The following is a 57,671-nucleotide window of genomic DNA, read 5'->3' on the forward strand; positions in this document are numbered from 1 at the left end:
TGTAAAGGAAGACTATGATCAAGAATGTGAAGGATTTTCATTTTTATCCATGCTTTTTATTTTAGTTTTATTGTTTTTATCAAAAATTAAAATTTTATTGTTTATTTTAAGTTCAATATTATTTTTATTAACTTTTTTTTCATATTTTAAGTTAGATTTCTCACCTTTTGATGATGGCTTTAAAATAACCAAAAACTCCGTCTTTTTTGTTTCATCCTGTGACTGAAGTTCAAAACGCCATAGACCTGAATCAAACCATTTTTTTTCAACAGCACCGGAGCTCATATTTTTTCCATCAAGCCTTTGCTCATCTCCATCGGTTTCAACATAAAATCTATAGTCTGGGCCGCCTATTTTTCTAATCAAGCTTTTTTCTGGAAGGATTGCTTCTATATAAAGTTTTCCATCCCCATTCTTAATTTCAAGCTTTTTATCAAAGGTTTCCAGAATACCATTAGTATAACTTCCTTTGACAATTGTTTCATTAATTGTTTCAGGCTTTGACCATGAATGCAAAAGCCACTTTTTAACATAATTTTTTTTAACTGACTCTACAATATCATGTACTACCAAGACATCTTCTTTTATAAGATAAACCAGCTCTCTTATTGCAGATTCAGCCTTTTCTTTACTGTAAGCATTTGTCAAATCGCTTAAAATATAAACATAGTCTTCATTATCGTTCTTAAAATCAAGAATTTTACCACCTTGATACTTTAAGCCTTGTTCAAGGTTATCATAGTAGTTTTTTATGCTTGTTATTGCACTTCCGGTAGGTATAATTATTCTTTGACCTCCTCCGGAAACACAGTCATTAAAAAACTTATCGGGTTTTTGGCATTCATCTGGTGATAAAATTAAAATAGAATTTGAAGATACCGTTCTGATGTAATAATTTAATCTGTGCTCTGAAGTATACCCTCCATATGAGCCGCTGGATATAGCAAGAGGCGAATTTTTAAAAATTGTAAAATGACCTGCTTTGTAATGTCCGTGATGAGTAAAGCTATTGCCGGCAATATAGCTTATAAAAGTATCTTGTTTAGTCCACCCGGACCTCATAAAAACCTGTCCAAAAAAATTTTCACCAAAAAGCCTGCTTTTTTTAAGATTTTCATTGGATTTTTCCAAAACCGACAAATCTTTATACTGACCGGAAATATCTTTATCAAAAGTATCAAACCATCTAAATACCGGTATCCCCCAGCGATAACCCCAAAAACAAGCCGATGCTCCGTGCAGTGAGCTAAGGTATTTAGAAAAATCTCTGAACATTGGGTTGTAAGTTGCAAGATATAAGATATCAACGACACGCTGAGTTTCTTCTTTTAAATCGTTTCTTGGCCCTGTATCCCCAAAAAGATGAAAAAAACCATCTGATCTTGTTCCGTAAACAATCCATTCTCCAACAGAATTTAACACTTTTTTTATTTTAAGATTTGTTACTGGATCATCAACTGCATTTAAATGGGTTAAACATGCAATAACAAAGGGATAAGCTCTGTTGTTTATCCAGTAACTGTATCCTTCTGGCCAGCCTTCTGTGATATTTATTGCTTCAAGTGCTTCTAAAAAATGAGCCTGGGATCTTTGAACAAGCTTAATATCATCTTTAGAAAAAGGATCGAAAACTACTGCTGCAACCCAGTTTGAACAAGCTATTTGAAATCTTCCATGCCACATGGACGCCGAGTTTCCATCTAACACTTCCAATGCTTTTTTTATGTAATCTTTAAGCTTTAAGTTTACTCTAGTTCTTTCATCTAAGGTCCAATCAGGATAATCAAAAAGGAAATCATACATTAAAGCCAAATCTAAACCATTACCATCTCCACCAGCTGCCCTTGGATACAAAACGTTTGAGTTCAGTAAAGAATCAACCCCTTCTTTTCCCGCTTCAAAATCCATTGAACAAAGCCATTTTGAAGCTTTTTTTGTATATGAATCAACAACCTTTCTATACTTTTCATCTTCAATATATTTGTTTCTTAAAAGCTCTATATGCTTGCTTGATTTAAATACCGTCCTAGGATAATCAGCCTTTATTTTTCCTGTAAGTTTATGGGTATTAAACTTTGGCTCATTATTTGTATAGTTTGTTATCTCAGCTTTGAAGTTGATTTTTTGACTTACTTTTCTAAGTAAAGATTTGATATCTTTACTTTCAGCATTAAAGAAAAAAACTACGGCTGATAAAAAAAAGAGAATACCTAGTAAACAAAAAAAAGTAACTGATATTTTATACAGTTTTTTTAAATATTTTTTCATTTTTTTAATTCTCTATTAGAGATTTAAGATTGAAATCCCAGTTGTGATTTGATGTTATATAATTTCTGGCATTTGTTCCTAACATTTCTCTCAGGTCTTTATTTTTTATGAGATTGACAACCAGTTCCGCAAATTTTTCAGCTGAATCTGCAAGATGGCAATCTTTGTTTATCTCTAAGTCAATACCTTCAATTGCATTGGAAGTCGCAACAACAGGTTTGGCCATTGCCATTGCTTCAAGAACTTTATTTTGAACTCCCCTTGCAATTAAAAGAGGAGCAACACAAATATCTGCTGATTTATAATATATCCTTATATCATCAACAAATCCGGTTACTTTAATACCTTTAATTTTTTCCAGCTGTCTGACTTTTTTTTCAGGATTTCTTCCAACAATCATAAATTCCACATTAGATATTTCTTTTCTTATTTTTGGAAATATATCTTGTGCAAACCATTCAACCGCTTCAATATTTGGATAATAATCCATAGCACCCGAAAACATTATCCTTATGGTATCTGCTGGCTTTTTAAATGGTTTTACCTTATCTTTATCAAAATATTTATAATCAACTCCATTTGGAACTATTTTTATTTTTTTTGCATCAGGATAATATTTTTTAAAAAGTTTTGCTTCAGAAACAGAAATAAAAATACTTGAGTTAAATTTTTTATTTATTTTTTTTTCCAGTGCTAAAACTCTTTTTGCTTCCTTTTCAAAGACCAGGTTTAATGGAAATTTGAATGATTTAGAGTATTGTATCCATTTATCTGAATCAAGGTCGCAAAAATCCATTATAAGTTCGATTTTTTCTAACTTTTCATCAATAAGATATTGACCCATAACTGAAGAAAAACAAATTATTTTGTCGTATTTGTTTTCTTTTAAAAAAACTCCCAGGCTTTTTTTGTATTTAAAATTGAAAAAATATCCCTCAGAAATACTTTTTCCTAAAATAAAAAAAATCAGACCAGTGATTTTTGATATGATTTTGTTTAATTTAATAATTTTTACTTTGTTACAATATTTTTTCAGTTCTCTATTATATCCATAATCTTTAGGATCATCAACAAAAGCTATTAAGTCAACCTTGTTATCTTTTGATAAAAATTTTATCTCATTAAACGATCTGATTTTATCCCCTTTGTTTGGAGGATAAGGTATTCGATGTGCTAAAAATAGAATGTTTTTTTTCATAATCAAACCTTTATACAAGGTCTTTTGAAATAAAAGGCCCAATAATTTTTGAAACTTCCAAAGGCATTTTTTTCCAAAGTTCAATTTTTTTCTGATATTTTGGATTTGCAGGACTTAAGTTGGGAAGGCTTTCAGTATTTATCAACTCATATTGATAGGCTAAAGGTTCAGGTTTAAATCCCCAATGCTTTTTAAAGCTGAAAGAGCCTGTATTTACTTTACTTCTTCCAAAATCAAAAATATTGCACTTTTTTTCAGCTCCAAGTTTCATCAATTCCCAATACATAAAATCATTTGGCCCATAACTTCGATATGTAAAGTCTGACCCTGCGTAATATGGAATCATCTGGTTATTATAAGTAAAATATAAAACTGCTGCTGCAAGCTCATTTTTTTCTGTTTTAACTGTTAATATTCCTGAGTTTTCCTTAAATTCTTCAAGAAAGTTTTTGAAAAACCTTTTAGGAAAAACAGGGGTTCCAAGCCTGTGATAATTGAGAGAAAGAATTTTATAAAAATCATCAATCAAATGGTGCCCGTTTTCTGATTTTAAACCTGACTTAAGAGCTTTTCTTACCATAGCCCTGGATTTTCTTGGAATTTCTTTTAAATTTTTGTCATGGTCAAAAGAAATTTCTTTTTTAAAAGTATAATACAATGATTTAGTAAGAAGACCTTTTTTTTCTGCCCTGTTTCTAAGCTCAAGGTAACTTCCACCTTTGGTTTTGCATATCTCAAGTGCTGAATTAAACAGCTTTCTTTCTATAAGTTCGTTATCTGCAATTATTCCACCAATTTCAGCAAAAGGGATAGAAACAAAAAAATGACCAAACAAAAGGCTTTTAATTTCAAACACAGGGAATATTCCGCAAATTTTATTGCCTTTTTCTGCATAAAAATAATGGCTTTTGTGTTTAAACGTTTTTTCTACTACTTTTTTCCAGGAAGTCAGATGAAAAACAGACCCCAGCTTATGAGATTTGATATATTCATCACAAAAGCTCTGGTTTCTTAAATTGTTTTGAACGGATTTAATTTTTATCATTTTTTTATAACTTTAACTTACTATAGTGTTTAACTTTAAAAACTCACAGGTTTGAAATGAATTTAAAAGATTTCTTAATTTTTTTTCTGTTTTATCAAGGTTTATATAATGCCTGAATTTAAAGCCTTTTGGAGCATCACTTACCCTTGGCTGACCCGGATCAAATTCCCAGGGATGTGCATAAAAAACAAAGGCATTATCTTTTTTTAAAACAGATTTCATTCCCATCTTAAAAAAAGGAAGCGGAAAAAGCCTGAAATAACCTCCTCCTCCAAGTGGAATAACTTTTTTTCCAAAAGTTAAATTACTTAAAGGGATTTCATAAAAGCCATCTGAAACTTCAAAGAAAAAACCTCTTTTTTTCCATGAAGAAATATCAAGCTTTCCATATCTTCCATGCATGGAAAAATTATTATGGCTTGAATCATAAAGATAGCCTGCTTTTTTTATTGTTTCCAAGATTTCATTTGTTACAGCAAAACTTGGTGCTCTGTAACCTGTAACAGGCTTGTTGATTAAAGACTCCAGGGTTTCCTTGCTTTTTATTAAATCAAATAAAAGTTCTTTTTTATTTAAATTTGTACATAACTGATGGTTATAACCATGGGATGCTATTTCATGGCCTCTTTTATCAATTTCTTTTACAAGCTCTGGAACAATATCTGCAAGCCAGCCTAGAATAAAAAATGTTCCTTTTACTTTAAAAGAAAAAGAATCAAGAATATCAAGTACTTTAATTGTGTTATCATAAACTCTTAATTCACGTTCTTTCCAGGATGAAAAACTTATATTTTGTTTAAAGTTTTCTACCTGAAACCAGTCTTCAACATCAAATGTTAGAAATATTTTTTTTTCTGGGTTTATTTTCATATCTTTGCTCTTTTAAAATTTTCAATGAAATCAAGAAGTAAATATAAAAGATATGTAAAACAAAGTGCTGCACCAAACACAACAATTCCAGCCATATCATGCAACAACCCATGGGCTGTTTCAGGGCTGATATAAACTGCTGCAAAGGCAGTAATTATAAGACGCAATATATTTACAGCCACGGCAATTGGAATTGCTGAAAAAAACAAAATCCATTTACTTATATTTTTCAATGGAGAAATATAAGCAAATGCACCGCTTAAAGCCAAAAGAGAAGTTAAAGATCTTAAACCAGAGCAGGCATCTACAACTTCAAGACTTGTATTAACAAGGTGTAAAATATTTCCTTCCCTTAAAACCGATAACCCAAACATTTGAATAATGCTTGTAGCTCCTGATGCTGCAAAAAGCTGCAAAGGAAACGCCAGCTTATTCCATATTATAGAAGGGATTGGAATCATCAAAAAAAGATATAAAACAGGAATAAAAACTTTTTTGAATATTTTAACTCCCAAAAACCAAATAATAAGGCCGGCAAAAGTTGTTATCATGGAAACACGCATTACAAAAAACTCTGCTCCAAGATTTCCTGCTAAATAACAAACAAGGCCCAGACAAATAATTATTATTCCCAAATTTGATGATTTTATTTTTGTTTGTTTTAATTCATCAAACCTAAACCAAACCATATAAATAAAAATAAAAGGAATTAAAAACCCATGGGAAAAATTGTCATCTATTGACCAGTCCTTTACAAGATTTACAATTGTATTAAAAAATACAAAACAAAAAAGGACTGTAATTATGACAAGTTGAATCAGGGCGTCTTTTTTTAGATTTAATTTCATGAGGGAATATACTCGTTTAAGTAAGGATAAATTTCTGAGGTAAATTCTTTTAAAATTTCAAGGGTTTTATCTCTTGTTTCATTAACAGGTGAAACAAGCCTTACAAAAGAACCATCTGTTCTTCCTCTTGTTACTGAGTCTATAACAAGCCAGATTTTCTGAAAATATTCAGAAGAGATAATTCTTCCTCTTGAATGAAACCAGTACAAAACTATTTGCTCTTCACTGTCTTTTTTTAAATTTAATTTTATAACTTTTATTGTTTTGTCATCTTCAAGAACAACCTCTTCTATTCCCGAATTAACAATATTCCAACCAGCCCCGGGCATACAGTTTTTTGGAGAATGAATTAGATCCCCTTCTTTCTGATTTCTGTAAAAACCAATATACAGCTGAACATATTGATTTTTATCATCTTTGTAATGGGCAAGAACTGAGTCATCAACTCCGAGAATATCGTAAATTTTTTGATTGAAAAAATCTTTTTCTCCCTGCCATTTTCCTATTTTTAAAGGAAATTTAGAAAAATCTTTTAAAGGCTGGATTTCCTTAGAGTCTTTTGCAAGGCTTAGAACAAAAACAGCAAAAAACATTAATATTGCTAAGATTATAACTTTTTTGTATTTTGTATACAGTTTTTGCGGTTTTTTATTTTCCATAAGACGGCCTTTTCAGACCAGGACCTTCATTTTCAAGATCAATTCTTGAAGAAACTGAAGGATGAAAACTTATGGTGATTCCTGCTTTATTTTCCTCGTAATCATCACGTGTTTCCACATCTGTATCAAATTTTGTATATGCATAATAAACCCTTGCATTCATCCATTTAAATACAGTCCAGCTCAAACCCGTACCCAAATCAAGGGTTTTATCTTTTCTATCGGCAAATTTTTCTTTAAAATCCTGAATCTTATATGAGCCATTCAAATCTAAGGAAAGCCTTCTGGTAAGAAGATAATTATAATTATATCCCCCTTGATAATAAGTACTAAAACCAAGACTTGCAGCATCTTCGCTTGTTTCTTGATGCCCGCTTGAAGCATATACAGACAAAGAGCTTCTTTTGGTAAAATCAAAAAGTTTATAAATATCTGCATCAATAAAAAAGTCGTTTGAATCTTCCTGATCACTATATCTATTAAATAAAACACCAGCACCAAGTGAAACCCTGGAAGTTTCACTTGTATTCCAATCGAACCCTAGAGAGGGTTTATAGATTTCATGACTTTCATCATTTTGTTCTGAGTATGATTGTTTATAAGCAATGTATGTACTAAAATGTCTGGTAAACTTTCTTGATAATTTTATATTTCCTATAAAAGTGTCTTTATCACCATCATTGTCATAGGTTGTTTTTTCTGCACTTAAACCTGCACTATACCCGTATTTCACACTGAACCAATGGGTGATATAAGCATTTAAATCATAGGATCTATGATCATCATTGTTGTCTTCGTCGTAGTTATCACCAGTAAAGGACAGACTGATCCCTCTATTACTGTTTTCTGCAAATCTATTGTTCATTCCAATCAATACAGAATGTGTATCATGTTCTTCCCAATCACCTGTTCTAAGTGTTCTGTCTCTGCTTCTGGTGAATGCAGTTGAAAAAGTTATATCTGTAAATTTTGTTATATTGAATAATGAATTAAGATTAAACAAGTGCTCCATGGAATCATTGTCGTCATGGTCATGGCTGTCAACATAGGTGGGATTGTAAAGAACTCCAATCTTTGAAGTTCTTGTTTCCGAATCAAGGGCAAAGCTTAAACTATATTTAGTGGAAAAATCTTCTTCTTTGTCTTTACTTAACTTGTCCTGATTGTAGTTGTCTGTATAGTCCTCAGTAACTGAAAAACCAGGAGTAAATTTGGTCAGAGCAAAAGATGAATAAGGGTAAATAAAAAAAAGAACTATCAGGGTAAATAAAAAATTTTTCAATTTACTTTTTCCTTAATTATTTAAGGTACAACAATAATATCATCAGTTTTAATAGGGATATTTTTAGACATATCACCTTTAAGGATATCTCTGTAATTAATAATAATTTTTTCTTCCACGCCCTCATTATATCTAAAAAGAAGAATTTCTTTTTTTGAAGCCCATTCTGTAAAGCCTCCTGCAAGTGCAAAAGCCTGCATAACTGTTAAGCTCTTTAGAATTGGATATTCGCCTGTTTTTGCTATTTCTCCAAGTATATAGAATTTTTTGCTGGCAGAATCGATAAGAGTAACCGTTACAGTGGGAGCTTCAACAAATTTTCCAAGTTTTTCCTGAATTGTTTCTTTAAGCTCCATTGTTGTAGCTCCAGAAGCTTTTATATCATCAAGAAGAGGAAAAGTGATTTTCCCGTCAAGCCTTACCCTAGCAGCATCAATTGTAAGATCAGGCTCTTTCCACACATTAATTTTTAAAACATCTCCCTCTCCTATGAGATATTTAGACCCCAAAGTCTTTGTTTCTTCTCCAAATCCAATTGAACTCCAGACAAAAACAAATAAAAACAAGAATAAACTTTTTTTAAACTTTTTTTTAGAGAACATTTGATTCTCCTTTTAATTAAATTTTAATTAAGATTAGATCTTACCTGGAGCCACGGCCAAACAATACAATTTTAACTGTTCGCAGCAAAACAAACAAATCAAGAGCAGTTGTCATATTTTTAATATAAAAAAGATCATAGTTAAGCTTTTCCATTGAATCTTCAATAGTTGCTGCATAATCAAATGAAATCTGAGCCCACCCTGTAAGTCCTGGCTTAACAAGGTATCTCTGGGAGTAAAAAGGTATGTCTTTTTCAAGGCTGTCTGTAAAATGTTTTCTTTCAGGCCTTGGTCCAACAAGACTCATTTCACCCTTTAAAACATTCCATAACTGGGGTAGCTCATCAATTCGATATTTTCTTATAAGCCTGCCCATTTTAGTTATTCTTGGATCATCTTCGCCTGCCCATACAGGCCCTGTAAGTTTTTCTGCATCCTTTTTCATTGACCTGAATTTAAACATCATAAATTCTTTTCTGTTTAATCCTACCCTGTCCTGGGAAAAAAACACAGGCCCTTTTGAATCAATCTTTATGGCCAAAGCAACTAAAAGCATTAAGGGAGACAAGATTAAAACCATTATAAACGAACCTATTATATCGGTAACCCTTTTAATTAGCTTCCTTACCAATGATTTTTTAAATCCATCTGAAAAAATCAGCCAGGAAGGATTAATTTTATTTACTAAAATTTTTCCTGTAAGCTGTTCATAAAATGAAAACCCGTCAATTACTTCTAAACCAGCACTTCTGCACTGAATAAGTTCAGTTAAAGGAAAAGATCCTCTTTTTTCTTTTATTGCAATAACAATCTTTTTTACTTTCCCTGAGCTGGCTGTATTGTAAAGGTTTTTAATATTATAGTAAAATGTAACATCTTCACCAAATTTATCTATATCTTTATCGCCTAAATCAGGAAAAACAGCTTTAACATTATATCCGCAGTCTATGGTTTCTTTAATTTTACTGTAAATATCAAAAGAGAAGTCACTTGACCCAACAAGAATAATATCTTCATTAAAAATTCCTTTTGATAAAAGACTGAGATATAAAAGTCTCCAGCCTATTGTAAATATAAAAAGAATCAGCACACCTAAAAAATAAGCACGCTGGTCAATTATTGCTATTGGAAAAAGGTAATAGACTATAGCTAATATAATTGAGGCTATTCCGATTGACTGTAAAAGACTTACAAGTATTTCAGGAATAGTTTTAATTAAATTAAAATCATAGAGGTCATTATAATAAAGACAAAGAACACAGATGACAGTTATAAAAATTATTCTTAAAAAAAGAAGGAGATCAAACAAATATGAAGGAGAAATAGTTAGAAACACTGACAAAAATAAAAATGTTAAAAAAATCACAAAAGCTTCTATAACAAAAAATAAAACATTGCGAATAGGGAAATATTGTTTTAAGAGTTTAAGCATTTTCTAAGTTTCACTTTTTTTTATTTTTTCCATAATTATAACGTTTGTCATACCCGTAACCTGAACCAAACATTCCTGTTGCAAAATTTTTAACCACTCCAAGAATTTTGTCTTTCCCATAAATATCAAGAATATCTTTAAGTCTTTCTTTTTTTGTATGCCCCTGTTTTACAACAATAATAACCCCGTCTACATAGGTAGCAAGAGCATTTGCCTCAGATGTCATATAAGGAGGTGGCGAGTCTATTATTATATATCTATCGTCATATCTTGACCTAAGCTCATCAATAAGCCTTTTCATTTGTTCAGAGGAAATAAGTTCAGAAGGATTTAGAGGAGAAGGACCAGCAGGAACCAAAGTAAGTTTTTTTAAAAAAGTTTTAACAAAAACAGAGGGCAAATCACTTTCACCGCTTAAATATGATGACAATCCCTTTGAGTTTTCTATACCAAAGATATTATGAACAGAAGGATCTCTTAAATCAGAGTCAAGAAGAAGAACATACTCATCAATACTTGCGGCTATGCTTACAGCAAGATTTGAGGCAACAAAAGACTTGCCTTCGCCTTTATCAGAACTTGTCACCATTATTGTTTTTGGAGGTTTTCCCGAATCTGGAAACAAAATTGAATTTTTTAAAAGCCTAAATTGTTCTGATTCTACAGAATGGGGTTTATTTACTGTAACAAGAATTTCAGCTACATTATCTATTCTTGAAAATACTTTTTCTGATTCTTTCTCTTCTGGAATATTTTCTTCAATCTCTTCAATCTCTTCAATATCCTCAATGCCTTCAACAGCTAAACCCGAATCGAAATCTTTTTTATCAGGGTTTTGATTTCTATCAATAATATCATCTTTATTTGCTTTTATTTTTTCAAGTGCTTTATGAATTTTGCCCAATGACCGCTCCGTATTTTTAAACTTAGAAACCAGGATAAATGCTCATTAAAAAAAACTTTTGATTATTCCCAAAGTTCTGTCTATTCCGTAAAGATTCAAAACACCAAAGCATCCTGTAATAAAAACAGTATAAAGAAATAAAAAACCAAAGCTGATAAGCTCTAATTTCTTTTTAAAGTTATCGCCTGTTTGTTTTAAAGGTGCAATTTCTGCAAGAATATTCAGCTCAAATTCTTTTTCTATTTCTTCATTAGTCCTTATTCTCGAATCCAGCATAAATAAAACAAAGCAGATTCCGCCTGAAAGGGCTAACCCACCTCCAAAATACAAAATAAACATCTTTTTTACATCCGGAGAAATCGGCTTTTCAGGTATACGGGCATGATCAAGAATTCTAAACTGCTCACCTTTTTGCTTTTTTTCCATATTAACAGAAATCTCTGCTTCAAGCATACGATCTAAAAGTGAATTATAAATTGAATTTACATTGTTATAATCACGTTGTAGAGCCTGCATTTCCTGCTCTCTTTTGGGGGTATCTTCAACTCTTTTCTGATAAATGGCAGTTTTGTTTTCTATATCTTTTATTTCAGATTCAATGATTTTAATCTGATTTTCGCTTTCAGATATTCTGCCTTTAAGTCCTGCTATTCCAAAATCTTCTCCAAAGGAAAATGGTTCTTCAATTTCTTCTTCATTTGGAATTTCAATTTCTTCTTCATTTGGAATTTCAATCTCTTTTTTTATTCTTTCATCTTCTATTTTTTTTTCAAGCTTTTCTATTTTTACCGCAAGCTTTAATACATCAGGATGTTTGTCTGTATATTTTAACAAAAGGCTGTCCATTACTTCTTTTAACTTTGACAATCTTTCCTCATCTTCTGAAACAAAGCTTTCTTCAAATTCAAAAGAATCAAACAAAGGCATTGAAGTGTTTTTTTGTGCTGACATTTGAGTTTTTAAGCTGGAAATTTCTTTTTTAAGCTCCATTAATGTTATATTTTTTGATTCATGCTGTTTTTGAAGCCTGTCAAGGGTTCTTAAGTTACTATCAAGTTCTCCTGGAAGTCCGCCCATATGCTCAGTTCTGTATTTAGTCAGCCTTTTTTCCATAAACTCAAGACGCTCTCTTGTTTTTCCAAGCTCAACTTCAAGAAATTCGCTTGTGCCTACAGCCTGGGCTTCCCTGACTTTTAAGTTTTCATCCATAAAATAACTTGCAAGAGTGTTGGTAATTCTCATTACTCTTTCAGGATCATTACCTCTATAATTGATAGTAAAAGCTTCTGAACCTTGCCTTGCTCTTGTAAGATTAACATCAATCCTTTTCCTCAAACTTTCTATTTTATCTTCAAGATAAGTACCTTCATCTTCAGCAAAAAGACCAAACTGCTCTATAATTTTTTCAAGATTACTCCTGCTCATTATCTGCTGAGAAATAGTACTTATTCTTGCTTCAATCCCTGTTGAGACAACAGATCTGACAAAAGCTTGAGGAACTTTCTGGGGCTGGACAAGAATTGTAGTTGAAGCTTGATAAATTCTTGTCGCAAGAAAGCTTTTAGCTAATCCAATTGTAAGAGCAGCCGCAAGAAAACCTAAAATTATCCATTTATATCTGAATAATGCTTCTAAAATCTGCTCTGGTCTTATTTGCTTTTGAGGAATTAAATCTACCATAAGTTTTAAAATATTTTCTTTGTAAAAATTTAAATTTTTATTTTAATATAAAATAGAAACAAAAACAATACTTACTAGATTAAAAAATCAACAAAGAGTTTAATTTAAAAAAAGATCCACCTTTTGAATTACAAGATTTTAATGTTACCCATAAAAACATTGCAACCCTCATTAAACTTAAAAAACTTAAATTAACAATTTTATAGATCCAGCTTATAAAAATTTTAAAGAAATCTTTCATTTAAAACTGAATTAAGTCAAGAAATAAGATTAAATTGCAGCTATTTCAGCTTTTTTAAACTTTTCAAGAAACTATTTGCACAGGATTTACATTTAAGATTTTTTCAATCCTGGCTTTTATTTTTTCTTTTTTTGAAAGCTCTAAAAGATATGACATTTTAGGAATTCTAAAATACGGATCGTGGCAATCGCTTCCAAAAAAACTTATCATATTTTTATTTAAAAGTTTCATGGAAAATTTTTTAATTGCCCTACCAAAACTCCCTTTTATACTCATTGCTGTTACCTGAAGATAAACATCTGGCATTAAAAGGTTTTTTAAGAGTTTAAAATTTTTCATAAACACAAGATTTCTTTCAGGATGGGCAATTATTATTTTATACCCTGACTGCAATAATTCTAAAAACTTTTGCTCTATAAAATCAGGTAAATAATCATAGGGAAATTCAACTAAAATAAACTCAGAGCCTGCTAAAGTTACAGGCTCTGGGTCATTCATTAAAAGTTCAAAGGGAATTTCAGCTCCGGAATATATTTTCAAGTCTATTTCCTTTGAGTCCAAAACAGACTGAAACAATTCAACTTTTTCCTTAATTTCTTCCAGAGTTAAATCTTTTCTCATATGAGGAGTGGCAATCATCTTGTCAATTCCATCTTCATAAGCAATCAAAGCCATTTCAACCGAAGATCGCATACTTTTTGAACCGTCATCAATACCTGGAAGAATATGGGAATGAATATCTATCATTAAATCCTTAAAGTTTTTATTTTGAGCTTAAAAACACATCAATTATTCTCTCAGACGCCTTTCCATCCCAAAATTTTGGAAGATGACCTGATTTAACAATCCCTTTTTTAAAGTTATTATAAGCTTTGATTATATCCTCTTTTTTATTTCCAATCAGAGTATTTGTTCCTTCATCTATGGTTACAGGCCTTTCAGTATTATCTCTTAAAGTAAAACAGGGAACTCCAAGTCCTGTGGTTTCTTCCTGAAGTCCTCCGCTGTCAGTAAAAACAGCAGAACTATCCTTCCATAAATAAAGGGAATCTTTAAAACCAAGGGGACTTACCTGAAAAATATTTTCTGATACATTGATTTTAAATTCTTCAAGTTTATTTTTTGTTCTGGGATGAACAGGAAAAACAAAAGGAACCTCTTTAGCAATTTGATTCAGAGCTTCAAAAATTTCTTCAAGGGTTTCCTCTGAATCAACATTGGAAGGTCTATGGAGGGTCATAAAAAAATATTTTTTGTTTTGGATTTTAAATTCTTCAAAAAAACTGTTTTCAGGTTTTTGTAATTTTGCTTTTTGATACAAAAGATTATCAATCATTACATGACCTGAAAAATAAATATCTTTTTGTGATTTACCTTCTTTTAAAAGATTTTCTCCTGCTGCTTTTTCAGTTATAAAAAAATAATCTGAAATTGAATCTGTAACCATTCTGTTAATTTCTTCAGGCATGGAAATATCAAAGCTTCTTAAGCCTGCCTCAACATGGGCAACCTTGATAAGAAGTTTTTTTGCAACAATTGCAGCTGCCATGGTTGAATTGACATCACCTACAACCAAAACAAGATCAGGGTTTTCTTTAATACAAACTTCTTCAAAGGAAACCATTATATCAGCTGTTTGCTTTCCATGACTTCCAGAACCTGCATTTAAAAAATAATCAGGCTCTGGAATTTCTAAATCTTTGAAAAAAGCATCTGACATTTCATAATCATAATGCTGTCCTGTATGAACAAGAATATATTCAAGGCTGTTGTGTTTTTTTATTTCCCGGATAATTGGAGCAATTTTCATAAAATTTGGTCTTGCTCCGGCAATTATACATATTTTCATTAAAGCCTCCAGAAATTCAGCCCGGCTTCCTCAGCTTCCTTTGGATTTAAAACCGACTTCACATCAAGAAAACAGCCTGAATCGGAAAGTTTATTTTTATATTTCCCAACTGATATCTTTTTAAACTCTTTATGTGATACAGCAAGAATTATACAATCAAGAGTACCAAGCTCTTCCCAGGAAGAAAGTTTTATACCATATTCTTCTTCTGCCTCTTTTTTAGCTGCAAGGGGATCATGAACAAGAACTGAGACTCCATAAGATCTTAACTCTTCAATTATATCTACAACCCTTGTGTTTCTTAAATCAGGGCAGTCTTCTTTAAAAGTAAGTCCTAAAATCCCGATTTTTGACTCTTTGATATTATTTCCCGCCTTGATCATTTCCTTTATTGCTTTTTTTGCAACAAACTTACCCATATTATCGTTTATTCTTCTTCCTGCAAGAATAACTTCAGGATTATATCCTATTGTCTTAGCTTTATAAGTAAGATAATAGGGGTCTACTCCTATACAATGCCCTCCAACAAGGCCCGGCCTGAAAGGAAGGAAATTCCATTTTGTTCCGGCTGCCTCAAGAACATTTAAAGTATCAATTCCCATCCTGTCAAAAATAAGGGAAAGCTCATTTACTAAAGCAATATTTAAATCTCTTTGAGTGTTTTCAATTACTTTTGCAGCTTCAGCCTCTTTAATGGTTTTTGTAAGATGAGTACCAGCTTTAATAATTGACTTATACAAATCATTTAAAATAATTGCTGTTTCTTCTGTATCTCCTGAAACAACCTTTTTTATATCAGTAAGCCTTCTCTCATAGTCTCCGGGATTTATTCTTTCTGGCGAATAACCCACGTTAAAATCAGTTTTCCATTTCATTTTTGATTCTTTTTCAAGAATTGGAACACAAACTTCTTCAGTAGCTCCTGGAAAAACAGTTGACTCATAAACAACAATTGCACCTTTTTTCATATTTCTTCCAACTGTTTCCGAAGATTTTACAAGGGGAGTCAAATCCGGACTTTTAGATTCATTAATAGGAGTTGGAACAGCAACAATTATAATATCAGCATCGCTTAAATCTTTGGGATCAAAAGTATACTTAAGTTTTACTGCAGCTTTTAATTCTTCTTTTGTCACTTCAAGAGTTGAGTCTTTTCCTGACCTGCACTCTAAAACTCTTTTTTCATTAATATCAAAACCTGTTGTTTCATAAACTTTACCAAGCTCAACGGCAAGGGGAAGACCAACATAACCAAGGCCTATTACTGCAATTTTTTTATTCATGTTTAAATCCTGATTATAAATTGATTTGTTAGACAATTTTAAAATTAAGCTAAATAATTGCTTAAAAGACTTGATTAGTCAATTTTAAAAATTAAACACAAATACTCTAAAAGCATTTTATATATTATAATGATAGGCTTGGTGTTCAGTATAAAAATAGAAATAAAGCTTCTTTCAAAAGAGGTTGCAAAGGAATAGTCTTTAAAATAAACTCCCATAAACTTGTATTTGCAGCAATACAACGGTTATACTTTCTATGAATTTTACCTAAAGTCAGATTACAAAGGGATTAATTTATGAACAAACAAGAAATTGGTTCAATGACTGCTAAAGGAGGTTTCTTAAATGAAAAATATATTTGTGAGAAATTTTTAAACTGGAAAAAAGATATTAATGCTCAGCAATGGCTTAAAGTAATGGGTTATAATTATGAAAAAATAGATAGTTTAAATGCAATTCATATACCTGTAAGAATTAGTCTTAGAACAGCTTTGTCACTTGGAATAACAAAAGAAAAATATGAAGAAACAATTAGATTTAAGAAAGCTGACATTCAGATTCGATTGGAAATAAAAATAAAAGAAACATTGTTTCTGGAAAATATTTCACTAAAAAAAGCGAATAAAGGTGCTGGCTTTAATCAGGTTGATAAGCGTCCGGTTGAGACTTATCAAGGAATGTGGAAATTTAATGAAAAGATTTCAAGATGGTTAAAATTATTTACAGGCGAAATTAACCCAAAAAAATATATGGAAAAAATAAATTGTTTGAAGCTTCGTGATGAAAGAAGACTTTTTTTTTCTGAGATACCTGAGAATATCAAAGAAGAGCTGCTAAAATTTTTCAAAGACAATAAGACTATAATAATTTGTGATATATTAAAGGGAAGAGGCGGTTTAAGTGCAGATTGGTTTTTGGTGACTGAAAAGGATGGAGAAAAAATAAGCTGGATAATGAAAGATATAAATTATGTCCTTAACCACTATTCACAAGGCGAAATTGAACTTTCACCAAGAGGAAGCTTAAAAATAGGTCGTGTATTAATGCAGCGAAAAGGTGGAACTCCCGACCCTGAAAGTCTTCAGTTTAAAATCAATCCTTTATCTCTTTTTGAAGGTTAAGTATGGAAAATTTTGAAAAGTCATATGAAACAAAATTATCCCAACTTAGTTTTATAGATTTATTTTCAGGCATTGGCGGTTTCAGGCTTGCTTTTGAATCTTTTGGTGCTAAATGTGTTTTTTCCAGCGAATGGGATAAGGATTGCCAAGATATATATTATGAAAATTTTGGTGAAAAGCCTTACGGCGATATCACTAAGATATCCGAATCTCAAATACCGAATCATGATATTTTATGTGCAGGCTTTCCATGTCAGGCTTTTAGTATTTCAGGGAAACAGCTTGGGTTTCAAGATACAAGAGGAACCCTTTTTTTTGAAATTGCAAGAATTATAAAACATCATTTACCTAAACTTGTATTTTTAGAAAATGTAAAAAACTTTGAAAATCATGATAAGGGAAGAACTCTTAAAGTTGTTATAAATATATTAAATGAAGCAGGATATGATGTTTACTATAAAGTGCTGAATGCTTCTTTATTCGGTATTCCCCAGAAAAGAGAAAGGATTTATATTTTAGCATTCAGAAAAGATTTAAAGGTCGATGGTTTTAAATTTGTGAGAAGTACAGATAAATATTCCAAGCTTAAAGATTTTTGCCTACCTGATGAACTGACAAAAAAATATATAATAACTCGCAATGATGTAAAATTAAAAGAAGATGTGAAAATAGAAAAAGATATTTTTGGTAACTATCCTCAAAAACCTATCCGCATAGGAATTGTTAATAAAGGAGGACAGGGGGAAAGAATATATCACGAATGCGGTCATGCTGTAACCTTGTCTGCATATGGCGGAGGTATAGGTGCAAAGACTGGATTATATATGATAAATAAAAAAATTAGAAGATTAGCCCCTCTTGAATGTGCAAAAATTTCAGGCTTTCCCGAATCATTTATCCTTCATGATTCTGACAGTGTTAATTACCGTGTTTTTGGAAATACAGTTGTAATTAATGTTTTGCAATATATTATTAAAAAAATTATTGATGATGATGTTTTCAGCTTGTTTTGAATTCAAATCTAAATGTAGTGACTTTGTCTTTTATTAAAATCAATTAAAAATACAAAATTAATAAGGCTCCCTGTAATTACAAGGAGCCCTATTTCTTTATGGAGAAGATTAGAGGATTTACTTAAAAATCCTGATCTTTCATTCTGTAGGCATCTTTAAGACTGTAAACTTCATCCCAGATTTTGTTGAATCTTTCGGGATTTGGAGCAGGAGATCTTAAAATTGCCTTTGCAAGCTCTCTTTGATCATCTGTATTGCTTGGTTTCATCATAAGCTCTGTTGCATATTTTGAAAAATCTCTTACCATGAAATCAAAAATTTGATCAAGCATTTCATCACTTACTCCCATATGATCTTTATTTTCAATAATAAGCTGACCATAAGGAATAAGACAAAATATATCTCCAAGATTAAGAAGATAATCAATATCTTTTGCCTGATTTTTATCCGGGGTTGCTTTTATAAGAAAATTTCTAAAAGCTTTTATCTGCTCTTTAAAAACAGCAAGGTTTGGAGTATCAGCTGAATCGTAAGCTATGTTATAATCATGAAACTGAATAGAACCAAGACCTTTTGTAGGACCCTGGCTAAACATAAAATCATCATTAGTTGTGTCGTGTCTTTTGCCTATTTCAGGAAATTCAGCAGGCTTGAACAGATAGTTATTCATAAATTTAACTATAAGAGCCATGTTTACATGAACAGTACCTTCAAGTTTTGGAAGCATTGGTGTTTCATGGGCCGCTATTTCAAAAAAAGGTTCTGCTTCAAAGCCTTTAGCTGCAATAACATCCCAAAGAGCCTGAACAACGCCTTCGCCTTCTCTTGTAACCTTCATTTTAACCATAGGGTTGAAAAGAAGATATCTTCTGTCTTCTGCACTTGCAGACCTCATATAATCTATTGCTCTTTCAGAAAAGACTTTCATAGCAATAAGACGGGAGTATGAGTCTACAAAAATTCTTTTTACATGGGGAAAATCTGTTACATATTTACCATAAAGATTTCTTCCTGCTGCATGGGAAATAGCTTCGTAAAAAGCATGGGTCGCCAGACCTAATGAACCCCAGCCAAGGTTGAATTTGCATAAATTTATGGTATTTAGCATATCATCCCAGGCTTGTGAGCCTTTTTGCATTATATCTGCTTCTGTAATTGGATAATCATGAAGTGCATATTCAGCAACATAGTTTTGCTCATTAACTGTATTTTTAACGCATTCGTATTTTTCATGCTTACTGTTTACACCAAAAAAAACATATTCTCCGCTGTCTGCAATTTTAGCAAAGGTTGAAACTATGGCAGCTTCATTTCCGTTTCCTATATAATATTTATCACCATTTGCCTTATAAGTTCCGTCTTCCTGGGGATAAAGCATCATATCTGAAGAATAAATGTCTGCTCCATGTTCTTTTTCTGAAAGACCAAAAGCAAAGACTTCTCCGTCCTGAAGAAGCTGGGCTGTTTTATTTTTCATTTCCTCGTTTGAACCCATCCAGATTGGGCCCAATCCAAGCATGGAAACCTGATATGTATACCAATAGGTAATTCCATAAAATGCTGAAATTTCAGCAAACATTGAGTTTCTGAAAGTATCCCATCTTGAATCTTCAGCTCCATATCCTGAAGGAGTCATAAGGGTGGCCATGACCTGATTTTCTTTCATAAACTTTACAAAATCGTGGTTCCAGACCTTTTCATGCCAGTCTTTTTTAATTGCCTTAAGACCTTTGTCTTCAAAAAAGTCAATCACCTTCTGCATCATATCTCGTGTTTTTTCATCACTGTATTTTATGTTGTGCTCTTTGGGATTGAAAAGAATCATTTTTATCTCCCTGTTTAATTAGTTTAAAATTTATCTTACATACAACTATCTTGTATACAAGATAGTTTAATATAAAATCAATAGTATAAATTTATTTTTTGGGATTAATCATTAAATATATTTTTTAAACAAAGTCTGAATGCTTTTCCAAAAGTCTTTTTAAAATATCTCTTAAAAAAATTTCTTCTTCATCTGTAAGCGAAGATAAAAAATCTTTATGTGCTTTTTCAAATAATCTATCAAGAAGACCACCTTTTGTTCTGCCGTCTTCTGTTAAAAAAATAAGAGATGAACGTCTGTCTGTGGGACTTGGTCTTCTTTCAACCAAATCAATAGCGGCAAGTCTGTCAATTATTCCCGAAACTGTTGCACTGTCAAGCATGACAAGGGAACTCATTTCACGTGAAGTTATCCCATCCCCCCTATTAAGAAGAATAAGAAACATTGCCTGAACTGTAGTTACATTATATTCCGAAATATATTCAGCCCAAAATTTATATCCTGACTGAGAATTCTTGGCCAATAAAAAAACTATGCAATCCTGTAGATCCATTTAATACTCCGGAATATATATTTATTACCTTGATTCAGGTAAGAAATATGTGCAGAAGGTTTCTTCTTCTGCACAAAATTTTAATTATCCTTCAAGTCCTGCCTGTACAAATGAAAGAATATCTCTTACATCTTTTTCAAAAAAACAGCTCATGCCTTCCTGCCAATTTTCTTCTTTCAGTCTTTTTTGAGCTTTTTCAACAAATTCTTTTCTCAGTACTTCTTTCATTTGTATAAATGCCCGGTTTGGCTGATCAATCCATAATGCTACAATTTCCTTTGCTCTTTTTACAAGATCATCAGCTTCAACAACCTCATCTACAAGACCAAGCTCCAGGGATTTTTCAGGATCATACATTTCACCAAAATACATTATATCCCTAAATTTTTTATCTGTATCAAGACCAAACCTCATAACTTGTGACTGGGCCAAAGTAAGGGGCAGTCCAATTTTTATTTCACTCATTCCAAGTTTGATTTTTGGATGACCTGTTACAATTCTATAATCTGAAGCCATGGCAAAAATCATACCTGCGGCTGCAGAGTGACCGTTCATTGCACATACAACAGGTTTTTTACACATGAAAAAATTTAAAAGCATTTCTTCTTCCTGATTGAAAAAATCAACTGCTTCATCTACATCTTTAAAGTTAAGAAACATGGGAAGATTAAATCCGCTTGAAAAAAATCTTCCTTCTCCTGTAAGAACAAGACCTTTTAATTTTTCTTCTGTATTTACTTTTTCAACACAGGCATCCAGCTGCTTTAATGTCTCAAAATCAATTGAGTTTGTTTTACCATTTGATAAAACCGCAATAAGAATGTCGTCTTCAATTCTTTCCTTAATCATTTAAAATCCTCCAGACTTTATTTATTAATATTAATATTTGTATTTAAAAATTTCCAATAATACTCCACATAACACCGGCAGCAATAGCAGAACCAATTACACCGGAAATATTAGGAGCCATGGCATGCATTAGAATATAATTCCCGGGATTTTCCTTTGCTGCAACCATTTGAACAACCCTTGCAGAGTCAGGTACTGCTGATACACCTGCAGCCCCAATCAATGGGTTTATCTTTTCTTTTAAAAACATATTCATTAATTTTGCAAACAAAATCCCACACATTGTTGCAATGGCAAATGAAACAACTCCAAGTATAAATATGGTAACAGATTTTTTTGTCAAAAAAACATCAGCCTGAGTGCTTGCACCTACACTTATTCCAAGCAAAATTGTAACAATATCAATTAAAGGTCCTTTTGCAGCTTCAGCAAGCCTGTTTGTCACTTCTGCTTCTTTTAAAAGGTTTCCAAAAAACAGCATTCCAAGCAAAGGAAGAGCTCCGGGAGCTATAAGGCAACATATCACAAGAGCTGTAACAGGAAAAATAACTTTTTCCTTTTTTGAAATTTCCCTGAAATCTGAACTCATGGTGATCAATCGTTCTTTTTTACTTGTAAGTAATTTCATAATAGGAGGCTGAATAACCGGCACAAGAGCCATATAGGAATATGCTGCAATAGCTATGGGACCAATAAGATCAGGAGCAAGTTTTGAGGTTAGAAAAATGGCTGTGGGCCCGTCTGCTCCCCCTATTATTCCTATTGCTGCTGATTCTGTAGGAGCAAAGCCTAAAAAATAAGCTCCGATAAAAGTAATAAAAATTCCTGCCTGAGCTGCAGCCCCAAGTAAAATAAGAATAGGCCTTGATAAGATGTAGGAAAAATCGGCCATTGCTCCTATGCCGATAAAAATAAGAGGAGGATAAATTCCCTGGGACACTCCTTGATAAAGATAATAAAACACGCTTCCCTCGCTGTACACTCCAAGGGACATTGAGGCCGGTGATGGAAGATTGCCTATAATCATTCCAAAAGAAATTGGCACAAGAAGCAAGGGCTCATATTTTTTAAAAACCCCAAGATAAAGAAAGAAAAAGGCTATTAAAAGCATAATAAAATGCTTGTATGTAAAATAATACAAGCCCGTATTCTCTATAAATGACAATAAAATATTTTCCACTTTTCTTCACTTTTTAAAAATTAACTTCCAGGCTGGAGACTTATCATTCCAAAAAAATTTTCCTGTTTCATCAGGACATATTATTTGTTTTTTTATCAAAAAATCTACAAGGATCCATGGGTTTTCCTGACCGTTCATCAATGATTTTTCTATCAGATCAGGGAGATAAAAAGACTCTTTTTTATTTTTTGAAAGAAAAATTATTTTTTTTGTTTCAGTTATTTGGTTTTTTGTAAAAGAAGCAGTTATTATTTTTTTTTCTTTAAACTTTTTAAAATTCAAATTTTCTAAAATAAATAAAACTCTATGTATATTAGAAACAACAAAAGCAAGAAATGCAAGTCCTGAAAAAACTATGAACAATCCTGAAACTGCTAATAAATATGGGTTTATTTCCATTTTTATCTCTTAAAATATTTTGTTTTGGATAAAAATTCATCTTTCAAACGTATAAGCCTTGAGTTTATTGAAGCATACCTTTTTTCAACATTAACAAGAGTTTTACTTGTAAGCACTCCGCAGACTCCTTTTTTTGAAAGACATGTGCATGTAGTCACATAATGAGTTTTATCAAGAAAAGGTTCTGTTCCAATTATATCTCCAGGATTCATAAGGGTAAAAGCTCGTTTATCAGGAAGGTGAATCAAGAAATGACCATCAACTAAAATATAAATATTTGAGGCTTTTTCTTCGGCACTAAAAAGTTTTTCTCCTGAAACATAAACCTCCTTTTCCATTTCACCGGCAAGTTGCCAAAGTTCATTATTATTAAAGTCTTTGAAAATTTCATTATTCTTGAATGCTAAGATTATTTCTTTCATTTTTACTTTGAATTTTTGAAAAGTTATTGTTAATAGTAAAGAATTATTGGTTTTTTTTAATTTATAAAATTAATTCTTTTATTTTCTAATACTTATTTTTTTTATTGAAACATAGTATATAAACAGGCCGAAAACCAGAAATTTATTTTACTTTTTATAATTTGAATTTAAGTTATAATAAAAATTTTTATCCTGGTTAATGATTTTATAAAAAAATAAGCCTTTTTATCACTTTTCAGCTTAAAACATTAATCAATCTTAAAATAGATAAAGTTTTTCTGATTAGATTTTGACCCTGAGCTTAAATGGATAAAAAATACTTTAGTTTATAAACAAATTAAAATTTAAAAAAGGAGCTTAGTAAATGAAACAATGGGAATGTACTGTTTGCGGTTATATTCACGAAGGTGATGAACCCCCGGAGACCTGTCCTGTTTGCGGCGTTGGTAAATCTGCCTTTACCTTAATAGAAAAAAAAGAGGCGGAAAAACCAGAGCAGGAAGAAAAAGAAGAAACATCTGAGGCAAAACCAGAATCTTCTGAAAAATTAAAAGAAACAAAACCTTCATCTTTAAAAGAAAAAATCGACCAGGCAATCCTTGATCACCATCTTCACCCAATTACTGTTCATATCCCAAATGGTGTGATTCCTGTGGCTGTATTTCTTCTTTTAATAGGCTCTCTCTTTGGGAATGAATCTCTAATTACTGCAGCATACTACAATATCAGCCTGGTTTTTATTTTTATGCCTGTGGTTTTGTACACCGGTTATATTGAATGGATAAACAGATACAGAAAAGCAATGACAGGAATTTTTCAGGCAAAACTTGTAAGTGCTGCTGTGGTTGCCACTTTATCCTGTGTTCTTGCTTTATGGAAAAGTTTTTCTGCTGATGCCGGAGGAGGTTTTTATCTGATTTTGCATCTAATTATGCTTGCCTCAGCAGGTATAGCTGGTCACATTGGCGGAAAGTTTGTTTTCAAAAATTAAATATTAAAACCTAAACACAAAAAAACCCATGATTTAAATATTAAACTCATGGGTTTTTTTATATTTATAAACAAAAGCTGTTTTATATTTTTATTATAATTCTATTTCTTTCGAATCTTCTATTCCAAGATAATTATCATCAAAATCTGTCATAATAGCCATGGAAAGAGGTATCAGCATATCTCCCATCCTGGTAAACTTTGTATTCATATTTTTTACCAGCTCATTGGATATCTGATAAAGAAATTCATAAAGCTTGTCCATTTTTATGGCTGGATATTTTTCACCCTGAACAAAACCCGTTCTTCCGCAAATATGGCTTGTTCCTCCTGTTTCTGTAGGAACTCCATAAGCTCTGCAGTTAAGGGGTCTAAAATCATAAAGATCACATTGATTGTTTTCATTTAAAAGAGGACACCTGACTCTTTCCATTGCCATCATACCTATTATTTCAATATCAGAAACTCCTTGCTTTTGTTCATCAAAAGCTTTTTTCTTTAACCTGTGAATTTCTCTGTCTGCTTTTACAGCTCTGTTAATGATTTCATGTCTTTTAACATCGTCAGTATAGATTTCTCTGAATTTTTTATTAATATATAAACTTTCAATCAAAGTTAAATCGAACAACGCATAGCAGCAGTCTGAACAGCCGGGCTTGCAATTTACCTCTTTTGGGAAATCATCAGCAACTTTTTTAAACGCTTTATCAACAGATTTGGCAAGTTCTTCATAAGCTTTAAAATATTTTGTAAAATCCAAGTTTAACTCCTTAAAATTTATGGATAAAATTTATTAGTTCATTTTTTATAAGATCAACTCAATTTTTTATCAAAGAGATTCTTTTTATTCAAGCTTCTAATGTTTCACGTGAAACAAAGAATTTTTAACTCTGACCTATTTTAATAAAAACCTTTTAAAGACTATTGGTCTTCCATTAATTTATTTTCCTATGCAAAAATTGCTAAAAACTCGATCCAATATATCGGGAGAAACAAGTTCACCTATGATTTCTGAACATAAATCAATACAGGTTTTTAAATCATAAGAAATCAGTTCGATATCATAATTATCATTGACAGAAGAAGATATTAAACTGACCTTAGAATTCAATTTCTTTAAAACTGAATATTGCCTTTTATTTGGAACAAGATATGAATCAGAGGAAGTAAAATTTTTTCCAAAATAATGAACTATTTTATTTTTAAGTTCATCAATTCCTTTGTTTTCTTTTGCGGAGATATACAATGGCTGATTTTTTTCAGTTAAAAATGTTCCACGTGAAACATCTTTGCCAAAAAGATCTATTTTATTTACAACAAGAATAAAAGGGTAATTCTTAATTTCTTGAAACAACTTATCTGTTTCAGGATAAAATGGCTCAGACCCGTCAATCAAAAAAATAATTAAATCTGATTTTTCTAGAAGCTCTCTTGATTTTAAAACCCCTATTTTTTCAATTTCATTATCAGTTTCTCTTATCCCGGCAGTATCTGATAAAACTAAAGGAAACCCATCCAAATTTAAAGCCTCTTCAATTATATCCCTTGTTGTTCCCGGAATTGATGTAACTATAGCTCTTTCCTTTGAAATAAGTTTATTTAAAAGGCTTGATTTTCCCGCATTTGGAGGACCTGCAATTGTAATTTTATACCCATCTCTTACCTGATGACAATTATCATAATTTAAAATTAGAGATCCTATCTCTTTTTTTATTTCGTTTATAGTTTTTAAAAAAAGAGAATGATCAAAATATTCATCTATATCATCTGGAAAATCCACAAAAGCTATAATATTTGCTTCTATATCTATTAATTTATTTCTTGCTTCAATTATTTTTTCTTTTAATTCTCCACTGGAAAGGCTGGCTGCAATTCTATGGGAAGCTTCGCTTGAAGAATTAATTATATCCATTACAGATTCAGCTTTGGTAAGATCTATCCTCCCATTTAAAAAAGCTCGTTTAGTAAACTCACCAGGAGCAGCAGGCTCAGATCCTGAATTTAAAACAAGAGATAAAATTTTATCAAGAACAAATTTTCCTGAATGGGAATGAATTTCAACAATATCTTCCCTGGTATATGAATAGGGTGATTTCATAAAAACAATCAAAACCTCATCAATAACAAATTCTAAATGAGGATCTATTATAAAACCATGGTAAAGATATCTGTATTTAAGAGCTTCCATTTTAAGAGATAAAAACTTTTTATCGGCTTTTCTTTTAAATAAAGAAAGGCCAATATCAAAAGCATTAAAACCTGAAACTCTTATTATACCAATCCCACCGTTTCCCGGCGGAGTTGATATAGCTGCTATTGTATTGTTATTTGAAAATGAATTTATCATTGGATGAGATTCAAAACCGGAGTTTATAAATACAAAACTCCGGTTCAATTCTTTATCTGTTTTTGGAAGTACGTGGTTTACCCTTTGGTCTTCTAGATGGAAAAACCACGAGTTTTCTATAATAACCTTCGCCCATACTCTGGGTTCTTACACGTCTATCGTCTCTTAAAGCTATATGAATAAATCTTCTTTCATAGGCTGACAATTGACCTATGGTGGCAGGCTTTCCTGTTTTTTTAACCTTATCTGCATACCTTAGAGCAATTGAATAAAGATTTTGCTTTCTTCTCTCAAGATAATCTTCAATATCAATAAGAACTCTTACTCTGCCTTCAGATATTTTATTTACAATCTTGTCTATAATAAATTGCATCGCTTCAAGATTTTGCCCTTTTTTACCAATAATAACACCGGGATTTTCTGCTTTTAAATTATATAATACTTCATTTTCTCTTATTTCCGGAGAAATTTCAAAACTATCACTTAGTAAAATAAGAATTTTTTCCAGAGCTTCTCTTCCTTTTTCTACGGCATCTTCAGATATTTCCAAGGGAAAAGAGTCGTTTTTATCTTCTTTGGAACTAACAAAAACCTCTTTAATTTCTTCTGATTTTACTATTGTTTTTTCTTTTTCAATTGCAGATTTTTCAGATGAAATTTCATGGACAATTTTAGTTTCGTCCTTTTTAATTTCTTCCTTTGCCTTTTTATCAGGTTTTGGAAAATATGGTTTCTTTTTTTCTTTAGGTTTGCCCGATGAAAAAGCTTCATCCACAAGAGAAGAGATGTTTTCTTCTGATTTATCAGAAGAAACTTTAATTCTTATTTTCGCTTTTTTAACTCCTATCAAACCAAATAGTAAACCTTTATTTCCGTACTCAACAACTTCATAATCCAACTTATCTGCTGAAACACTAAGATCTTTTAAAGCTGCTTCGATTGCTGATTCAACATCTTTGCCTTCATATTCCTTATGAATAGCCATAAAAACCTCCATCATCATTTAGAAAGGAAACGGGATACATAATATTGCTGCCCCATTGTGAAAAGATTGTTAACAAGCATATAAAGAACAAGCCCTGCAGGGAGATTAACAAAAATCACAGTTATAAAAATCGGCATAAAAAGCATTATTTTAGCCTGGGTGGGATCTCCCCCGGTAGGTGTCATTTTCTGCTGTAAAAACATTGATGCACCCATTACAATGGTAAGGAGAGGTAATCCATAAGGCTCCTTCATAAAAGGGATGGCAAAATTTAAATCAAATAATCTGTCAGGGGCTGACAAATCCTGAATCCACAGCATAAAAGGCGCATGTCTTAACTCAATAGCACTGAACAACATTCTGTAAAGCCCAAAAAATATAGGAATCTGAACCAGAATAGGCAAACAGCCGCTAAGGGGATTTACTTTATAAGTTTTATATAAACTCATAACTTCCTGGTTCATTCTTTGTTTATCGTTTTGATATTTCTCTCTTATTTCCTTCATAAGAGGTTGGATTTTTTTCATTTGCTCCATTGATTTTGCACTTTTGGTTCCAAGAGGCCAAAAGATTATCTTAACAAGAAGGGTAAGCATAATTATGGAAACCCCATAGTTTGGAATAACCTTATAAATATAATTTAAAACCCATAAACAAGGCTTGGAAATTGCGTCAAAAAAACCAAAATCAACTGATTTTTCCAGTTTAAAACCGGCAGATTTTAAAATATCCATTCTTTTCGGCCCAGAATAAAAATGATATTTAAATATTTTTTTCTCTCCATTCTGAAGACTGAAAGGGTTTGAAATAAAATCAGCTTTTATATATTCTTTTTTAGAACCAGAGTATTTATCTTTAAGAATTGAAAAATCACAAATTATACTTTCATCAAAATCAGGAATAACTGCTGTTATGAAATAAATAGACTCCAAAGCTCCCCATTCAATTTTTGAATTAAAATTACCTTCTTCGTCAAGTTTTTTGATTTTTATATGATCAAGATTGTTATTTCTGTAAACAGAAGGCCCAACAAACCCTATCTGCCTTGCCTCAGGCTTTTCAGAGTTAATTGAAACAATAAGCTGGTTTGAAAAAGGATAGCCTGTATTATTTATTAAATCTATTTCACAATCAAAAAGATAAGAATCTTTATAAAATACATATTTTTTTCTTATCGTAAAACCTGATTCTGTCTGATATTCAAAAACTAAGTCTAGTTTATTTGAAGAAAAATGTATTTCCCCGGGATTTTGCTTTGAATAAAAATTGGATTTTTTTAAATCTAATCCTGTTCCTGATTTAAGTTCAGTAAAAAAACTACCTGAAAGAAAATCATTATCTATCATTTCCTTGAAATTAGAACTTTCTCCATTAATTTCTTTATAATTTTTAAGCCTTAAGCTCGTGAGCTTTGCTCCAACACTTGATAATTCTGCAATGTAATTATCTGTTTCAATGACATATTTTTTTTCATCAACAGGAAGACTTCTTATTATATTCTTTGTTTCTTCAGCACCTAAGTTGTCTTTTATATTATAAAATTTATTTTCATTTACTTTATTATCAATATTGTCTTGGGTTGTGTTGTTTTCTAGAAACGCTGTATTTTCTGAAGGAAGATGATTTTTAGTATAAAAATAATTCCATCCGAAAAAAACAATAAAAGATAAAACTACAGCGATTAAAAGACGAAGCTGTTCCATATTTCCTCATCAAAATTTTTTAAAGTTTTAATTAAACAATCCTTATAAAAGAGGATCATACCCTCCTGGATGAAAAGGATTGCATTTCAGTATTCGTTTTAAAGACAAAAACAAACCCTTCAATATTCCGTATTTTTCTATAGCCTGATATGAATAGGCAGAGCAGCTTGGACAAAACCTGCAATTGTCCCCTAAGTAAGGAGAGATTGCCAACTGGTAAAAACGTATCAGAAAAAGAAAAACTTTCTTAATCATTTTTAAGTTTACCTGTTTTTTTAAAAAGAATAAAAAGAGATTTGAATATTTCTTTGGAATCCTTGAAAGAAGCACTTTTCTTGGCTATTATATTTATATCTGGAATAGATTGCAATGAGTGTTGATTAAGCCTCCAATATTCCCTGACAAGACGTTTTATTCTGTTTCTCTCAACAGAATTACCTACTTTTTTAGACACAGTAATACCTATCCTGCCTAAATCAGATTTTTTGTCTTTTTTTCCATAAACACCGATAAAGTGTTTGGAATGACTGACACTTCCAATATTTGCAAGTTTCAAAAACTCTTGTCTTTTTAAAAGACGCCGGGATTTGTCAAATTTATATTCTGCCAAAAGTATATCTTTAAATATTTAAATTTTTAGCTTCAGATATAAGAAAACTGGTACCTTTGAATAAAAATACCAGTTAGTAATTTTTTAATTATTAGGCTGATAGTTTTCTACGACCTTTAGATCTTCTTCTTCTTATAATAGCCCTTCCACCGACTGTAGACATTCTACGTCTAAATCCATGTCTTCTTACTCTTTTAATTTTGCTGGGCTGAAATGTACGTTTCATAATTAAATTTCCTTGTAATTTCTAATATTTGTTAAATTTAAACTATTTATTATCTACATTAACCTGAACAAATAAACACAATATATTAGATTTGTCAATTTTTTCCATCTGATAAATTAAAATATCTTATAAATCTAATAAGATTCAGGTTTTCTCAAATTTTCTATTATATCAAATTGCTCTCTGAAATAATTAGAAACAGGATAAACAACAACAGGCTTATCTGTAAAATCTTCTATAATCTGAAGAATCTTAGCTTCCTCTCCATGGAGAAGTGATGCTATTTCAGGATTGCATCTTATTGTAAAAGATTCTCCTGTCATATCCACAGATTTTCTTTTCACATCCCTTACAATATTATAACATATTGTTTTTCCTGAATTTAAAAATCCTCTTCCCTCACAATATTGACAATCTTGACAAAGAGTAGAATTAAGAGACTTTCTCTCTCTTTTCCTTGTCATCTGAATAAGTCCAAGTTCTGTCATTGGAACAATATATGTTTTTGTTTTATCTTTTTTCAAAGCTTCTTTTAAAGCTCTGAAAACCCTTTCCTGGTTTTCTATTTCTTCCATATCAATAAAATCTACAATTATTATTCCGCAAAGATTTCTAAGCCTTACCTGGTATGCAATTTCTTTAACAGCTTCAAGATTTGTTTTAAGAATTGTTTGTTCAAAATTATGTTTTCCTACATATCTTCCGGTATTAACATCAATTGCAACTAAAGCTTCGGTATGCTCAATTATTATATATCCACCTGATTTAAGCCATACTTTTTTTTTTAATGCTCTTTGGATATCAATTTCAATATTATAGGCATCAAAAATAGGCTCTTTTCCTTGAAAGAGTTCAACTTTTACAGGAAAATCCACCATATGCTTTTTTAAAAAACTTTTTACAGCTTTATAACCGTCTTTTATATCAATAACAACTTTGTTTACTTCGTGGGTAAGAAGATCTCTTACTGCTCTTAAAGTTACTGAAAGATCTCGGTGAAGACATACAGGAGCAGATTTTGTTTTATTTTTTTCAACAACGGATTTCCATAATTTTTCAAGAAATTTCATTTCCCTTATAATGGATTCTTCCTCTATACCTTCAGCTGCTGTTCTTAAAATAAATCCATAATTATTAATTCTTTCTGATTCAATAATTTTTTTAAGCCTTTCCCTTTCAGAAGGCTCTCCTATTCTTCTTGAAATACCTATGTGATTTATAGTGGGCATGAGTACTAGATAACGTCCTGGTATTGAAATATGAGTTGTAACTCTGGCTCCCTTGGTTCCCATAGGACCTTTGGATACCTGAACAACAATTTCCTGGCCTTCACTTAATACAGACTGAATTTGAAAACTTTTTTCTTCATGACCTGAAACACCATAACCACTAGAGTCTTCAGTTTCATCTGTTAAGTCACCACTGAATTTTTCTAAAAAATCTTCACTTTCCAAGTTTAAGTTATCTGTCTGGACAACATCATCCACATAAAGAAATGCAGCTTTATCAAGTCCTACTTCAACAAAAGCCGCCTGCATTCCTGGAAGCACTCTTTGTATCTTACCCTTGTAGATACTTCCGACAATGTTTTCGTCAATCCCCCTTTCAATAAAAAGTTCTGATAAAACACCGTTTTCAAGAAGAGCTACTCTTGTTTCATGCAAAGATGCATTAATAATAAGCTCTTTTTCCATTAAACTTTATCCATTTCTTTAATTTTGTATATTTTTAAATTTCTTATTTTTTCTTTGTCTAAATTCAAAAAATGATTTAAAAAAATATCAGGTCGCAGTGTCTTACCATTTTCAGATAAAATTTTCATTTTAATTTTACCTGTATCTACTATTTTTACTTGTTCAAACCATTTTTTCAAATCATAATTTCTTGGTTTTTTCTTTTTCAAAAGAGTTATTTCAAAAGAATTTAACAAATTAAATTCTTTTATCTTATCTGAATAAATATCAGCATTTCTTAAATTGACTTCATAAACAGATAAGGAATGTGGATAAAATTTATATTTTTTTTCCACTTTTTCAATATTTTTAATTAAAAGACCCTGGGGAAGAGTTTTGTTAAGATTTAGAAACAGGCTTTCAATATCCATATCATAACAATCCACAGTCATTAATTCGCCATAGCTTTCCATTCCAAGGGGCAGGGCATCTTTGAAGGTCATTTTCGGTTTAGGATGAAATCCTTTGGAAAAATCAAACTTCATTTTGGATCTGTCAAAAGCACGCTGGAAAATTCCAACAATTTCCAAATGACCAAAGTAAGCAGCATTTCCAAGTTTTTCAAACAAAACTTTTAACTTTAAAATTTTATTTTTATCAGTTTGTTCTAAATGAACGTTTTTATAAAAATCATGGGAAATTCCTGGCTTGTCAAAAACTTTTGGGTAAATATTTTTAAAATCACATACCCCGCATTGGTTGCATTCACTGATTCTACAGTCCTGGGTGACAATAGTATTTTTTGAATTGTACAATTCTTTTAAAAGATATTCTTTTGTTACCCCTGTATCTATTTTATCCCAGGGAAGACTTGAATCTTCATCTCTTTTACCTGTATAAAAATCAATATCAATTCCAAGACTTTCAACAGCAGCAATCCATTTATTATAATCAAAGTGCTCAGACCATCCATCCAGATGACACCCAGATTCATAAGCCTTTACTATCAATGGAGCAAGGGTTCTGTCTCCCCTTGAAAAAAGACCTTCAAGCCTTGAATGTTCAGGATCCTGCCATTTTAAATTAACACCCTTGATTTTTTTAAGGTTATTTTTGAGATATAAAAAATTTTCCAGGGACTCTTCACGGCTTAAAAGTTTTTCCCATTGAAAAGGTGTATGAGGTTTTGGGATAAATGTTGTAAAACTTACATTTATTTTACAATTTTTTGCTTCGGGAAGAAATTTTAGTTTTTTAACCAACTCAACAAGTTCATCAAGATCATCTTTTGTTTCAGAAGGGAGCCCTGTCATGAAATAAAGTTTTATAATTTTCCATCCCATATCAAAGGCACTTTTTACAGTATTCACTATTTCTTCTTCACTTAAATCTTTGTTGATAACATCTCTTAATCTCTGAGAACCTGCTTCAGGAGCTATGGTAAACCCTGTTTTTCTTACCTTTTGAATTTCTTCCATCAAATCTTTTGTTAGTCTTCCTGCTCGTATTGATGGAAGAGAAACAGATCTTGCCTCTTTCATATATCTTTTCATCAGAAATAATAAAAGTTCAGGAAAACAAGTATAATCACCAGTGCTTAAAGAAAGAAGGGACAAATCTTCATAACCTGTATTTTTTATTGATTTTTCAGCAATCTCCAAAAGTTTTTTAACACTTCTTTCCCTTACAGGCCTGTAAATCATTCCTGCCTGACAGAATCGACATCCTCTGGTGCATCCCCTGGAAATTTCAAGCCTGAGTCTATCGTGAACAGGTTTTCCATAAGGTATAATCGGTGAGACAGGAAACGGAGCGTCTTCAAGATCTTTTATTTTTCTTTTTTCAACTTTTCTATAATCAAAAAACTTACTTTCTAAAAAAAGATTTTCTTTTTTAGTATCTTCAAAAAATAAAGGCACATAAACACCTTGAATATCTTTTATTGAGTATAAAAGATCTGATTTTTTTCTACTTTTTATTTGTTTCCATTCTATAATTTTTTCAGATACTTCAAGAATTGCCTCTTCTCCATCTCCAATAAAAATAAAATCAAAGAAATCTGCCACAGGCTCAGGATTTACCATGCATGGGCCGCCTGCAATTACAAAAGGAAAACTTTCATCCCTTTGAGATGAGTAAAAAGGAATATCACCCAAATCCAAAATTTCAAGAATTCCTGTATAATTGAGCTCATATAAAAGAGAAAAACCAATAATATCAAAATCTTTTAAAGGTTTTTTTGTTTCAAGGCCGCCTATGGATATTTTATTTTTTTTAAGGTGCTCTTTCATGTCCGGAGATGGAACAAAAACCCTTTGAGCATAAATATCTTTATGACTATTAAGAATATCGTATAAAATTTGAATTCCAAAATGGGAAGACCCAATCTCATAAAGATCAGGAAAAGCCAGTGCAAAATTTAAAAGTATTTCTTCTTCATTTTTTTTTACCGCATTTACTTCATTTCCAAGATAGGTTCCGGGATTTTTTACATTTAGGTAAAAATTATTATATCTCATTTGTTTTTCCGTATTTTTTGATTTCAAAACTTAAGCTTTATATATTCCCCTGATTGCAACCCATCCTGATTCATTATAAATTTTTTCAGGCTCTATATTAAATTCTTCCATTTTTTCTATTACCATTTTCATTTTATCTTCAATTATTCCTGAAAATATATACCTGGTATTCTTTTGTGAAACTTTTTTCAATTCCGGGATAAGTTCAACAATTACTTCAGCAAGTATGTTTGCGGTTACAAGGTCAAATTTACCATTTACAGAATTTAAAAGATCTGAACCAAAAATATCATAGGTTGACGGATCTATTTCATTAAGTTCCATATTTGATTTTGAAATTTCAACAGCTGAAAGATCATTATCAATTCCTGTAACAAAAGATGCTCCGCATTTTTTGGCGGCAATCATTAAAATTCCAGAACCGCATCCTATATCAAGAACTCTATCGTTTATTTCAACAGTTTCTTCAATTAATTTAACACAAAGACTTGTTGTTTCGTGGGATCCACTTCCAAAAGCCATTCCAGGATCAATATTAATTATAATTTTATAATCCTTTTCAAGCTCTCTCCAGGTAGGTTTAATTACAATCTTTTCTGAAATTTCAACAGGATAAAAAAACTCTTTCCAGGAATTTGACCAGTCTTCTTCTAAAATTTTCCTTATTTGAAAATCAAGTTTCACATCAAAAGGTTTTAAAATATTAAAAACATCCTTTTGTATGATTTCAATTTTTTCTGATTCTAAATTTTTAATATAGCCTGACACAGAGTAAATATCGCTTAAAACTGGATTATCACCCCATTCTTCTGTCAGCTCTACAGGAGTTTCAATTACAACCCCATTTATATTATTTTTATAAAAACAATCTGCAATTAATTCAGATATTATATCTAAATCATTTTCAGCTTCAAAAACAATTTTTAATTTTTTAAGTTTATTCATATTTTCATTCTCTGTTTTATTCTGAAATTTATTCATTTACAAATTACGGGGAGACAGAATCATCATAGTTTTTAAATAAATGAAAAAATAACAAAATTTAATTTATCAAGGACAGAGGACTGGTTGATGAATTCAACTTAAAAAAGACAATAAAAAAGAACTTTATCCATATATTTTAGTATTAAAAATTATAGATAAAGATTTTTAAACACTCTTTAAAATCTAATTTTTTATAAACATTTTCTTATCTCCCTTAAATACAAAACATTTAAGAAGAAATAATTGTCTGTAAATTTAAACCAAGGCTCAATCCGGTTTTTATTTAAAACATTAAAAGTCTAAGGTAGATACTTCCAATGCGTGGGTTTGTATAAAATTTCTTCTTGGTTCAACCTCATCACCCATAAGAAGAGAAAAAATTTCATCAGCTGCTTCAGCATCTTCCACCTTTACCTGTAAAAGCTGTCTTGTTGAAGGATCCATTGTAGTTTCCCAAAGCTGATCCGGGTTCATTTCACCAAGACCTTTATATCTTTGAATTGAAACGCCTTTTTTAGCTTCTTCCATTGCCTTATTGTAAAATTCTTTTAAACTTTCACATTTGACAACTGAAGTTCCTTCTTTAGTTCCTATGTAAAATGGAAGATAATAGTATTTTTCAATAAAACTCCAGTCTTCAAGAATACTTTGATATTCCTTTGAAAAAACAAGTCTTCTTGAAATTCTTACAGGTTTTTTCTCTCTTACTCTTGATGATTCATGATCTTCATCTTCTTCTTCTATTTCAGGAGGAGTTAAGGTCAGCTCAAAAACCTCCTTTTCTTCATTCCAGATAAATTCATCTATAAAAAAATTACTTTGCTCAAACTTATCTTTTAAAAGGCTCATTTTTTCTTCACTTTGCAAATAATCCTTATCACTGACTTTTTCATCAAGCAAAATTTTTACTATTCTTTTTTCAAATCCCATATCATCAAGAAAAGAAAGGTTTTCATAAAGACTTATCAGTTTTAAAAGAAATTTAGAAACCTCATTGTCTTCAATTTTTGTCTTTTCTTTTCCTGATTCAACATATTTTAACTCACAAAATCTTGAAACCAGGTATTCATTAAAACCATGATCATTTTTAAGATAAACTCCTTTTTTACCTTTGCCTATTCGATAAAGAGGAGGCTGAGCTATATAAAGATAACCTTTTTCAATAATTTCAGGCATATGTCTGTAAAAAAAAGTTAAAAGAAGGGTTCTTATGTGAGCACCGTCAACATCTGCGTCAGTCATTATAAAAATTTTATGATATCTTATTTTTTCAATTTCATAATCATCTTTTCCAATTCCTGCCCCCAGGGCTGTGATCATATTTTTTATTTCTTCCGATTTTAAAAGCCTGTCAAATCTTGCTTTTTCAACATTTAGAATTTTACCTTTAAGCGGTAAAATAGCCTGGTATCTCCTATCTCTGGCCTGCTTGGCTGAACCGCCAGCTGAATCACCTTCCACCAGATAAAGTTCTTTTTCTTCAGGTTTATTTGACTGACAATCCGCAAGTTTACCAGGAAGAGTAGTATCACCAATATTTGCCTTGCTCCTTACAAGATCCCTTGCTCTTTTTGCAGCATCCCTTGCTCTTGCAGCATCCACTGCTTTTGCTATTATTTTTCTGGCATTCTGGGGATTTTCTTCAAGATAAATAGCAAGCTTTTCATTGACAAGAGACTCGACAATACCTTTAAGCTCACTGTTACCAAGTTTTGTTTTTGTCTGTCCTTCAAACTTAGGCTCTTTTAATTTAACACTTATTATTGCAGCCAAACCTTCCCTTACATCATCACCTGTTATTCTTGCTCTCAAATTTTTAGGAAGACTGTCACTACTTGCATAATTATTTAAAGTCCTTGTGAGTGCGCCTTTAAAACCGCTTAAATGATAACCACCTTCTGTGGTATTTATATTATTTGCAAAAGTATAAATTTTTTCATTAAATGTGTCATTGTACTGGATTGCAACCTCTACAGAAACATCTTCATGACTACCTTCAATTATAATCGGCTCATGAATGGCAGAGGAATGCTTGTTGATAAATTCAACATAAGTTTTTATTCCTCCCTCATAAAAAAAACTGTTTTTTTCATCAGATCTTTCATCTTCAATAGAAATTTTTATGCTTTTATTAAGAAAAGCAAGTTCTCTCATTCTTCTTGATAAAACTTCAAAATTAAAGTTGTTTGTAGACATTATTGTAATATCAGGTTCAAAGTGAATTCTTGTTCCGTTTTTTTCAGTTGAACCTATTATTTCAAGCTCTGTTACTTTTTTACCTTTTGAAAACTTTTGATTATAAATATTTTCATTTTTCCAGATTGTCATCTCAAGATTTTCAGAAAGGGCGTTTACCACAGAAATACCAACTCCGTGAAGTCCTCCTGATACTTTATAAGAATCATTGTCAAACTTACCCCCAGCATGAAGCTTGGTCATTACAACTTCTGCTGCAGGAACACCTTCTTTTTCGTGAAGATCTACGGGAATACCTCTTCCGTTATCTGTAACAGTCACACTATTATCTGTATGTATTGTTATGTCTATTTCATTGCAGTAACCAGCCATTGCTTCATCAATACTATTATCCAAAACTTCGTATACAAGATGGTGAAGACCTGCTTCTTCAGTATTGCCTATATACATGGAAGGTCTTTTTCTTACAGCTTCAAGACCTTCAAGTATTTTAATACTGCCTGCATTATACTCTCTTTTTAACTCAGACATTTTATTTCCTTAAAATTTAAATTTTTATCGGCATTATAGCCGCTGCATAATCAAGATTTTCAGAACCCGTTATTATACAATGTGATGATTTATCTTTCAAATAAAGAATTACAGAATTATCCTGAATATCTTTTAAAATATTTAAAATATATCTTGAATTGAAAGCTGTTTCAAAACCTTCTTTTTCAAATTTGATTCCTATGGATTCTTTAGCTTCTCCAAGTTCGGGATTACTTGAAGATAAAGTAAGGGTGTTATCTGAAAAATTAAAAAAAACTATTGGAATTTTATCATCTGCAACTATAGAAACTCTTTGAAGAGTATCATTTAAAATATTTTTATCAATCTCTATTGCGTATTCGTGATCCGGAACTACAAGTCCGCTGCAGTCAGGAAAATCTCCTTCCAAGACATTTACAGAATAAAATTCATTTCCCTGTTTGAGAATCAATAATTCAGATGTAAAAGATAAACTTACTTTTTCCTGATCTATAAACTTTATTAAATCAGAAATAACTTTTTTCGGGAGAAGAACAGATTTTGAGTTTAGTTCTTCGGGGATTAAAGATTCACTTCTTATTTCTGTTTTTATAATTCTTTTTGTATCTGTAGAAAACATTTTTAATGAAGAAAAATTTTTATTGTTTAAAAAAGAAATATTTATACCTAAAATAAAAGTCCTTAATTCGTTCATTTCCGGGTTAATTGAATTTCCTGCTGTAAGCATTTTTTTAAAAGAGTTGGAATTTGTATCAAAAAATTCAGAATCAAAATCAAGTGAAATTCCTGGGAAATCTTCAGGAGAAGCTCCTACAAGATGAAAATAAACATCTTTTGTACCAATTTTTATCCATTGGAAATCTATTTCTTCAATGGGTATAAAATCTTCTGGAAAATATTTAACTATATCAAAAAATTTTTTTGAATTAAGGGCAATTATGCCTTTTGTTTCTATTTCAGCTTCCATAGTGCAGTAATATTCAGAAATAAGATCAGTTGCTTTTACAGATATTTCTTTATCTGAAATTGTTTCTATAATTACATTCCTGGTTATTTGAAGAGAAGTTTTTTGACTTGTCATTCCTTGAATTTTTTCCAGAACATTTTTAAAGCTGTTTTTTTCTATTCTTATTTTCATATTTTAAAACCTTTTATTAATATATATTGTTAACTTGTTCATTAGTAACTTAATTGTTTGTTTTTATTTGGTTTTTAATTAACATCTTGTATTTTATAAACCTTATTTTTTATACAGACATATTTTTTATGTTAATAACTTTTAGTTCTGTTTTCAATCCATTTACTTATTGTTGACAATTCTTTGTTTATCCAATCTTCTGAAATTCTTAATAAAATGAACTTTTGGAAAAGTTTATCAACAAGGTCTGTCAATAACTCTAGGAAGTATGCTTTTTCTATAACAGATCCTTCTATTTCATCAGGTGAAGTTGAAAATTTATATTTTAATACATTGAATCCTGTAATATCCAGACTCTCTCCTTTAATAAGAAATTTAACATCTATATCTTCCCCTGTTTTAAAACTGATCTTAAGTTCTGTAACAAGGGCTCCTTTTTTTATTGCAAGAACTCCTTCATCAAGATTTGCTGTGTTACCGTTTATGGTTATTTTTTCTACTGATTCTTCTTTAAAATTTTCTATGACTATTTTATCATTAATGCTGAAATCTTTAATTTCAGGTGATATATTGTCAATAATTTCAGGTTTATTCTCTATTATAAACCAAAGCCATGTTAAAAATTCAAAACCTGTAAATTTATATTTATTGTACGCTACAGATATATCCAGCATTTTAAGACTCCCAAATATTTATATGTGAAGAAGTGTAGAAAACATCTTTGCTTGTATCTGAAATTCCATCATTAAAATAAACCTTTGTGTATGGAAAAAGTCTTATAATAGATGTTTTAAATGTTTGACGGAAAAGGGTTTCAAAAATTTCATTAATAGTTTTTTGGGTGGTAAAAAATATAATTTCGTTTTTTTCAGGTATCCATAAAATATCATAAATATCTGGTATGGAAGGCATCTGAAGGCTTAATCTCAAGATAATATCTTCTTTTAATTTTGATTTTTCATTCTTTGAAAGATAATCTTTATTTGCTTCTTTCATTATTTTTTTTGATTCAATAGCTAAATGCTTGTCAATTATTTTTTTTGGAATAGATTTTTTATCTATTCTCAGACAAAAAACAAAATAATTTCCATACTTTATAGGATCAAATTCAAAATCTGTGTCAAAATGATTTTCATAAGACACCCATCCTGCAATTGATTCAGTCATTTCAGATTCTGCAAATTCAGGAAATTGGTTTTCTTTTAAGCAAATTCTTATTTTTTCTGAAGAAAGTTTTTGGTCATCATCAATTTTATACCTTAAAAATGATGATGATGAGGTTAAAAGACCCATTTGTAACTCCTTTATTATGAGTTTAATTGTTTAATTTATAGTTTTTTAAATCAGGAATAAAAATTTAACCTCAGGGTAAATTAAACAATCAATGATTAAATTTAAAATCTGACTTTGGAATGGACAAAAAAGATAGTTTCCGTTTAATTAATATTTCAGGTACAACCATAAAGAATATATAATAATAAGCTTATAAGGCAATAATAATATGAAATTTTTAGCAGACCTTCATATACATTCAAAATATTCAATGGCAACAGCAAAAAATTCAGATTTGGAAAATAATTATATTTATGCTTCTAAAAAAGGAATTAATGTCATTGGAACAGGTGATTTTACCCATCCAGGATGGTTTAATGAACTTGAAGAAAAACTTGTAGAAGATAAATCAACAGGCCTTTTTTCTTTAAGAAAAGATATTAAAATAAGTTTAAAAGATGAAGTAAATAAGTCTTTTAATGAAAAAATAAGATTTATGCTTCAGTCAGAAATAAGTTCAATCTATAAAAAAAACGGAAAAGTCAGAAAAATTCACAACTTAGTTTATTTTCCATCCCTTGAATCAGTTAAAAAATTTAATTTTAAATTAAATTTAATAGGCAATATAAAATCAGACGGAAGACCTATTCTTGGGCTTGATTCAAGGGATCTTCTTGAAATTATACTTGAAACAGATGAAAGAGGCTTTCTTATTCCTGCCCATATCTGGACACCCTGGTTTTCTTTATTTGGTTCAAGATCAGGGTTTGATACCCTTGAAGAATGTTATGAAGATTTGAGTTCAGAGATTTTTGCACTTGAAACAGGACTTTCCTCAGATCCAGATATGAATTTTTTAATATCAAATTTGGATAAATATACTCTTATTTCCAATTCAGATGCCCATTCACCGGGAAAACTCGGAAGAGAAGCCAATGTTTTTGACTGTGAAATGTCTTTTTATGAAATTAAAGATGCTCTTAAAAAAAAGGATAAAAATAAGTTTAAGGGAACATTTGAATTTTTCCCTGAAGAAGGAAAATATCATTTTGACGGCCATAGAAAATGCAATGTCTGTCTTTCTCCAATGGAAACTCTTGAAAATAAGGGAATTTGTCCTGTTTGCGGCAAAAACCTTACCCTTGGAGTTTATTATAGAATAATTGAACTTTCAGACAGAAAAAATATAGACCAAATAAAAAAAGAGTCGCCGCCTTTTAAAAGTATAGTTCCTCTTACAGCCATATTATCAGAAATTTCAAAAGTAGGTCCAAACACTAAAAAAGTAAAAGCTCTTTATGAAAAGGTAATAAATAAAGCTGGTTCTGAATTTAATGCTTTATGGGGCTGTGAAAAAGATCTTCTTGATAAAATAGAAATTCCCCTTTTATCTGAAGCAATTGAAAGAATGAGAAATGATAATTTAAATATTGATCCTGGTTTTGATGGAGAGTTTGGCAAGGTCAGGATTTTTAATGCTAAAGAGCTTGATTCATTTCTCTCAAAAGGACAGGTAAGTTTTTTCAACAATAAAAAAAAAGATTCAAAACTTTTTGAATATAAAAAAAATCAAGAAGTTTTTAATCAAGCAAAAAAACTTTTTAAAGAAAAAAAAGAAGAAAAAACAATAGAAATTAATAAAAAAGAATTGAACAAAGAGTAATTAAAAGCAGTAAATTCAAAATCAAAAAATATAATTGTAACAGCAGGACCTGGAACAGGAAAAACCACTTGTCTTACAAATAGATTTTTTTATCTTTGCGAAAATGAAAAATTAAAACCAGAAAGGATTGCTGCGATAACATTTACTATAAAAGCATCTGATGAAATTCAGGAAAAAATCCTTGCTAAAAAATATAAAAAAAGGCCGTTTACAGGAACTTTCCATAGTTTTGCTTTGAGCTTTGAAAAAGACAATGTATTTAATATAATTGACGAAACAACAAAGAAATATATTTTAAAAAATCTTTGTAAAAAATATTTAGTTAAAACAAAATATACTGAAATTGAAGCTTATTTATCAAAAATCAAACAATCCCCTGAGTTTCTATTTAAAACTGATTATGAATATTTTGACCTTATTAAAAAATATGAAAAAGTAAAAAAATTAAGTAATTTAATAGATTATGATGATATTTTGTTAAATTTTTTTAAAAAAACTGAAGATGATGAGTTTAAAAGTTTAGTTAAAAATAAATATAATTGTTTTTTAATTGATGAATATCAAGATCTTAATAAAATCCAGTATGAAATAATAAAACAAATAACTGATAAAAATACTTATATATTTGCAATAGGAGATCCAGATCAGTCCATTTACGGGTTTAGAGGCTCATTAAATGATTTTCAATCCAGGTTTTTGAAAGATTTTGATAATGTGGAAAAAATAAGTCTTATTCAAAACTATAGATCCAGTGAATCAATTATAAATGCTTCTTTTCAGGTAATTAAAAAAAATGAATTAAGCAGCGATAGAAAAAAAGTTTATTCAGGTATTCAAGGTGAAAAGTATATAAATTTAATTGTTTCAGATTCTGAAAAGCTCCAGGCAAAATTTATTGCTGATGAAATTCAAAATCTCGTGGGAGGAACAGACTCTTTAATAACTTTCAAGAAAAATTTTAAGGATTTAACTAGTCTTTCTTTTTCTGATATAGCTGTTTTATGCAGAACAAAAAAAGAAGCTTTTTTAATTTCTTCTGTACTTGAAGAAAACTTTATTCCTTTTTCCAATATAAATGAAAAAAATTTAAATGAAGATAAACCACTTAAAAAGCTTTTTTCATACTTAAAAATGGTTGTCAGTGAACCTGATATTTCAGATCTTATTTTAAAGCCTTTTGGAATAAAAAATAAAATAGATAATATTGAAGAAAATATTGAAATAAATGAAGATATTTTTAATAAATTAACTGAAATAAGAAAAAATCTAAAGAATAAAAAAACAAGTGGAATTATAACTTATCTTATAAAAAACACAGATTTGAATAAATTTGAAAAAGATTATTCTTTTATGAATAAAATCGATTATATTCTCAAAATCTCAGATGAATTTAAAAAAATAAATGATTTTTTAATTGATATAAAATTGCACAAAATATCAGATATTGGATTTAAGGGAGAAAAAGTTAGTCTTATGACTCTTCATTCATCAAAAGGTCTTGAATTTGAATCAGTATTTATTCCAAATTGTTTTAATGGAAACATCCCTTTTATAAAATCAGCTGAAATTGATAAAATTAACGAAGAAAGAAGACTTTTTTATGTTGGGCTCACAAGGGCAAAAAAAAGACTTTATATTTTAAGGCCTGAAAAAATTAATATTTTCGGAAAATATAAAAAAACCAAGCCCTCACCTTTTTTAAATGATATGGAAAATAATCTTATAAATAAAAAAAATATAAAAAATTTAATTAAAGACAGTTTGAAAAAAGACAATCAGCTGAAGTTTTTCTGATTTTATAGAGGTGTTGTTTATAATATGATTAAATATTTGTTTTTATTGTTATTTTTTATGTTTATAACTTGTTCACAAACTTATTCTGATATTTATATTTATGTTGATGACAATGGAATTCTTTCATTTACCAATACCCCGACATCCCCTGACTATAAGTTTTATATGAAAGAGACTAAATCAAATGAAGATTTTGGTTTTTTTGTTACAGATGATCATCTTAACAACATTTTAAATTATGTTTCCATAGCAACCTCAGTTGAAAAGGAACTTATAAAGGCTGTTATAAAGGCAGAATCAAGCTTTATAAAAAATGCTATTTCTAAAAAGGGGGCAAAAGGATTGATGCAGCTTATGCCGGTAATAATAGAAAAATACAAAGTAAAAAACCCTTTTGATCCTTCTGAAAATATAATGGCTGGGTCTAAGTATTTGAAAAAATTAATGGATAATTATAAGGGTGATTTAAACCTTGTGCTTGCTGCATATAATGCCGGGCCCGGGGCTGTAAAGAGATTCAATGGAATTCCGCCTTATTCAGAAACCCGAAATTATATAAAAAGAGTTAAGTCATATTATCAAGAATATAAAAAATAATTAAAAATTATTCATTGAGGGGTAGTTTTATTTTTTTGTTTTTCAGGTCACTGCTTTGTCTGTATAAAATAAGAATATGACCAATCATTGAAACAAAAAAAGAATTTGTTTCTTTTACTATTGATTCAGATATTTTTAATTTAGATTCTTTTTCTTTGTAATCTATGAATTTAATTTTTATTAATTCATGTTTTTCTAAAGCCTGATCAACAGACTTGATAAAATTAAGAGTAGCACCGTTTTGACCTAAAAAAACAACAGGTTTTAAATTATGTGCCAATCCTTTTAAATGTTTTTTCTGAAAAGTTTTAAGTTCTTTCATAATTTTCTCTTTGTTTAAATTTAAAAACAATAAATTATATAAGCTAATATAATAAAAGACAATATTTATTTTTGAATACATTTTTAAGTTTTAATAAAATATGAAAATTTAATTGAAGTTATCAGGCTATTTTAATAAGTCAAAGTCAAGGTTTTATATGATTTGCCAAAATTTAGTGGTTTTTTGTTTAAATAAGATTGAAATATTTAGTTTAAAGGATAAATATATGAAATATCTAGCTTCTGCTGTTGTTGCAAATGAAAAGGGTGAAATATTCGAGCTTGAAGGTTATTGTGCTGCGGGAATGGCAGGAAATGACCTTTATTGTTTAAATGAAAACAATTCAATCAAAATTCCAGATTACAGCGAACTTATGTTTTTGCCTGACAGAGCTCCGATTTTATACAATAAGAGAACCAAAAACTATGAGATAGTTAAATTTAATCCATTTAATGAAAATGAAAAAATTTTTCCTGTGGCTGCTTTTAATTCCCCCGGGTATGTTATTACTTTAAATTCTGCTTTTGATGAAAATAAAGAAGCAAAACCTCTTCCTCTTTTTTCCTATGGTGCAGTAGGAGGGTTCAAAGATGATTATGTAAGTGCTGTTTATCAGGTAGACAAAGAAGACAGGCAAGATCTTTCGTTAATGCCTTTGGAAAAGGTTGAAGAGGGTTTGAAAGAAAAAATAAAAAGATATCCAAATAATAGACTTGTTTATCATTTGAAAAAATGTGCCCTTGAATGGGGGTGTCCTGCTGCAAAAAATTTTTTTTTGAAAAGATATGAAGCTCCTCTTCCAACTTCAAGAGTTTGCAATGCCAATTGTCTTGGATGCATTTCATTACAAAATCAAGATTTTATTTCAAGTTGTCAGAACAGGATAAACTTTACACCTTCTCCAGAAGAAATAGCCCAAATTGCTTTAAGCCATATAGAAAATGTTGAAAATTGTGTTTTAAGTTTTGGTCAGGGCTGTGAAGGAGATCCTCTTCTTGCCTGGGATGTTATTTTGCCTGCAATAGAAATTATAAGGTCAAAAACAGATAAAGGTACTCTTAATATGAATACAAACGGAAGTCTTCCGGAAATAATGGAAAGGCTTTTTAATGCAGGGCTTGACAGTATAAGAGTAAGTGTTAATTCGTTTCAGAAAAAATATTATTTAAAATATTTTAGACCAAAATATGAGTTTGAAGATGTTCTTCAAACACTAGAAAAAGCCAGGGAAAAAAATAAATTTGTCTCCGTAAACTATCTTAATATGCCTGGTTTTACAGACACAGAACCTGAAATGAAAGAACTTTTTAAAATAATTGAAAATTATAAAATAGACTTTATCCAGTGGAGAAATTTAAATTATGATCCAAAACTTTATTTTACTCAGATGTTTGATGGTTTTCCTCAAGACCTTATACCTTTTGGAATAATAAATTTAATAGAGTACCTTAAAAACAATTATCAAAATCTTCATCATGGATATTTTAATCCTCCAAAAGGAAAATACAAAAGTAATAAAACTTGTGCCAGGGAAGTTTTTGATGATAAACTTAATTGATTTTTATTTAAAACTGTTCACAATTTAATAAAACCATTTGGTTATTTATGCTTTCCAGGGGGATAAATATGGATATTAAGATTGGAAAAACTTTAGATATCAGGTTTACGGAACAGGGTGAAAGAAGAAGAAATTTTCCAAAATCAGGAGAGCTTAAAGCAAAAGTGATTGGAATCAGAAATTCCAGAAAAAATGCAGTTGTACTTGATACAGGACGAAGAGATAGGCGAACAAAAAGAATATTTAACGATCCTTCAAAATCAAAAGTTTTAACACTTTTAATAGAGAATGGGGATATGATTCCCAAAGATATTCAAACAGGAAATTACAAAATAAGTATTAAATTTACCGTAGAATAATATTTTTAAAAAAAATAATTCAAAATTTCACTTAGATTTTACTAAGAAAATCAATTTAGGTCTTTTTAATTAAAACAATTAAAAAAAAGGCCTTTTGATAAGATAAAGGCCTTAAAGCTTATTAGATTTTTAAATTTAAATTAAGTGATAATTTTTTCAAGTTTTTCTGAAATAGATTCAGCAGTAAAAGGTTTAACTACATAGTTTGAAACCCCGGCCTGAACTGCTTCAATAACATTTTGTTTTTGAGCTTCAGCAGTAACCATTAGAAAAGGTATATCTTTATAGGTGTTATCTGCTCTTACTTTTTTAAGAAGCTCTATTCCGCTCATTTTTGGCATATTCCAGTCACAGATTATAAGATCAAAGGAGTTTTTTTGTAATTCATCCCATGCTGTACTTCCATCGTCTGCTTCTGAAATATTTGTAAATCCAATTTGTTTTAATATATTTTTCAGTATTCTACGCATTGTTGAAAAATCATCTACAATAAGAACCTTTTTGGAAACATCCATTTTAGGCAACCTCCTGAGTTATTCTAAAGGGCATTTTGTTTTTAATATCACAAAAAATCATATAAAAAATTGATTAAAAATCTATTGAACCCGGTGTTCTTGGAAAAGGTATAACATCTCTTATATTTGAAATACCTGTAATAAGCATGATTAATCTTTCAAAACCTACTCCAAATCCGCTGTGATAAACACTTCCGTATTTTCTGGAATCAAGATACCACCAATATTCTTCTTTGTTTATTGAGCATTCTTCCATTCTTTTTAAAAGAAATTCATATCTTTCCTCTCTTTGACTTCCTCCTATAAGTTCTCCAATTTTTGGTACAAGAAGATCCATTGCAGCCACTGTTTTATTATCGTTGTTAATTCTCATATAAAACGGTTTTATGGTTTTTGGGTAATCATATACAAAAACAGGTTTTTTAAACTCTGTTTCTGTTATAAACCTTTCATGTTCAGTTTGAAGGTCTGCTCCGTAAATCGGCTCATATTGAAATTTTTTTCCCGATTTTTTTAAAATTTCAACAGCTTCTGAATATGAAATTCTTAGAAATCGGTTTTCCAATATGTTTTCAAGAGTTTGAAATAAAGTTTTATCCACAAATTTGTTAAATAATTCAAGATCTTCACTGCAATTTTTCCTTGTTTGAATAATTATATTTTTTATAAATTCTTCTGCAAGATCCATGTTTTGTTCAAGATCACAAAAAGCCATTTCCGGTTCAATCATCCAAAATTCTGCAGCGTGTCTAGATGTATTTGAGTTTTCTGCACGAAAAGTCGGCCCAAATGTATAAACATCTCCAAGGGAAAGAGCCATCATTTCTGCTTCAAGCTGACCTGAAACTGTAAGGTATACAGGTTTTGAGAAAAAAGACCCGTTTTTTAAAGCATCTGAAGAAACTGAAAACATATCGCCAGCTCCTTCACAATCAGAGGCTGTGATAATTGGAGTATGAATATAGTTGAATCCTTTTTTATAAAAAAAAGAGTGAACTGCCTGTGAAATCTCTGATCTTATTCTGAAAACAGCACCAAACTTATTGGTTCTTGGTCTTAAATGGGCAATGGATCTTAAAAATTCATCTGAATGCCTTTTTTTCTGTAAAGGGAAATCATCAGGGGCAATATTGTGGAATTTAATTTTTTCTGCCTGAACTTCCCATTTTTGACCTTTTCCCGGAGATCTTACCACTTTTCCAAAAACAGAGATAGACGAACCTGTTGTAAGTTTTCCTATTCTTTCATACTTTTCAAGGGATGAGTCTGCAATTACTTGTATGTTTGAAAGGCAGGAACCATCATTTAATTCAATAAATGAAAATGCCTTAGAATCTCTTTTTGTTCGTATCCATCCACCTATAAAAACTTTTTCAGGGGGATGGTCTGTTTCAATAAATTCTTTTATTTTTATTCTTTTCATTTTTTCTACTTTTTATAAACTTATTAAAATAAATATATAACATTATTGGACTTGTTTAACAACAGATGAGGCTTTTACAAATTCAAACTCTTTTTTCATTTCAGCAATATTTTTTTCCAGTGATTTTATTGTTGAATCATAGGGGTGTCCTATACCAACTGCATAACCTCTGTGAAAGGCAATATTTTTAAGTTTCTGAATTTGTCTGTTAATATAGTTGATATCTTGAATATTATCGAGAAACACATCTCTTTTTGCAAAATCAACTTTAAACATTCTGGCAGATTCAATACATTTGCTTTCAGGATTTGTAAGAGAGTCTACAAAAAACAGCTCTCTTTTTTTTATTATTGTAAAAACCTGATTCATAATATCGGAGTTTGCAGTAAGTTTTGACCCCATATGATTGTTTACTCCTTTTATGAAAGGCAGATAATCCAGATCATTTTTAAGGGTTCTAATAATTTGGTCAGGATCCATTTTTGATAAAAGCGCTCCGGGACCGGGATCAATTTCAGGATACTCTATTGGTTCCATAGGGATATGAAGCATAAATTCTGTTTTGGAATTAGATGCTTTTTTTGCAATTTCCTTTGCAAAGGGAGAAAAAGGAAGAATAGAAAGGGTGATATTTATTCCTAAATTTGAAAGTCTGTATGCGTTTTTTTTATCAAAGCCTATATCATCAATAATTATGCATATTTTCGGGAGACCTTTGTAGTCTGATTTTTTATCGGGGATAGATTTTTCTTCAGCTTTGTTATAAATTTCATATAAAATTTTTTTCTCGGACTGAATTTTTTTATCAATATTTGTTTTTATAGGTTTTTTTACAGAAATTGTTTTATTGGAGCTTTTTGCAATATAATTGTTTTTTAAATCCTTTTTTAAAGGAGGAAATAGAAAATAAAAGCTTGTAAAAGAGATTAAACAGAAAAATATAAGTATAAAGATAGAAATAAAAAATTTTTTTAAAGTGTCGAATTTTTTATTTCTATTTGCTTTTTTTTTATCCATTGGTTCCAAATCTTTATATCTATGGTAATATTTAAAATTTTATTTTGCAAAAAGTATCTAAAAAATTTGAATATTTTTTATTTTTGAGTCACTTTTATCAAAGATTTATTGTTTTTGTAAACTATAACTGCTTTAAAAGATAAAGTAAAAATTTAAGAGAATCCCTGTTTTTTTAGATCTAATTATTGTTATCATCTCTATTACCTTGATAATTTTTCTTATTTCTGATTTTAAAGCGGTAATATCATATTGATAATTAAAAAAATTTCAAGAATTTCTATATTTATATAAAAACTTTAAGGAAAAACAATTTAAAATAAAAAGGAAAAGAGCATGAAAAAAATTATTTTGTTTTTAATATTTTTTTCGTTGACTTTGGAAGCTTTTGGAGCATCTCTTTATGTTACAGATTCTTTTGAAGTAACATTGCGAACAGGAATGGGAACAAAACATAAAATTTTAGGAATGGTACCTTCTGGAGAAAAGCTTGAGGTCCTTGAGTACGGAGATCAATGGACAAAGGTTAAAAGGTCAAACGGGATAGAAGGATATATTCTTACAAGGTTTTTAATGGACGAAGAACCAAATTTTAAAAAATTTTCATCTCTTACTTTGAAGTTTGAGGCTCTTTCTTTGGAAAATGAGAAAAATAAAGAAGAGCTTAAAGCTTTGAGAGAAGAAAATTCTGAACTAAAAAGGGATCTTAATTCCGTGGGGAAAGATTTTCAAGACCTAAACGGAAAATATAAAAAGCTTAAAGAAGAATCGTCTAATTATCTTAAACTTAAGAAGGAGTTTGAAGAAAAAGCTAAGCTTCTTGAAGAAAAAAATATTGCCACAGCAGAGCTCAAATCAAAGCTTATGGAAAGAAACGTGAAAATATTTCTTGCTGGAGCCAGTGTACTTCTTCTTGGTTTTATAATCGGAATGAGCACAAAAAAGAAAAAAAGAGGACTATACTAATACTAGCTGAAAAAATAAAACTGTCATTTTGTCGTTCTTGAGTGGATTTAAATTATCTGGAGCTAAGATAAAGTTTTAGTCAATTATTATAATAATTATAAGAAAGAACTTGTTATGGAGATTAAAACGGATTTTCTTGTCATAGGAAGCGGTGTTGCAGGTCTTATGTTTGCACTTAAGGTGGCTGACAGTGGAAAAGTGAGTGTAGTAACCAAAAAAGATATTTTTGAAACAAACACATCAAAGGCTCAGGGAGGGGTTGCCTCTGTTTTTGATGATAAGGATTCCTTTGAGCTTCATATTAAAGATACTCTTGAGGCAGGTGATGGTCTTTGCAGTGAGGAAGTAACTGAAATGGTTGTATCTGAAGGACCTCATATGATCCAGGAACTTATAGACATGGGAGTGGAATTTGATCGGATTGAAGCTGACCAAACAAAACTTGACCTTGGAAGAGAAGGCGGTCATTCAGCTGAAAGAATAGTACATTCAGTTGATATGACAGGAATGGAAATCCAGAAAGTATTGGTTGAAAAGATAAAAAATCACCCAAATATCGATGTTTATGAAAATCATATAGCAATAGATCTTATCACCAAATCAACAGTGATAAACAGAGGGATGATTGTTACAACCTGCGAAAGAGAATGTACAGGGGCTTATATTCTTGACAAGATAACTAATTCAGTAAAAAGCTTTAGTGCAAGAAAAACAGTTCTTGCCTGTGGAGGAAGTGGAAAAGTTTATCTTTATACAAGCAACCCCGATGTTGCAACAGGAGACGGAATAGCCATGGCATTCAGAGCAGGGGCCAGTGTTGCAAATCTTGAGTTTGTTCAATTTCACCCAACCTGTCTTTTTCATCCCAAAGCAAAAAGTTTTCTTATCTCAGAAGCTGTGCGGGGAGAAGGTGCTGTTTTAAGAGATGGCAGAGGTAAGAGATTTATGAAGAAATACAGTCCTCTTGAAGAGCTGGCATGCAGAGATGTTGTTGCAAGAGCAATAGACCATGAAATGAAAAAATCAGGTGATGATTCAGTATTTCTTGATATCACCCATAAAGATCCTGCTTTTGTAAAGAAAAGATTCCCAAATCTTTATAAAAAATGTCTTGAATACAATATAGATATGACAAAAGATTATATTCCTGTAGTTCCTGCCGCCCATTATATGTGTGGCGGGGTTGCAACTGATCTTAATGGCCACTCAGATATAAAGAACCTTTATGCTGTAGGTGAAACTGCATGCACAGGACTTCATGGAGCAAACAGGCTTGCAAGCAACTCTCTTCTCGAAGCTCTTGTATATGCTGACAGATCAGCAAAAGATGCCCTTAAAACAACAGATTTTAATACCTTAGTTAAAGATGTTCCAAAATGGGATGAGTCAGGAACAACAGACAGTGACGAAGCTATAATGGTTTCTCATAATTGGGATGAAGTAAGGCTTTTTATGTGGAATTATGTGGGAATAGTAAGGTCAGATAAAAGGCTTGAAAGGGCAAAAAGAAGAATTAAAGCCATCCGCAAGGAAATAAATGAATATTATTGGGATTTTAAGGTTACCCCTGATCTTATAGAGTTAAGAAATATAGCTCTTGTTGCAGAGCTTATAATCAAGTGTGCAAGAAAAAGAAAAGAGAGCAGAGGGCTTCATTTTTCAATAGACTATCCTTTTAAAAATGATGAGGATATTCATAATACCATTATCAGTCTGAACTAAATAAACAGCTTTTTTTAGCCGGTCACAAAACTTAAACCTCAAAATAATTGAATATTTTGAGGTTTAAATTTGAGACTAAAATTTTAATAAATCTGAATTATCCTTGCCCTGTTAACATCATTTACTTCAATATCATAAGCTTTTTGAGGGGTTCCATGAAAACATTTAAGATATTCAGCAAAAGCATCCTGTTCGCCTCCTGTTACAGCAAAAGAGCTTTCCTGTGGATCTTTTGAAAAATCAACCCCTTGGTTTAACCCTTCTCCTTTAAAAAGATTTATTCTTTCAGGTGAGGAAAGTAAGTTAAAAGGATAGGAATTGCCCCCATCTGCAAGAAAAGATAAGGTTACAAGTCTGAATTTTCGTTTAGGATCTCCAATAATTTTCCCATTAGAAACAAGATGGTCTTTGATAGTAAAGTCTTTATTTAAAACTTCCAGTTCAATAATTCTATTTCCTGTTCCCTTTGAAGTTCTTGGTTTTTTGTTCAGATCATAAGCTATTCTCATTCCTGCAATCTGGGGAAATTGTCCTGGGTATTCACCTTCACCGCTAGCTGAAACAGAATGCTCCATTATGTCTTTTAGTTCCTTTGCTGTAACTGAAAAAGACACAAGGCCATTGTCAAATTTAAGAACTGCTCTTAAATGACCTTCTGAGATTGCCCCTTTTTTGGTTCCTGCTTCTTCATTTTCAGGGGGAGGAGTTAAGGTTAGATCTTTTGGATCTGTTGAGCCCGGGGGAACAATTGCATTTCCAATTTCTGTTCTTATTCCGCCTCCGTTTTTTACTGAAATATCAATATGAGAGTCTGAAAGAAGGTTGGCGTACCATAAATTTGCGTCTGAGGTAAGGTTTCCAAGATTTGTTTCACCAGTTCTTACTTTTGAGTTTCTTCCCTCAAGAAAGACATTTGTAAATCCAAGAACATTTGAGTATTGTGATTTTATAACTTCTTGAATTGCATCTCTTATTTCAATGATTTTCTGATCAGGGGTTCCTGAAAATAAAATTGTATTTTCATTTGTTGACGCAATGGGTCCGTTTAAGTCAGGGTCAAGTTTTGAAGTAAGAATAATTCCTTTATAATTAAAATCAGTAACAAGTCTTCCAAGATATTTGTAATCAGCATCAACATTTACAACTAGAACCGGTTCGTTGGAAGCAGAGCTGATTAAGAGTGGATAGCTGTCTTTTGCCTCATCTCCGGGTAAAAGGATATCATTTTCATCTGCAAGAATAGTGTTTGAACCGCCGGCAACAATTATATCCACATTTTTAAGAAGGGAGGCTAATTCTTTTTCAATTGAAATCTGCTGCATATGGGCAAGAAGAATGATTTTGTTTATTTGTTTTTCTGAAAGTTCATCAACATATTTTTGAATTATTTGGGCAAGTTCTTTTATATCTGAGCCTTGAGAAGGAAAAACTTCAATCTTGCCTGTGGAAGTGATACTTGGAAATTCAGGAGAGGATGCCCCCACTATTCCTATTTTTTCTCCGTTAATTTCGATAAAGGTTGATTTTGCCAACTTTCCTGCGAGGTTTTCTATTGATTGACAGCTTTTTTCAATTTCAACATCTGTTCCCGGGCCAAAAAAAGGCTCTTTTGAAAAATCCATATTGCATACAAGATGAGGGAACCAAGCCTTACTTGAACTATTGTCAGCACTTATTGCACCTGCAAAAGCTTCAGGGCCTGCGTCAAGCTCATGGTTTCCAACAGCTGAGGCCATTACTCCAAGTCTGTTTAAAATTGCCATGTCCGCACTTCCCGGATTATTGCTGTTTGTAAGAACACTTACTTTATCATGCTCAGCTGAATAAAATCTTGGGCCCTGGATAATATTATCTCCAGAGCTTACAATAATGGTAGGGTAATCAGAGTTATTTTTAATGCCGTTGATTATTGATGAAAAATTATCAAGATTTTTAAGGGCTTTGTCTTCATTTCCGTCTATATCTGAAAAATGAAGAAGCTGGAGTGTAAATGCGGTTTCAGCCTGGTTTTTGTTCGAACTTAAAGAAGAGCAGCCAACTGATATGGCTAAAGTTACTATAGCATAAAGAATAAAAAGTTTATTTTTCATTGTTAATTCCAGTTAATTGGTTGATTGGATTTTAGGATCATTGTGAACAGCCGTTTACAATAAAAAAGTGAATAGTTTTTTCAGATTCTTTAGTTAAAATAGGACATTATTAGCTGATTGAATAGCAAAAATAATAAATTCAGACAACGTAATTTATAGAGAAATTGAACCAGGATAGTTTAATATTAATATTTTGGTTTTAAAGTTAAATTTTTTTATATTTCCCTTGCAATTTCTGCAACAAGCAATGGTTTATTGTTTTTATCAATAGCTGCAACAGCTGTATAGCCTTCAAATTTTTTTGAAAACCCTTCAGGATAATCAACCTGGCTGAGATTGAAAATATTTTCTCCAGTTTCAAAAGTTTTTAAAGTATGGCAGTTTTCGCAGGGAGTATCTCTTTTCATATAAACCTTATGACATTTTTTATTAAGAGGAGGCTCAAGAGCTGCTTCTATGGCTTTTTTATTTGCCCATACAATATTTAATTCTTTATCTAACACAATAATTACTTCAGGAAGAATCTCTGTTATTTTTTCAAAATCTATTGTAATCTTTTCCATTAAATGCCCTTTTTAGCTTTTATTTATGAGGTTACTTTTATGCTTTATAGTAGTTTTTTTCATATACCGACAATCGGTACTGCCACAGAAAAAAAAATCTGGGATTGTGGTATTTGTTCAATGGATGATTTTTTAAATTCACCTCCTGATTTTATTTCTAAAAAAAAGAAAGAATTTATTTTTGATCATATAAAATTATCAAAGGAAAAAATACAAATCAATGATCCAGTGTATTTTATTGAAAATCTTCCCCCAAAAGAACATTGGAGAATTTTCAACCAATATAGAAATTCATCTGTTTATCTTGATATAGAAACAACAGGCCTTGATTTTTACCATAGCCATATAACTTCAATTGCAATCTACGACGGAAAAAAAATAAAATATTATGTTTATGGTAAAAACCTGAATGATTTTATTAATGACATTAAAGACTACAAAGTAATAATAACTTATAATGGCAAATCATTTGATATTCCATTTATTGAAAAATTTTTTAATATTTCTTTAAACCATGCCCACCTTGATTTAAGGTATATTTTAAAAAGTCTTGGATTTTCCGGAGGGCTTAAATCCTGTGAACGCCAATTTGGAATAGAAAGAAAAGATCTTCTTTCTGAATTAGATGGTATTTTTGCAGTGGAACTCTGGAATGATTATCTAAGAAGGAAAAATATTAAAGCTCTTGAAACTCTTTTATCATATAATATTGAAGATGTGCTTAATCTTGAACACCTGATGGTGGAAGCCTATAATAAAAAAATACTTGAAACACCGGCAAGGTTATTTCCTCTTTTGCACAAAGAAAAACCTGCAAACCCCTTTAAAATTGATTATAGCACAATGGAGTATGTACAAAAGGTGGTATCCATAAACTGGTGTTGAAATTTTTTTGGTGCCCCGGCTTAAATAAACCGGGGACTTTTCTGCTTATGAATTTATGAGCTCACTATCCATACAGCTTTGTCAAAGGCCATTTGAACGACCTTTTCGCCGACACGTCCTATTATAAAATCCTGAACTTTGGAAACACCTTTTCTTCCTATAAAAATTGTACCCCAATTCTTTTTTTCAGCAGTTTCGTAGATTCCCAGAGCACGGCTTAGGTAAGATTCAATTATCCCTGTATCAGAATTTTTTGGATCAAAACCAAGGCTTTTAAGTTTTTCAACTGCTTTTTCAAGCTCTGGTTCAATTTTTTTGTTTCTGATTTTAACTCTTTCATTTTCCATGGACATTGAATCTGGATCAATGTTTGTAAAAAAAAGATTATAATCACCCTGGATTAGCTTTACAGCTCTTGAAACATGCCTTAAATGAATCTTTTTGGATGAATTGCAAAAAATCTGACCAGCAAGCTTTACACAAGCTTTTGATCCTTCAGAACCGTCAAAACCGATTAAAATATTTTCTGTTTCAGGGTTTTCACCAACAAGAACAAGAGTAGTAAAACTAAGTTTTGAAATAAGCTTTGTCGCTACAGAGCCAAGAGGAATATTTCTCATATTGCTAAGCCCTTTTCTTCCTGCAAAAACAGCAGAGTAGCCTTTTGAGGCCTCAGCAATTATGTCTCTTGTTATTCCTATTTTTCTTGGTTGAGTTTTGATATGGATACTATTTTCTGGAAATCCTTCATCAACAAATTTTTGCTTTGCCTTGGAAAGCGTATTTGTAAAAACCTTATTGTGTTTGGTAATCCAGTCTTCCATGGTGTCTCTGCTCAGACTTTCCTCTGGAATTGCATCTATGTCCCAAAATGACTCGGGAATATCTGTTCCAACAAGGAAAAGAACTATTTCTGAATTGTTTTTAGGAAGAACCTTTGATGCATAATTAACAGCTTCAAGCGAAGTCTCTGAACCATCCAAAGATATGAGATATTTTTTATTGTCCATTTAGCACCCCCTGTGCATTAATTGTTATTACTCTTGTACAATGCAATCAAGGTGCCAAAAAAAACATTTATTGTTGTTGTAAGAAAACCATTTAATTTCAAGATGTTGTCTTATTACTGGGGAGAAGTTTTTTGGAGAGGCAAAAAGAAAGTCAATTCATTTACATAAAGTGTAAAATGATTTTACATTTTTTATTAAAATTTTCAGGCTTTAGTTTATAAAAAATATATTTATATTGTTTTTATCAGTGATTTTGGAAAGCAAAAGGCTTCTTTTCATGGGCAGGGACTTTTCTTTTTATTATTTATGATATAAATTATTCAGTGAAAAATATTTTTTTAAAACTATTAAATGTTGATAATTTTATCAGTAAAGAGGAAAATCATGAAAATTAAAAGGCCTGTATGGTATCTTCCTGAAAAGGATCTTGTTCAGGTAATAGATCAGAGAAAACTTCCCCATGCTCTTGAGATTTTTGATATAAACAATTCAG

General features: G+C 30.8%; 54 protein-coding genes and 1 pseudogene (2 of these 55 cut by a window edge). 13 read left to right on the top strand and 42 right to left on the bottom strand.

Annotated elements, in window-relative coordinates; genetic code table 11:
• From RBR53_03465 to RBR53_03535, 15 genes are all read right to left on the bottom strand, one after another.
• Positions 1–41, bottom strand: the 5' portion of a protein-coding gene (locus tag RBR53_03465; protein MDY0131706.1) for a glycosyltransferase, exosortase A system-associated. Its footprint begins 1,171 nt before the window's first position; only the first 41 of its 1,212 coding nucleotides appear in the window; its start codon is at positions 39–41; the stop codon falls past the left edge of the window.
• On the bottom strand, positions 19–2,268 hold the full coding sequence (locus RBR53_03470) for a hypothetical protein (GenBank protein ID MDY0131707.1): 2,250 nt from the start codon (positions 2,266–2,268) through the stop codon (positions 19–21). The genes RBR53_03465 and RBR53_03470 overlap by 23 nt, the downstream gene beginning before the upstream one ends.
• A 4-nt stretch (positions 2,269–2,272) precedes the next feature.
• Complete coding sequence (locus tag RBR53_03475; GenBank protein ID MDY0131708.1) at positions 2,273–3,466, bottom strand: TIGR03087 family PEP-CTERM/XrtA system glycosyltransferase; 1,194 nt, start codon at positions 3,464–3,466, stop codon at positions 2,273–2,275.
• A 10-nt stretch (positions 3,467–3,476) separates the two neighbouring features.
• Positions 3,477–4,511 (bottom strand): FemAB family PEP-CTERM system-associated protein, encoded by a 1,035-nt coding sequence (locus RBR53_03480; protein ID MDY0131709.1) that lies wholly within the window; start codon positions 4,509–4,511, stop codon positions 3,477–3,479.
• A gap of 12 nt (positions 4,512–4,523) precedes the next feature.
• A complete protein-coding gene (locus tag RBR53_03485; protein ID MDY0131710.1) occupies positions 4,524–5,381 on the bottom strand; it encodes a polysaccharide deacetylase family protein in 858 nt (285 codons plus the stop codon).
• Positions 5,378–6,229, bottom strand: coding sequence for an exosortase/archaeosortase family protein (locus tag RBR53_03490; protein ID MDY0131711.1), 852 nt, complete (start codon positions 6,227–6,229; stop codon positions 5,378–5,380). Before RBR53_03490 ends, RBR53_03485 begins: the two co-directional genes overlap by 4 nt.
• Positions 6,226–6,888 (bottom strand): EpsI family protein, encoded by a 663-nt coding sequence (locus RBR53_03495; GenBank protein MDY0131712.1) that lies wholly within the window; start codon positions 6,886–6,888, stop codon positions 6,226–6,228. Before RBR53_03495 ends, RBR53_03490 begins: the two co-directional genes overlap by 4 nt.
• Positions 6,878–8,170, bottom strand: a complete 1,293-nt coding sequence (locus RBR53_03500; GenBank protein MDY0131713.1) for a hypothetical protein — start codon at positions 8,168–8,170, stop codon at positions 6,878–6,880. Before RBR53_03500 ends, RBR53_03495 begins: the two co-directional genes overlap by 11 nt.
• 20 nt (positions 8,171–8,190) lie before the next feature.
• Positions 8,191–8,772, bottom strand: coding sequence for a polysaccharide biosynthesis/export family protein (locus RBR53_03505; protein ID MDY0131714.1), 582 nt, complete (start codon positions 8,770–8,772; stop codon positions 8,191–8,193).
• A gap of 40 nt (positions 8,773–8,812) precedes the next feature.
• Positions 8,813–10,138 (bottom strand): TIGR03013 family PEP-CTERM/XrtA system glycosyltransferase, encoded by a 1,326-nt coding sequence (locus RBR53_03510; protein ID MDY0131715.1) that lies wholly within the window; start codon positions 10,136–10,138, stop codon positions 8,813–8,815.
• A 76-nt stretch (positions 10,139–10,214) separates the two neighbouring features.
• On the bottom strand, positions 10,215–11,108 hold the full coding sequence (locus tag RBR53_03515) for a polysaccharide biosynthesis tyrosine autokinase (GenBank protein MDY0131716.1): 894 nt from the start codon (positions 11,106–11,108) through the stop codon (positions 10,215–10,217).
• 45 nt (positions 11,109–11,153) lie between these two features.
• Entirely contained in the window at positions 11,154–12,788 is a 1,635-nt protein-coding gene (locus RBR53_03520) for a Wzz/FepE/Etk N-terminal domain-containing protein (GenBank protein ID MDY0131717.1), read from the bottom strand.
• Between the two features lie 304 nt (positions 12,789–13,092).
• The gene (locus tag RBR53_03525; protein ID MDY0131718.1) at positions 13,093–13,776 is read right to left on the bottom strand and encodes a CpsB/CapC family capsule biosynthesis tyrosine phosphatase; all 684 of its coding nucleotides are present in this window, start codon (positions 13,774–13,776) and stop codon (positions 13,093–13,095) included.
• 16 nt (positions 13,777–13,792) lie between these two features.
• Complete coding sequence (gene wecB, locus RBR53_03530) at positions 13,793–14,878, bottom strand: UDP-N-acetylglucosamine 2-epimerase (non-hydrolyzing) (protein MDY0131719.1); 1,086 nt, start codon at positions 14,876–14,878, stop codon at positions 13,793–13,795.
• Entirely contained in the window at positions 14,878–16,161 is a 1,284-nt protein-coding gene (locus tag RBR53_03535) for a nucleotide sugar dehydrogenase (GenBank protein MDY0131720.1), read from the bottom strand. The genes wecB and RBR53_03535 overlap by 1 nt, the downstream gene beginning before the upstream one ends.
• A gap of 296 nt (positions 16,162–16,457) precedes the next feature.
• Between RBR53_03535 and RBR53_03540 the strand changes: the two genes are divergently transcribed.
• Positions 16,458–17,282: a hypothetical protein gene (locus tag RBR53_03540; protein ID MDY0131721.1), complete on the top strand. Its 825-nt coding sequence runs from the start codon at positions 16,458–16,460 to the stop codon at positions 17,280–17,282.
• 2 nt (positions 17,283–17,284) lie between these two features.
• On the top strand, positions 17,285–18,295 hold the full coding sequence (locus RBR53_03545) for a DNA cytosine methyltransferase (GenBank protein MDY0131722.1): 1,011 nt from the start codon (positions 17,285–17,287) through the stop codon (positions 18,293–18,295).
• Positions 18,296–18,416: 121 nt separating this feature from the next.
• Here the strand turns inward: RBR53_03545 and RBR53_03550 are convergent, their stop codons facing one another.
• The 6 genes from RBR53_03550 to RBR53_03575 form a co-directional block, all read right to left on the bottom strand.
• On the bottom strand, positions 18,417–20,120 hold the full coding sequence (locus RBR53_03550) for an acyl-CoA dehydrogenase family protein (protein ID MDY0131723.1): 1,704 nt from the start codon (positions 20,118–20,120) through the stop codon (positions 18,417–18,419).
• 124 nt (positions 20,121–20,244) lie between these two features.
• On the bottom strand, positions 20,245–20,673 hold the full coding sequence (locus RBR53_03555) for a MarR family transcriptional regulator (protein MDY0131724.1): 429 nt from the start codon (positions 20,671–20,673) through the stop codon (positions 20,245–20,247).
• Between the two features lie 84 nt (positions 20,674–20,757).
• Positions 20,758–21,522: an enoyl-CoA hydratase/isomerase family protein gene (locus RBR53_03560; GenBank protein MDY0131725.1), complete on the bottom strand. Its 765-nt coding sequence runs from the start codon at positions 21,520–21,522 to the stop codon at positions 20,758–20,760.
• A 43-nt stretch (positions 21,523–21,565) separates the two neighbouring features.
• The gene (locus RBR53_03565; GenBank protein MDY0131726.1) at positions 21,566–22,702 is read right to left on the bottom strand and encodes a sodium ion-translocating decarboxylase subunit beta; all 1,137 of its coding nucleotides are present in this window, start codon (positions 22,700–22,702) and stop codon (positions 21,566–21,568) included.
• Positions 22,703–22,708: 6 nt separating this feature from the next.
• Entirely contained in the window at positions 22,709–23,101 is a 393-nt protein-coding gene (locus tag RBR53_03570) for a hypothetical protein (GenBank protein ID MDY0131727.1), read from the bottom strand.
• 2 nt (positions 23,102–23,103) lie between these two features.
• Positions 23,104–23,523 (bottom strand): cyclic nucleotide-binding domain-containing protein, encoded by a 420-nt coding sequence (locus tag RBR53_03575; GenBank protein MDY0131728.1) that lies wholly within the window; start codon positions 23,521–23,523, stop codon positions 23,104–23,106.
• Positions 23,524–23,887: 364 nt separating this feature from the next.
• On the opposite strand from RBR53_03575, the gene RBR53_03580 reads away from it, so the two are divergent.
• Positions 23,888–24,514, top strand: a complete 627-nt coding sequence (locus RBR53_03580; GenBank protein MDY0131729.1) for a rubredoxin — start codon at positions 23,888–23,890, stop codon at positions 24,512–24,514.
• Positions 24,515–24,607: 93 nt separating this feature from the next.
• Here RBR53_03580 and RBR53_03585 read toward each other — a convergent pair whose 3' ends face one another.
• The 14 genes from RBR53_03585 to rdgC form a co-directional block, all read right to left on the bottom strand.
• Positions 24,608–25,273 (bottom strand): YkgJ family cysteine cluster protein, encoded by a 666-nt coding sequence (locus RBR53_03585; GenBank protein ID MDY0131730.1) that lies wholly within the window; start codon positions 25,271–25,273, stop codon positions 24,608–24,610.
• 180 nt (positions 25,274–25,453) lie between these two features.
• The gene (mnmE, locus tag RBR53_03590; GenBank protein ID MDY0131731.1) at positions 25,454–26,860 is read right to left on the bottom strand and encodes a tRNA uridine-5-carboxymethylaminomethyl(34) synthesis GTPase MnmE; all 1,407 of its coding nucleotides are present in this window, start codon (positions 26,858–26,860) and stop codon (positions 25,454–25,456) included.
• A 52-nt stretch (positions 26,861–26,912) separates the two neighbouring features.
• Positions 26,913–27,845: an RNA-binding cell elongation regulator Jag/EloR gene (jag, locus tag RBR53_03595; GenBank protein MDY0131732.1), complete on the bottom strand. Its 933-nt coding sequence runs from the start codon at positions 27,843–27,845 to the stop codon at positions 26,913–26,915.
• A 14-nt stretch (positions 27,846–27,859) separates the two neighbouring features.
• Positions 27,860–29,548 carry a membrane protein insertase YidC gene (gene yidC / locus RBR53_03600; GenBank protein MDY0131733.1) on the bottom strand — a complete coding sequence of 563 codons (1,689 nt, stop codon included), beginning with the start codon at positions 29,546–29,548 and terminating at the stop codon, positions 27,860–27,862.
• Positions 29,549–29,590: 42 nt separating this feature from the next.
• On the bottom strand, positions 29,591–29,803 hold the full coding sequence (yidD, locus tag RBR53_03605) for a membrane protein insertion efficiency factor YidD (protein ID MDY0131734.1): 213 nt from the start codon (positions 29,801–29,803) through the stop codon (positions 29,591–29,593).
• Positions 29,796–30,158: a ribonuclease P protein component gene (gene rnpA, locus RBR53_03610; protein ID MDY0131735.1), complete on the bottom strand. Its 363-nt coding sequence runs from the start codon at positions 30,156–30,158 to the stop codon at positions 29,796–29,798. The genes yidD and rnpA overlap by 8 nt, the downstream gene beginning before the upstream one ends.
• Positions 30,159–30,249: 91 nt before the next feature.
• A complete protein-coding gene (rpmH, locus tag RBR53_03615; GenBank protein ID MDY0131736.1) occupies positions 30,250–30,384 on the bottom strand; it encodes a 50S ribosomal protein L34 in 135 nt (44 codons plus the stop codon).
• A 134-nt stretch (positions 30,385–30,518) separates the two neighbouring features.
• Positions 30,519–32,078, bottom strand: coding sequence for an Rne/Rng family ribonuclease (locus tag RBR53_03620; GenBank protein ID MDY0131737.1), 1,560 nt, complete (start codon positions 32,076–32,078; stop codon positions 30,519–30,521).
• Positions 32,078–34,576, bottom strand: coding sequence for a TIGR03960 family B12-binding radical SAM protein (locus RBR53_03625; GenBank protein MDY0131738.1), 2,499 nt, complete (start codon positions 34,574–34,576; stop codon positions 32,078–32,080). The genes RBR53_03620 and RBR53_03625 overlap by 1 nt, the downstream gene beginning before the upstream one ends.
• 30 nt (positions 34,577–34,606) lie before the next feature.
• Positions 34,607–35,521 (bottom strand): 50S ribosomal protein L11 methyltransferase, encoded by a 915-nt coding sequence (prmA, locus tag RBR53_03630; protein MDY0131739.1) that lies wholly within the window; start codon positions 35,519–35,521, stop codon positions 34,607–34,609.
• A 330-nt stretch (positions 35,522–35,851) separates the two neighbouring features.
• Positions 35,852–38,287 carry a DNA topoisomerase (ATP-hydrolyzing) subunit B gene (gyrB, locus tag RBR53_03635; protein ID MDY0131740.1) on the bottom strand — a complete coding sequence of 812 codons (2,436 nt, stop codon included), beginning with the start codon at positions 38,285–38,287 and terminating at the stop codon, positions 35,852–35,854.
• 16 nt (positions 38,288–38,303) lie between these two features.
• Entirely contained in the window at positions 38,304–39,425 is a 1,122-nt protein-coding gene (gene dnaN / locus RBR53_03640) for a DNA polymerase III subunit beta (protein ID MDY0131741.1), read from the bottom strand.
• A 131-nt stretch (positions 39,426–39,556) separates the two neighbouring features.
• Complete coding sequence (locus RBR53_03645; GenBank protein MDY0131742.1) at positions 39,557–40,099, bottom strand: hypothetical protein; 543 nt, start codon at positions 40,097–40,099, stop codon at positions 39,557–39,559.
• Position 40,100: 1 nt separating this feature from the next.
• Complete coding sequence (rdgC, locus tag RBR53_03650) at positions 40,101–40,718, bottom strand: recombination-associated protein RdgC (protein ID MDY0131743.1); 618 nt, start codon at positions 40,716–40,718, stop codon at positions 40,101–40,103.
• Between the two features lie 208 nt (positions 40,719–40,926).
• Here rdgC and RBR53_03655 point away from each other — a divergent pair, with 208 nt between their 5' ends.
• The 4 genes and pseudogenes from RBR53_03655 (at position 40,927) to RBR53_03670 (ending at position 44,751) form a co-directional block, all read left to right on the top strand.
• Positions 40,927–42,360 (top strand): endonuclease Q family protein, encoded by a 1,434-nt coding sequence (locus RBR53_03655; GenBank protein MDY0131744.1) that lies wholly within the window; start codon positions 40,927–40,929, stop codon positions 42,358–42,360.
• A gap of 15 nt (positions 42,361–42,375) precedes the next feature.
• Positions 42,376–43,503: pseudogene (locus RBR53_03660) on the top strand (ATP-dependent helicase).
• On the top strand, positions 43,492–44,154 hold the full coding sequence (locus tag RBR53_03665) for a 3'-5' exonuclease (protein MDY0131745.1): 663 nt from the start codon (positions 43,492–43,494) through the stop codon (positions 44,152–44,154). Before RBR53_03660 ends, RBR53_03665 begins: the two are co-directional and overlap by 12 nt.
• Positions 44,155–44,178: 24 nt before the next feature.
• Positions 44,179–44,751, top strand: coding sequence for a lytic transglycosylase domain-containing protein (locus RBR53_03670; protein MDY0131746.1), 573 nt, complete (start codon positions 44,179–44,181; stop codon positions 44,749–44,751).
• 7 nt (positions 44,752–44,758) lie between these two features.
• On the opposite strand, the gene yhbY is transcribed toward RBR53_03670, so the two are convergent.
• Positions 44,759–45,073 (bottom strand): ribosome assembly RNA-binding protein YhbY, encoded by a 315-nt coding sequence (yhbY, locus tag RBR53_03675; GenBank protein MDY0131747.1) that lies wholly within the window; start codon positions 45,071–45,073, stop codon positions 44,759–44,761.
• A 226-nt stretch (positions 45,074–45,299) separates the two neighbouring features.
• Here yhbY and RBR53_03680 point away from each other — a divergent pair, with 226 nt between their 5' ends.
• Both RBR53_03680 and RBR53_03685 read left to right on the top strand, forming a co-directional pair.
• Complete coding sequence (locus tag RBR53_03680) at positions 45,300–46,631, top strand: radical SAM protein (GenBank protein ID MDY0131748.1); 1,332 nt, start codon at positions 45,300–45,302, stop codon at positions 46,629–46,631.
• Positions 46,632–46,699: 68 nt separating this feature from the next.
• The gene (locus RBR53_03685) at positions 46,700–46,990 is read left to right on the top strand and encodes a hypothetical protein (GenBank protein ID MDY0131749.1); all 291 of its coding nucleotides are present in this window, start codon (positions 46,700–46,702) and stop codon (positions 46,988–46,990) included.
• A 140-nt stretch (positions 46,991–47,130) separates the two neighbouring features.
• On the opposite strand, the gene RBR53_03690 is transcribed toward RBR53_03685, so the two are convergent.
• The 3 genes from RBR53_03690 to RBR53_03700 form a co-directional block, all read right to left on the bottom strand.
• Positions 47,131–47,505 carry a chemotaxis response regulator CheY gene (locus RBR53_03690; GenBank protein ID MDY0131750.1) on the bottom strand — a complete coding sequence of 125 codons (375 nt, stop codon included), beginning with the start codon at positions 47,503–47,505 and terminating at the stop codon, positions 47,131–47,133.
• A gap of 73 nt (positions 47,506–47,578) precedes the next feature.
• On the bottom strand, positions 47,579–48,928 hold the full coding sequence (gene asnS, locus RBR53_03695; GenBank protein MDY0131751.1) for an asparagine--tRNA ligase: 1,350 nt from the start codon (positions 48,926–48,928) through the stop codon (positions 47,579–47,581).
• Between the two features lie 42 nt (positions 48,929–48,970).
• On the bottom strand, positions 48,971–49,945 hold the full coding sequence (locus tag RBR53_03700; GenBank protein MDY0131752.1) for a divergent polysaccharide deacetylase family protein: 975 nt from the start codon (positions 49,943–49,945) through the stop codon (positions 48,971–48,973).
• A 333-nt stretch (positions 49,946–50,278) separates the two neighbouring features.
• Here RBR53_03700 and RBR53_03705 point away from each other — a divergent pair, with 333 nt between their 5' ends.
• Together RBR53_03705 and nadB are read left to right on the top strand one after the other, a co-directional pair.
• Complete coding sequence (locus tag RBR53_03705) at positions 50,279–50,908, top strand: TIGR04211 family SH3 domain-containing protein (GenBank protein MDY0131753.1); 630 nt, start codon at positions 50,279–50,281, stop codon at positions 50,906–50,908.
• Positions 50,909–51,022: 114 nt separating this feature from the next.
• Positions 51,023–52,630: an L-aspartate oxidase gene (gene nadB, locus RBR53_03710; protein MDY0131754.1), complete on the top strand. Its 1,608-nt coding sequence runs from the start codon at positions 51,023–51,025 to the stop codon at positions 52,628–52,630.
• Positions 52,631–52,713: 83 nt separating this feature from the next.
• Here nadB and RBR53_03715 read toward each other — a convergent pair whose 3' ends face one another.
• Positions 52,714–54,720, bottom strand: coding sequence for a bifunctional metallophosphatase/5'-nucleotidase (locus RBR53_03715; GenBank protein MDY0131755.1), 2,007 nt, complete (start codon positions 54,718–54,720; stop codon positions 52,714–52,716).
• Between the two features lie 215 nt (positions 54,721–54,935).
• Positions 54,936–55,283 carry a hypothetical protein gene (locus RBR53_03720; GenBank protein ID MDY0131756.1) on the bottom strand — a complete coding sequence of 116 codons (348 nt, stop codon included), beginning with the start codon at positions 55,281–55,283 and terminating at the stop codon, positions 54,936–54,938.
• Positions 55,284–55,322: 39 nt separating this feature from the next.
• On the opposite strand from RBR53_03720, the gene RBR53_03725 reads away from it, so the two are divergent.
• On the top strand, positions 55,323–56,168 hold the full coding sequence (locus tag RBR53_03725) for a ribonuclease H-like domain-containing protein (GenBank protein MDY0131757.1): 846 nt from the start codon (positions 55,323–55,325) through the stop codon (positions 56,166–56,168).
• A 53-nt stretch (positions 56,169–56,221) separates the two neighbouring features.
• On the opposite strand, the gene RBR53_03730 is transcribed toward RBR53_03725, so the two are convergent.
• The gene (locus RBR53_03730) at positions 56,222–57,178 is read right to left on the bottom strand and encodes a universal stress protein (protein MDY0131758.1); all 957 of its coding nucleotides are present in this window, start codon (positions 57,176–57,178) and stop codon (positions 56,222–56,224) included.
• Positions 57,179–57,562: 384 nt separating this feature from the next.
• Between RBR53_03730 and mtnA the strand changes: the two genes are divergently transcribed.
• A protein-coding gene (gene mtnA, locus RBR53_03735) for an S-methyl-5-thioribose-1-phosphate isomerase (protein MDY0131759.1) crosses the window boundary here: on the top strand, positions 57,563–57,671 show its 5' end (the start). It continues 971 nt past the right edge of the window; only the first 109 of its 1,080 coding nucleotides appear in the window; it begins with the start codon at positions 57,563–57,565; its stop codon lies beyond the right edge, outside the window.

Source organism: Desulforegulaceae bacterium, assembly GCA_034006035.1.
GTDB lineage: Bacteria > Desulfobacterota > Desulfobacteria > Desulfobacterales > JACKCP01 > JACKCP01.

Coding starts and splice junctions, on each gene's coding strand:
- RBR53_03505 (MDY0131714.1), bottom strand. CDS start 8,772: ATGTTCTCTAAAAAAAAGTTTAAAAAAAGTTTATTCTTGTTTTTATTT.
- rdgC (MDY0131743.1), bottom strand. CDS start 40,718: ATGGGTCTTTTAACCTCATCATCATCATTTTTAAGGTATAAAATTGAT.
- RBR53_03690 (MDY0131750.1), bottom strand. CDS start 47,505: ATGGATGTTTCCAAAAAGGTTCTTATTGTAGATGATTTTTCAACAATG.
- RBR53_03720 (MDY0131756.1), bottom strand. CDS start 55,283: ATGGAAAAGATTACAATAGATTTTGAAAAAATAACAGAGATTCTTCCT.
- RBR53_03495 (MDY0131712.1), bottom strand. CDS start 6,888: ATGGAAAATAAAAAACCGCAAAAACTGTATACAAAATACAAAAAAGTT.
- RBR53_03705 (MDY0131753.1), top strand. CDS start 50,279: ATGAAAAAAATTATTTTGTTTTTAATATTTTTTTCGTTGACTTTGGAA.
- RBR53_03570 (MDY0131727.1), bottom strand. CDS start 23,101: ATGGAAATAAACCCATATTTATTAGCAGTTTCAGGATTGTTCATAGTT.
- RBR53_03545 (MDY0131722.1), top strand. CDS start 17,285: ATGGAAAATTTTGAAAAGTCATATGAAACAAAATTATCCCAACTTAGT.
- RBR53_03700 (MDY0131752.1), bottom strand. CDS start 49,945: ATGGATAAAAAAAAAGCAAATAGAAATAAAAAATTCGACACTTTAAAA.
- RBR53_03540 (MDY0131721.1), top strand. CDS start 16,458: ATGAACAAACAAGAAATTGGTTCAATGACTGCTAAAGGAGGTTTCTTA.
- RBR53_03665 (MDY0131745.1), top strand. CDS start 43,492: ATGGTTGTCAGTGAACCTGATATTTCAGATCTTATTTTAAAGCCTTTT.
- RBR53_03580 (MDY0131729.1), top strand. CDS start 23,888: ATGAAACAATGGGAATGTACTGTTTGCGGTTATATTCACGAAGGTGAT.
- prmA (MDY0131739.1), bottom strand. CDS start 35,521: ATGAATAAACTTAAAAAATTAAAAATTGTTTTTGAAGCTGAAAATGAT.
- nadB (MDY0131754.1), top strand. CDS start 51,023: ATGGAGATTAAAACGGATTTTCTTGTCATAGGAAGCGGTGTTGCAGGT.
- RBR53_03625 (MDY0131738.1), bottom strand. CDS start 34,576: ATGAGATATAATAATTTTTACCTAAATGTAAAAAATCCCGGAACCTAT.
- RBR53_03535 (MDY0131720.1), bottom strand. CDS start 16,161: ATGAATAAAAAAATTGCAGTAATAGGCCTTGGTTATGTTGGTCTTCCC.
- dnaN (MDY0131741.1), bottom strand. CDS start 39,425: ATGAAAATAAGAATAGAAAAAAACAGCTTTAAAAATGTTCTGGAAAAA.
- RBR53_03575 (MDY0131728.1), bottom strand. CDS start 23,523: ATGAAAGAAATAATCTTAGCATTCAAGAATAATGAAATTTTCAAAGAC.
- RBR53_03645 (MDY0131742.1), bottom strand. CDS start 40,099: ATGCTGGATATATCTGTAGCGTACAATAAATATAAATTTACAGGTTTT.
- rpmH (MDY0131736.1), bottom strand. CDS start 30,384: ATGAAACGTACATTTCAGCCCAGCAAAATTAAAAGAGTAAGAAGACAT.
- yidD (MDY0131734.1), bottom strand. CDS start 29,803: ATGATTAAGAAAGTTTTTCTTTTTCTGATACGTTTTTACCAGTTGGCA.
- RBR53_03670 (MDY0131746.1), top strand. CDS start 44,179: ATGATTAAATATTTGTTTTTATTGTTATTTTTTATGTTTATAACTTGT.
- RBR53_03555 (MDY0131724.1), bottom strand. CDS start 20,673: ATGGATCTACAGGATTGCATAGTTTTTTTATTGGCCAAGAATTCTCAG.
- RBR53_03550 (MDY0131723.1), bottom strand. CDS start 20,120: ATGATTCTTTTCAATCCCAAAGAGCACAACATAAAATACAGTGATGAA.
- yhbY (MDY0131747.1), bottom strand. CDS start 45,073: ATGAAAGAACTTAAAACTTTTCAGAAAAAACATTTAAAAGGATTGGCA.
- RBR53_03560 (MDY0131725.1), bottom strand. CDS start 21,522: ATGATTAAGGAAAGAATTGAAGACGACATTCTTATTGCGGTTTTATCA.
- RBR53_03655 (MDY0131744.1), top strand. CDS start 40,927: ATGAAATTTTTAGCAGACCTTCATATACATTCAAAATATTCAATGGCA.
- RBR53_03470 (MDY0131707.1), bottom strand. CDS start 2,268: ATGAAAAAATATTTAAAAAAACTGTATAAAATATCAGTTACTTTTTTT.
- wecB (MDY0131719.1), bottom strand. CDS start 14,878: ATGAAAATATGTATAATTGCCGGAGCAAGACCAAATTTTATGAAAATT.
- yidC (MDY0131733.1), bottom strand. CDS start 29,548: ATGGAACAGCTTCGTCTTTTAATCGCTGTAGTTTTATCTTTTATTGTT.
- RBR53_03730 (MDY0131758.1), bottom strand. CDS start 57,178: ATGGACAATAAAAAATATCTCATATCTTTGGATGGTTCAGAGACTTCG.
- RBR53_03715 (MDY0131755.1), bottom strand. CDS start 54,720: ATGAAAAATAAACTTTTTATTCTTTATGCTATAGTAACTTTAGCCATA.
- RBR53_03725 (MDY0131757.1), top strand. CDS start 55,323: ATGCTTTATAGTAGTTTTTTTCATATACCGACAATCGGTACTGCCACA.
- RBR53_03480 (MDY0131709.1), bottom strand. CDS start 4,511: ATGATAAAAATTAAATCCGTTCAAAACAATTTAAGAAACCAGAGCTTT.
- RBR53_03490 (MDY0131711.1), bottom strand. CDS start 6,229: ATGAAATTAAATCTAAAAAAAGACGCCCTGATTCAACTTGTCATAATT.
- RBR53_03525 (MDY0131718.1), bottom strand. CDS start 13,776: ATGATAGATATTCATTCCCATATTCTTCCAGGTATTGATGACGGTTCA.
- asnS (MDY0131751.1), bottom strand. CDS start 48,928: ATGAAAAGAATAAAAATAAAAGAATTTATTGAAACAGACCATCCCCCT.
- gyrB (MDY0131740.1), bottom strand. CDS start 38,287: ATGTCTGAGTTAAAAAGAGAGTATAATGCAGGCAGTATTAAAATACTT.
- mnmE (MDY0131731.1), bottom strand. CDS start 26,860: ATGATAAATTCATTTTCAAATAACAATACAATAGCAGCTATATCAACT.
- RBR53_03685 (MDY0131749.1), top strand. CDS start 46,700: ATGGATATTAAGATTGGAAAAACTTTAGATATCAGGTTTACGGAACAG.
- RBR53_03620 (MDY0131737.1), bottom strand. CDS start 32,078: ATGGAAAAAGAGCTTATTATTAATGCATCTTTGCATGAAACAAGAGTA.
- RBR53_03475 (MDY0131708.1), bottom strand. CDS start 3,466: ATGAAAAAAAACATTCTATTTTTAGCACATCGAATACCTTATCCTCCA.
- RBR53_03520 (MDY0131717.1), bottom strand. CDS start 12,788: ATGGTAGATTTAATTCCTCAAAAGCAAATAAGACCAGAGCAGATTTTA.
- RBR53_03485 (MDY0131710.1), bottom strand. CDS start 5,381: ATGAAAATAAACCCAGAAAAAAAAATATTTCTAACATTTGATGTTGAA.
- RBR53_03680 (MDY0131748.1), top strand. CDS start 45,300: ATGAAATATCTAGCTTCTGCTGTTGTTGCAAATGAAAAGGGTGAAATA.
- jag (MDY0131732.1), bottom strand. CDS start 27,845: ATGGCTATTCATAAGGAATATGAAGGCAAAGATGTTGAATCAGCAATC.